The sequence below is a fragment of the Sphaerochaeta sp. genome, assembly GCF_050256055.1.
Taxonomy (GTDB): domain Bacteria; phylum Spirochaetota; class Spirochaetia; order Sphaerochaetales; family Sphaerochaetaceae; genus Sphaerochaeta.
On record NZ_JBFWIJ010000016.1, the window covers coordinates 1 to 57,671 of the forward strand.

Sequence of the window (57,671 nt, forward strand, 5' to 3'; positions counted from 1 at the left end):
GCCGTATCATACAATTCCAACATTTCCGAAGGAACAATATTCTGGCTGAGCGAAAGCACATCGAGAATGCGCTGTTTGCGGCTTGTCGGCAAAAGATCGAGCCGAAGCGTGCCGTCGGTTAAAAAACGGAAGCTTCTGTCGGGAAAGGCCAGTGCCTTTTCCTGGAGGACCTGTCTGCACATGGTTGCCTCCGTTGATGGACGCTTGAGAAACTGCCGTCTTGCCGGAAGTTCGGAAAACAGGCCTTTCACCGTGACGGTGGTTCCTTTTCTAGGTCCCCCGCTGAGTACCGCTTGCCTACGTCCGTTGTCCACCGTTATCTGATACGGTTCCCCGCCTTGGTAACTGCTGGCAATGGTGATGGAGGAGACTGCAGCGATGCTGTATAAAGCTTCCCCTCTAAACCCCATGCTTTGGATATGGTACAAATCATCCAGGGAATGCACCTTGCTCGTTGCGTGGCTTTCGCATAGCAACGGCAGGTCCTCGGGGGCGATCCCTTCGCCGTCATCCAGCAAAGCGATCTCTTCCAAGCCGCCCTCAACCAGGCTGGCGGTGATGGACTTCGCCCCAGCATCCAAGGCATTATCCAAAAGCTCCCGTATTACCGAGGCGGGGCGTTCTATCACTTCTCCGGCGGCAATGCGTTGTGCCACCAAAGGATCGAGTCTTTGAATCTTCATGGTATGACTCTAGCACAGATGCACGTCTCTTAGAAGGTCTTTTCCAGAGCAAAGCGTGCGGTGGCGGTGAATTGCGGGACGGAAATGAGACTGTTTGAAACCGGGTAGGATGCCTTGAATTGGATGGCAAACGGTTTGAACAGATACTCTGCAAATACATAGGAAGTTGCATAGGGTCCGGAAAGTAGATTCAAGGCTGAATCTGTTCCGCCAAGGATGGCTGAGATGGTGTCAAGCACACCGAGATTAGCCAATCCGAGACCAAATTTGAATGTCTTCTTTGTATAGGCCAAGGAAAATTGTGAATAATCGGCTTGGTGTGCAGCTGAACTCAAATCGGCGATCTGCAGTGAATTTTCAATCGGTAGGTTCCACACCAAGCGAGCTTGGATTACACTGCCTTCCCAACGAAGATCCGAAAGGATGTCAAACGTCGAATCATAGGAAGTATCTGCAAGCAAATAATTGAAATCATTTACCAGCAAGGGTTGGTCCTTTCCTCCATGCAGGGAGACCAGAACCTTGGTTGCGAATGCTTTGTGTTTCACCGAGACTCCGACACCGATGAGATAATTGGGGAAGAAGGTGGCAAGGGACGTGTCGATGAATTGGGTGAAATCAAAACTGGGATAGGCGGGAAGGTATCCATTGGCCTCCAACAAGGCGCTGAACTGGGTGGTTCGGTTATTGATGATCGGGAACCGGAAACTGAGAAGAGGGTAGAGGTTGATGCTTTGCGAAGGTTGCCGGTCGAACCGAGCCAAGGTGCCGAGCGCAATGCTGATCGGGTATCCGGACTGAGAGGTGTACTGCAGATAGGATGAACCGTATTGCCCTTTGTTGTCCAATAAGTTGGTCAGATACACATCATCGAAGGTGGTGACCAAGGAGAATGATCCGAGTGAAAGCTTGTTTTGGGCGACAAGCTTCGTGCTTGGGCCAAACTGTGGAGCGGTGAAGCTGGCCAATTCGTTGACCAAGCTCCGATTATGGTCGAAGACAAGATAGAACAATGAAGTGCTGAATCCGAGACGGAGTTGGTCGATATAGGAGAAGACATAGGAAAGCGTCGAGAGCGTATCCTGGGGAACCGGCACGATTGTGTTGGAGTAGGTCTGGAAATCCTGTGTCTGTAACGCTGCCTGCAATCGGATGCTGAACGGACCTTGTGAGAAGAACGGATTGAGGACAACGCTGTGTTGCATGCTGTTGCCATTGGTTCCGTCAAGGAAGAAGCGATACGAGAGGTCAGTCCCGAATGAAGTATTTGTCTTGTTCGAGTCGGTGGATGTGAGCAGTCCATTCTGACCAAGTGGTGCACTCTGAATTTCCAGAGCAACAGAGAGCTCTGATTGCTGCTGGGCCTGTCCAGCCTCCAATTCCTGGGCGATGGTTTGGATCGGCTGGGGTTCTACCGCAACGCTTTCGCTGATCTGTTCTTCAATGGCTTGGACCTTGACGGCACTAAGATCCGGTTCGGCGGCGAGAGGCAGGGTGACCGTTACCGAAGGTTCATCGGTTTTCTGTTCAACCACAACAGCATCTTCAGCCGTCTTCGCTTCCAATGTCACCGGCGGAGGGGGCAATTGGACCTGGGTGACAGCTTCCTTTAGGGAGGGCGCTTGCGGGACAAGCGGGTGGATGGTGACGATGATGCGTGACGGTGGTGGTGCCAGAATCGTGGACGTGATATGCCTGACTTTCTCAGGTACGGGGAGTTTCTTGACCTCTACGGTAAGCACCTGTACCTTGCTCGGTACGTACGGTTTTTCTTGCGCCACCGTAATCGAGGAGGAAGCAGGAGCGAGTGGAGCGATGGTAACATCCTTGGTCTGCGGCTTGGGGAGGGGCATCTCTTGGACAATGGCCTTGGGAGCTACCGGTTTGGGTGCAGTAATCGGTTGGGAGAGTTCCTGTATGACCTGTTTGGCCAGCATCATATCCGGGTAGGTTGCATAGGTGAGGTAATACCCGGCCTCAATCGTCTGGATCCGGGCCATTTTTTCCTGCATGAAGAGTTTCTGGAATGTCTTGACGGTGCGTTTTGCACCGGTCAGGGCGTTGTAGGTATCCACACTTCCGCGGAAGGTGGTGACGCTTTCCTCATTGTCGGTCGTAATGACCAGCATCTCCCCATCGCCCTTGAGTGTATAGCGGGAAACCGGAGTGGAGACGGTCAGAGTCCCGTCAGCGTTGTCCGTGGTATTGAAAGTAGCCTTGCCGGATACCAGGTACAGGTCGGCTTCCTTGCTGGTCAGATTGCCGGTGACGAGCAACGAATCTTCATAGATGTTGATCGTGCCTCTGGGTGTTACCAGAAGTATGGGTGAATCGGGATTATGGATGATCCACCCTTGGGCGATATGATTCGCTTGTTCACTGGTTGCCTCCAATCGGTTGCCTTGGCTGTCAAAAAGCTGAAGGGATGCGATATCCCCGTCGCCGATAAAAACGGCGTCCTCAGCCCAAAGCGGCGAGAGGAGGCACAAGGCGAGAAGCATCAGGCCAATGGGTGTGGTCAACCGGTTCATAGAGTCTCCTACACTGAAGTCAGAGAATGGCTATCCTAACTGCAGTATCAAGCGTAAACGTAGCTTCGGCCTTCTCGTCAAAGACGACGTTCAGCCCAAGATCAAAGGAATAGGGTTTCATCTTGACGACCGCCGAAGCCGATACCACAACATTGCATAGCGTTTGCAGTCCTTCAAAGAAACCCTCACCCGTACTGCTAGGATAAAGCTTTTCATACGTCAAGTCCAGCGCCATGATGTTGAATAAGCGCTTGTCTATACGGACATTGGCTGTAAAATGATAGTCATGGTACACCCCTTGGGTGGAAAGCCCTGTCATCTTTGCCCGTAGATAGACTCCCTGCCGGACAAAGTTGAGCGAGAAGAGGGCGTCGAGTCGGGACGTACCCAGATCGACTTGCAGTGCATCGAGCATCTGTTGGGTGCGACTCTCAAAATCAGAAGAGAAATAGTCGGCATAATAGGAGCCGAACACGGGAACGGTTACACTGGTGTTGAAAACGAAGAAGCTCTTGATATGCCCCCAAATTCCGTATCGGTAGGCGAATGCAGGTTGCAACGTGGTGCTGTCAGGTGACTGGGCCAAGAGATTGGAGAAAAAATCCAGGTTGAAGAAGGGCTGTGTCGCCAAAGGCAGGGATACATCCAGGGCGAACAGGCTCCTGTCGAGGGTGGCCATACCGGTTTCTTTGCTCGGGTTCGGGTCCCATGCATAGGAAAGACCGACCTGCAAAGAGGAGAGCGTCTTGTATTGGGTGTATTCCGAAAGCGGACGGGCGAAGATTCTCCAGGCATTCAGTGTCGGGGAGAATACATCGTTGGTGATGAATTCGAAGCCGGCATCTCGGATGCCGATCAATTGCCCGTCAACCATGAGATCCAGACCGGGACGGCTGGTCCGACTCGGCACAGCCCTGTCGAAATATCCGTTTATCAAGGCACCGTCGCCGAGGGTGATGCCCAAAAGTTTACCGTAGCGAATATACAGGTTTTCGTACCGATCCCCGAATTGGATGCTTCGCACAAAGCGGGAGAAATGCTTGGCCAAAAGGGTTGCATATTCACTGGTCGAGGTGCCCGCCTGTTTTTCCGGGGGCGAATAATCGGAGAAATCCAGGGAAACACCGAATGGATTGGTGGTGTAATTGCCTTTGATCTTTACATCGAGCTGAACGGAAACCTTTCCGAACGAAAAGTCAGGAAGATAGGAAAGGCTGAAAAAGCCGTCTGATGTGGCCATGCCTTCCAACAAACCGTCGGAAGAAGGAGCCAAAGGCCACCCCTCCACACTTCCGTTGAAAGAAGAGTCCGAAGGAATGGAAGATGCATCTGTTGTCGTTGGAGTAGGTTGCACTGTATCCGTCGGTAGAGGTTCGTCCGCTCCGAAAACGGGGAGGACAACCAACAGGATACAGAGCAGGGCCATAGTGTAACGACTGCTCACACGCTATTCCTCCTTCCCATCTTCATCATCCCACATTCTTAGTACTGATGTAAACAGGCTCAGAGAATGCAAGTTACAAACGACCTTCGAATTGATGGGCATGATAGATGTGTTCCCTGGTCAGTTTATCCAAATGAGCAAGGTCTTTGATGATTGGCTTCAGTCTTGCGCGGATATTGGTCTGGTCATACGGGCAGACCGGTTTGACCACCGGAAGATCATATACAGTCGCCAGACGCTGGGTCACCGATTCATGGACTTCTATCATGGGACGGATGATGTGGATTTTCCCATCGAAGAAGGGTTGTACCGGTTGCATGGTGGAGAAATTCGCCCGAAAACAGAGATTCATCAAGCTTGTTTCCACCAGGTCATCCAAATGATGTCCCATGGCTACCAAGCCGATGTGCTGTTGTTCGCAGTAATCGAAAAGAATGCGCCTACGGTTCCGCGAGCAGAGATAGCAATTGAATTCACCTTGAAAAGAAGACGGAAACTGATGTTCGTCGACGATGGAAAAGTCATAGCCGAGGTCGGTGAAATAGGTGTTCAGCAGCTCTCGGTATGCATCGGGGATCGGGTGTTCGATCCAATTGATCATCAGAGCCTTCAATTTGTATTCGATCGGAAGCCATTTTCGTCGGATTGAGAGGGCAAGGGCGAGGGCGAGGCTGTCCTTGCCTCCGGATGCCGAGAGCAGGACGGTATCGTTCTCCCGGATCATCGAGTAGGTGTTGATCGCTTTTCCGGTATGTTTGATGAACCGCATCACCCAGGGGGGGATGTCTCCGTCGATGAGGGTGCGATAGGATAGTTTTTCCATGAAATCAGAACTCCAATGCTGCTTTGATTTCCGTTTCCGACAGAAAAGCAGGCGAGAAGATTCTGAATTTTCTCAGACTTTTTGTAAAGACCCTACCAATATCATAGGAAAAGATTTGGTCCAGAGCGCTGAAACTGGACAATGATCCATCCTCACCAAGTATGGGAAGATCGGCTTCGAAGCCGATTGGTTCGGGAATATCGATGACCAATTGCAGGGATTCGATGCCGAGGCGCTCAGCCAACCGCGTTTCGGTTTCCGAGCGGTTTGTCAAATCGTTCGTCTGTTTTTCCCATACACCCTCCGCTTCATAGGGTTTTTCATATACACAACGGTAGAGTTGGTTGTCACGAACCGCCTCAAGCAGGGCATGGGCATGCAAGGTCTTCTTTTCAGGAAGTAGGAAGAATTGCTCGTCATCCAAGGCGTAGAGTTCCTGGGGTTCCAGCATCCCATCCCCGAGATCAGTGAGGATCGCCTTCTTGATCATCGCCGTTGCACTTCGGGTGGTACGATGCCAATACACATTGCGGTACATCAGGTATTTGCTGAACAGCAGATGCTCGACCGAACCCAATGCCTGTTCCTCCAATGCGAGGTTTCCTTGGTGTATGGTCAACTTGTCGGTTATATAGGATACATCCTGGGTTCCATAGGGGACGCCGCAGAAGAATGCATCGCGATTCAGGTAATCGAGTTTGTCAGGATCGAGCGTGCCGCTGAGCAGACGTCGATAGAACAGAATTTCTTCCTGTTCACACGAAAGCTGGTCGTCGATGACGGCGGCCACCAGATACGGATCCAGCTGTGCCTTGGCTATGGCAGCGCGCAATCGGTCATTCTCGAGGATCAAGGAGGCGGCGATATGCTCATGGTCCTGCAGCGCAAGTTCCTTCAGCGAGTGGGCGAAAGGGAAATGCCCGATGTCGTGCAACAGGCTTGCACACAGGAATGTGCGCATTCCCTCTTTGGTGAACGGCACCTGCTCATTGGTTTGCATGGCCTGCTTGAGCAGGCTTGCGAGCATCAGAAAGCTTACGTGATATACCCCCAGGCTATGGTCAAGCCGGGTATGGACGGCGCCAGGGTACAGATGGAACGTAGGTCCGAGTTGCTTGATCCTTCCCAGTTTCTGGACTGCGGGAGTGAGAAGGATTTGTTTCATGGAATGGGAAAGCTGGATGTCCTTCCACAAAGGATCGCGGATACTTGTCTGTTGCTCACTGTATAATGAATACAACAATTGGGCGTTGGAGGTTTGCATAGCTGTATGGTAGTGGAACCCATGGCCGCTGTAAAGCAAGAAACTTTCGTTGGCAAGAACAGATCGTGCGCATTAGAATAGAAACAGGACTACCACAGGAGGCGCCATGCAAACCTACTTGATCATCACCGATGATTTTACCGGTGCAACCGATACTGGGTTGCAGTATGCCAGGAACGGGATTCCCACCCATGTACAGGTGGGATGTGCAGAAATGTTGCAGAAGGATCATGCGCTCGTCTTGGATACCGAGTCACGCAATCTGGATGCCCCTCAGGCAAGAGATGCCGTGCAGCGCGCGCTCTCTTCGCTTTCCCTTGATGAAGATGTGGTGGTATTGAAGAAGGTGGATTCCACCTTACGGGGCAACCTGGTCGACGAGGTCGACGAAATTTCTCGGTTGCTTGGCTTTGATATGATCCTGGTGGCCACCGCCTTTCCCGCCATGGGCCGTACATGCCATGACGGGGTGGTCCGTGTCCATGGCGTTCCGCTGCTTCAGAGTGAATACGGAAAGGATCCGAGAAAACCTGTACAAGAGGACAACCTGAGAATACTCTTTTCGTCCTTGGCCGAGGTGACACCACTTTCTCTCGAGGATTTGCATGCAGGCGTATTCCCTTCACTGCAAAGTCGGTTGGTGGTGTGTGATGCCGTGGTGCAAGATGATTTGGATCGAATCGTTGCGTGGGCCCGTCAGAGCGCCAAGCGCGTTTTGTATGTCGGTAGCACCGGGTTGGGTGAAGCCTTGGTGACATCCCACCGACCCGATCGTACGGTTTTCGGGCTTGCCGCCAGTCTGAGTGAAGTGACGCGTTATCAGATTGCCTATGCTGAGGAAAGCGGGATAGAGACGATTGTCCTTCCGGTGGAGCTTTTGATGGTGGAGGCCGAACTTGATGCATATGCCGAGCAGATCATCTATGCACTGAACCACGGAAAGGACATCTTGTGTTGTGTTTCTTCAGTGCATGACCGTCGTGCATACGAAGCATCCTTGCAAATCGGAGCCTCCCTTGGTCTGCAACCCGATGAGGTCGGCAAGTTGGTACAGCAAAGGTTCGGTCTGTTCGCCCAACGGGTTCTCTCAAAAACCAAGGTGGGCGGATTGTTTTTGACTGGAGGTGATACCGCAATCGCCTTACTGGCCTTGTTGGGCATCCAACGGGTGGAGGTGGTTCGGGAGGTTTGCGCAGGCATTCCGCTTCTGCAGGTACTCGATCCAGAGCACCGTCAGCTGCGCATCGTGACCAAAGCCGGTGCATTCGGAAAGAATGATGCTATAGCTTATGCCTTCAGGGTATTGAAGGAATACTAGGGAGAAGGAGAACCTATACGTATGAAGCCATTTGGCATTACCGTCGGGGATCCCTGCGGAATCGGTCCGGAGATAACCTTGAAAGCGCTGCATGCGAGTCCTGACTATCAAAAGCAAGCGCTGCTCTTCGGTAGTCGCTCGATCCTTTCCTATTACGCGCAACGGCTTGGGTATCGATTCAACTTCAATACCATCGACACTCTGGCCGACTGGGATGAACGGGCGATCAATATCTATGATCCGCTGCCCGTGGAGGTGAGTCGGATTCCGATCGGAAACGTTTCGGTAATCGGTGGGGAAATTGCCTTTCAGAGTGTTCGTTCTGCAATCGAGTTCGCCGTACGCAAGGAAATCAGGAGCGTCGTCACCGCCCCCTTGAACAAGGAGGCGTTGCATCTGAGCGGGCATCCGTTCGCCGGACACACGGAAATCTTTGCCGCCTACACCCATGGCTCATCCTACGCCATGCTGCTGTTCAGCGATGCCTTGAAGGTCATTCATGTATCGACCCATGTAAGCCTGCGCCAAGCCTGTGATGCATGTACCAAGGCACGGGTGCTTGAGGTGATTCGCTTGGCTCATCAGACGATGCAAAAGATCGGCTATGCGCATCCTCGCATTGCCGTATCCGGATTGAACCCGCATGCAGGGGAGCATGGATTGTTCGGAACCGAGGAGATCGAGCAGATCATGCCTGCCGTCGAGCAGGCGAGGGCGGATGGCCTGGAGGTCGAGGGTCCGATCCCGCCTGACACGGTCTTCATCCGTGCCCTGAAGGGAGTTTGGGATATCGTGGTGGTGATGTACCACGACCAAGGGCATATCCCCTTGAAAATGCTGGCTTTCGACAGTGGGGTGAACATTACCGTCGGCTTGGATGTAATCAGAACCAGTGTGGACCATGGAACCGCCTTCGATATCGCCGACAAGTTGGTGGCTAAGGAAGAGAGTCTGCTCAAAGCCATAGAAATAGGTATGAGGCTGTAGCAAAACCAAAGGAGGGGTCACCCCCTCCTTTGCTGTCGATACCGTTCTTTCTTATTTGACGAACGGAATGGCGTACGGCCCATCACTGAGCCAGAGGATCTTCAACGCTCGGTTCCCCTCGCGTTTTTTAATGAGGGAGATCGTGTGTTGGATCACTTCACTATAATCCTTGCTCTCGGTCAATGCTGCAACATTGATGCCCGGCAGTCCTGCACCTGCAGTACCGGAAAGCTGGGGGGCGAAGTAATAATAGTGATCCAAGGGGATTTTCTCAAACGTGGAAGCCCATTTCTGAACCTGCCACTGGTCGGGAATGAACGGCCAATCCTTGCTGTGCAGAACCTTGATAAGCGCCTCAGCCCCGCACAAGGAAAGAATTCCCAACACCGTCTTGTAGGTGATCGAACCGATGATGTCCTTCTTGTCGGTGAAGTTGGCGATGCTGATCAGATATCCGTCCTTTTTCAGGGCTCCGATGGCGGCGAAAGCCGCTTTTGCACTCTGGTAGTGATTGATGCCGACGAATCCCGCATGGGTAATGACGATGTCCGCTTCCTCCTTGATGGGAATACGGGCGTATCCTTTGACCATCTCGAAGGCGGCAAGGTGGGCAGCCTGAAGATCACCGGCATACACCCCGGTGATGGCGAATTGGTGATCAAGGGTCACGTTGACGATGAAATCCACCGTCGCCATTTTGGCAAACGTCAAAGACTCCTCATGGACCGGATTGCCGACCAGGTTCAGATCGCGTGAATCGGGGTGACCCATCAGATCCGCACCGTGGAAGAGGAACGTGCCATGCTCGCCGATCAGGCCGGGACAGACGGATTTGCGTCCACCGCTTACGCCGGCCATGAAATGACTCTCCACCAACCCGGTGAGAATCTTCAGATCGGCATCGACGTACAAGCTGTTGATCTTCACTTCGCTGCCCCTGCTTGTCTTGCCCAGATACGTGAGCTGATCTTCCGCCTTGCAGTCGTGATTGACCACCTCTATTGCATGTTCGAATACCCAAGGATCGATGACCCGCTCGATCTCCTCGTCGGTCATCGGCCGGTGGGTGCCTGTGGCAATGAGCACGGTCAGGTGCTCGGCTTCGTATCCAACTTCAAGCAGGGTGCTGAGAATAGGGACAAGAATATTTCCCTTGCCTTTGTACGGGACCGGGCGGGTGTTGTCGGAGATGACGATCACCGCTTTTGCATGCTTGTTCTTTGCCAATTTTGCTTCGGCAATCTCTCGCAGGGAAGCCGATGCTATGGGATGCTCAAGCGCCTCTTTGATTGCGAGTTCACTATCCGCAAGAGCAGAAGGGGCTTGCATTCCATAACACACCGTATCGTCAGGCAGGATGAGATCCTTTTGCAAGGGATCTATTGGATTGTGTACATGCATAACATACTCCTGGATGACAGAAAGACGAACATTCGCTCGTCTTTCTTGTCGATTGTATACAAACGAGTACCATCAGCTTAAAGCTGTTGGCCCTTTGCGTCAACCGCTACACTGGAAGTAGTCGGATGTTCATTCACTTCACCATGCTTGAGGTCCCTGCGACAGAAGAAATCAACCAGGAATGGAACCAGGATTGCCGTTACAATGATCGAAGCTGCAACCTGTACCGTTGCCTTGTCTTCGAACGGTTCCCATGCCGGATCGACCAAGGCCATCAAGGGGATGTCGGCAACACCTGCGACTCCCATGCACATCATTTCGAAGAATGGACCATCATGGGAAGAAATAACCGCAATGGCACCGACCTCCGACTCATCGCCGTATTTGGATGCAAGTGCGGTATACAATCTCCGGAAAGCAGTCTCGGGCCCGGCGACACAGGCAAAGAAGACACCGATGTCCAAGCCGGAGAACACTTTGCGGGTGTTGATGACCAGACCTCTGTACAAGGACATTCCAGCGGTCTTGGAGTTGATCTGTGCAACGCTGTAGAAGCACAACAAGGCTATTTTCTTGCAGTACCACAAAAGTGTATATTGTCTACAAAAATACTTCACTGAAACAGCAACTATTTCCTTTGACAAAATTGCTTGTTTGGGCTGTGATAGAGGTAATGATACAAAGAAGAACTTTGCTGATTATCCTGCTCTTGTTTTTCTCATCCCTGGCCTTGGATGCCAGGGATGCAATCCTTGCACGCTTGTCCTATCAGCTTCCGGTACATGCTTCGATCGGTCAGGTTGTCCAGGTACAGCAAGGCAGTGCGGAAGAGAAGACCATGCAAGCTTTAGAAAGCGCCTACTCCCAAGTATGGGTGGATGGGTATGTCCCGGCCTCCCTTCGTCAGGCTTTCGTGTATACCTATGACTCGCTGCTTGTGTCACTGCTGCCGGTCAAAGAAGTTCAAATCGGCAAAGCGGTGAAACGGGATGTGTTGTTTGAAGTACCGTTCGCCGTGTACCAACCTTCGTACCGGACGGGCACCATGATCTGGACCCCCGATGAAGCGGGGGATTGGGTGTTGCTTTCATTGACGGTTTCGCAGTGATCGATCGGTGGGTTATTCCGTCTTCTGGATGACCAACACGTAGTCACCTTTGGTTTTCGTGGTGAAGGTGTACGAGCCAACCTGCTCGGGGGAATCGGTTCCGAGGTAGTTGAACAACACCGAAAGGTCGGCATCCAAGTCTTTCAGATTCAGCACGATTGACGTTTGTTGGGGTTGGACGATTACCTGTACATGCTCCATGTCCGCTTGGTCGAGCAACGGCCCTTCCCATTGCTGGTTGTCCGGGTTGATGGGCGGGACTTTGCTGTATACGCCGCACCCGGTAAGCGACAACAAAACCGGCGCAAGCAGCAGCATTGCACACAACCATCTGATATGAGCACCCCGTCTCATGCATTCCCTCCCACCGGACAGCATTCCTATTCATAAGCAAGAACAACAAACGAGGCGGATAATTACAACATATTTTCCACCTTGTCGATGGAAAGAAACGGTCGAACGCGCTACAGTGAACCTTCAAGGAGCAGAGCAATGGCGTTGATGCATCTCGATTTCTTTTCCGATACGCTGAAGATAGACAGCAGTGTGCATATCATTTTTCCCCAGAAATGTGAGCGTTCTCCCTCAATACCGGAAGGTCCCTATAAGGTGTTGTACCTGCTTCATGGCTTGAAGCAGAACGAGACGAGCTACCTCCGCAATTCCAATGTGGAACGGTATGTGCGGAATCTTCCCTTGGTTGTGGTGATGCCCTCAGTGGATCGAAGTTTCTATACTGACCAAGTACGGGGTTATCCGTATTTTACCTATCTGACCGAGGAATTGCCGACCTTGTTGTCTTCCCTGTTCGCGATAAGCACCAAGGCAGAAGATACGGCGATAGCAGGACTATCCATGGGTGGCTACGGTGCCTTGAAAGTCGCGTTGACGTATCCAGAGCGCTATAGTGCTGCCGCCAGCATGAGCGGTGCCGTCGACTTGGTCGATCTGAGCAGGAAAATTGAGACCGACGGGCAGATTTTTCCTTATGAATTTGAAAACACTTTCGGAGTCCTTGAGGATTTGGAAAACAGCAGGCATAATCTCTTTGCCTTGGCACGCGGCATAGCGGAAACAGAAGGGAAACCTCGGTTGTACCTGACCTGTGGGTCGGAAGACTACCTGTTGGGAGGCAACCGAAAATTCGTCTCCGAGTTTTCTTCAACTTTCCCCTTGGTCTATGACGAATACCCAGGAGCACACACCTGGGATTTCTGGGACAGTGCCCTGCAACGGGTTCTTTCCTTTCTTTATGCTTGTTGAGATATGGTGAGTGTTCCTGCAGCAATCCAACGATCGTCAACGGTGAAGATGATATCGGCTTCGCACCAACTGCTGTAGGTGAGCAAGTCCTTGACCATTTCCAACCGGATCGCATCAAGTTGGCGGAGCGGCCGCTCTTCCTTCAGATAGATGTAGATCAAAACCGAGAGACTTCTTCCCTGCTTGGAAGCAAATACCTCCGAACGGAGGAAATCATAGCGGTGCACATACCGGTTCGCTATTCTCTGAAGATCTTCCGTTATGGAAACCGAAGGGGCCGCCCCCAATAATTCCTTGGTATACTGGATCAGATCGAACAGCAACGTCGGACTAAGGCAGCACAGGAATATCAGCGTCAAGAATGGGTCGATATAGTTGGCAAGGAAGGAAATTTTGCTGCTGCGCACCAGATAGATAGCCACCAAGGCAAGCACGGAAGCTGCACTGAGCAGCGTATCAAGCATCCATGCTTTGCTTTCCGCACGCAAGACAGGACTGGCGAGCAACTTAGCTTGGCGTGCCAGTGATCTCCATACCCAAAAACAGACAAAGAAAGAGAGGAGGGAAACAGGAAAGGCCAGGGAGAGCGATACTGCATACCCTCCGCTGAACAGTGAGCGCAACGCCGTTGCTCCTACAAATAGGATCATGCTCAGAAGTACCATGGAACGGACGATGAGATAAAATGGTTCGAAGGCTCCGTAGCCAAAGGGAAACTGCTCGTCATCTTCCTTGAAGACAAGGTTGACGACTCTCCCGGAGCCGAGGATGAAGATGCTCTGGATCAAGGAATAGAGTCCATCGAGCAACATGGATTTTGCATGGGTGACAAAGGATGCGACCAAACCGAGTATGCCGAATCCAAGGCATACGAAGGTCGTAATCCTGAGCATGGTAAGTTCCCGCTGTTTTGTGTTCATAGAAATTCAGTGTCCAGGCATGGCGTTCCTTCGCCCGAGATCACCGTTTGTGGTCCTACGCATAGGACAGACAGAAGCTGTCAATCAGGTGATATGCTGGTATTTGTATAGAAATACTATAACTTATTTACCGCATTTCAGCAAGTTGCATCAGGATCTTTTCAAAATAGGGGAAGACCCCCTTGATAAGTTGTGTACAATACAATATATTAATGAAACAATTTCTCATTAATATTCTATCCGTTTATTGAGGTGCTGTATGCGAAACGCGAACATAAGATTCTTGCTCGCCGTATTGGTTGGGAGTATGCTCTTTCTCCTTTCCTGCTCTAAATCCGAACAGGTGAATACACCGGTTCAGGAAGTCTCGGCCGCCACCGATTACTCGCAGGTGGTTTCCTCTGCAGTAGCAGTAACACAATCAGCACTCCGTGACAAGGTGCTGGGAAGCGGCATCATCCAGGGACAGCAGGAAGTGGTGATCAGGGCCCGAAACACCGGGGAAATCACTGCAATCTCAGCCAAACTTGGTGCTCATCTCCAAAAAGATGATGTCCTGTTGGAATTGGACGACACCATTGCAAAATTGACCTTCAGCCAATTGAAAGCCCAATATGAAAATAGTGTCAAGGAACTTTCCGTCAATGAGCAGTTGTATGCGAAAGGGGCGGTGGCGCTGGCGACCTTGAATCAACTGCGCTCTTCGGTCGACGGTCTTTCCGCCCAGCTTGAGAACGCCAAAAACGCATTGACCAATATGAAAATCACCACCCCGATAACCGGTAGCATTGCAGAAATGACTGCATTGGTTCCCGGCGATATGCTTTCAGCAGGTACTGTGGTTGCACGAATCGTCGATGTTCAGCACCTGCGCATCAGTCTGGCGGTGGGGCAGGCCCAACTGTTTCTCATCAAGGAGGGCGACCGCGCCGATATCAGCGTCAAAACTCCCGATGGGGTTATCACTACAGAGGGGAAGGTGAGTGCCATCAGCGCAGCTAGTGACAGCAGGACCGGCAGCTGGACGGTCTATGTGGACTTTGAGAATCCACGGACCGATCTGCTTCGGATCGGGATTGTCGCCGATGTGGTGATTCATAACGAAGATGCTCCTGTATATACTTTGGTCCCCAACTCAGCGATGGTCTATCGCGATGGAAAAACCTTCGTCTTTGTTGCGGAGAATGATCAAGCACGCTTGGTGGAAGTGAAGGTCGTCGATCAATATGGGGATCAAACTGCTGTGGAAAGCCTGCAGAAAGGGTATGAACTGAAAGGTCGGAAGGTTTTGGTAAGTGCGCTCTCCCGCTTGTACGACGGAACGTCCGTCAGTACAGGCCAGCGGTAGGAGGAAGGTATGGACGACCGGCAAAAAAAATTCAGCCTTGGCTCGTTTTCGGTAACCAAACCCGTATTGGTCAACATCCTGATGGCGACCATCCTGGTACTTGGGTTCTTCTCCTTGGTTCGGCTGCCACGCGAGCAATTCGCTGAAGTCCCTTTCTATTGGGTCAATATCATTGTCCCCTATCCCGGGGTGGCGGCGCAGGATCTGGAAGCATCGGTGACCATCCCGGTGGAAAACGCCGTCCGTGGCGTGGACCGCTTGAAGCAAATCAGCTCGGTTACCAGCGAAGGTTTATCGGTGGTACGGGTGGAATTTGATGATGGGATAAACGACCAGTTATTCAAGACGCTGTTCCAGGATGTGCAGACCCGTTTCAGTCAGGTCACTCTGCCCGATGGTGCGCTCACTCCGGTCGTTGACGACTTTTCCTCCTCCGATTTCCTTCCCGTCATCGAGGTGGTCATCAGTGGGAATCTTCCGTACCAGGAGCTCAGGTCACAAGCCCTTTCCTTGGAAAACAAGATTCTTTCGATACCCGATGTCTCGGATGTACAGATCATCGGGTTGCCAGAACGTCAGATCCAGGTAAACCTCGATCCTTCTGCACTTGCATCACTCGGGTTGACGGTGAATGAGGTCATGCGTTCCATATCCGAACAGAATACCCGTCTTCCCAGTGGAAATCTTACCACTGCATCCCGCCAATACCTGCTGAGGACCCTTGGTTCACTTTCCGAGGTGAACGATGTAGGTTCGATTATAGTCCGCAGGTCGAACAATGGCGAGGCATTGGTCCGAATCAACGATGTGGCGCAGGTGGTAGACGGGTTTGACCGTGAAGCACCCCTTTCCCGGTTCAACGGCAAACCCTCGGTGAGCCTAAGCATCACCAAGGTGGGGAGAGGCAACTCGGTGGCCATCGTCGATGCCGTCAGAACATTGGTAGATGAGGAGCAGAAGAGCAGTCCGGCTACGCTGACGCTTTTCAATGACTCAACCGTACAAATCAATTCCAGTCTCTCGGTATTGAGCACCAATGCCTTGGTAGGCTTGCTGTTGCTCATACTCATTCTTTCCTTGTTCATCGGCATGAGGAACTCTCTCATCATCGCCTTGGGCATACCGGTGACCTTCGCATTGACGTTCCTCACCCTTGACCTGATGGGGGAGACGATAAACACCAACACCCTCTTCGGGCTGGTTTTGGTGCTTGGTCTGATCGTTGACCATGGAATCGTCATTGTGGAGAATTCGTACCGTTTGCAGGCTTCGGGCCTCTCACGTCATGTTTCGGCCATCGATGGGGTCAACCAAGTCATCTGGCCGATCATGGCGGCAACCGGGACAACCGTCGCCGCCTTTTTACCCTTGATGATCATTCCCGGTACCATCGGCAAATTTCTGCGGGTGATACCCCTTACCGTAACGATTGCACTCATCGTCTCAACGGCGGAGGCCTTGGTCTTTTTGCCCAGTCACTATGCAGAATGGGGACCGAAGCGTATCGGTCGAGCATCACAGGAACCTTCAAGGTTCGACCGATTCATCAAGCGTTATGAACTCCTCTTGGGCAAAATCTACAAGCGCAAGGGGTTGTTCCTGCTCTTGTTCGTTGTTTTGACCGGTGGTGTTTTCTCATTGGTAGGATCCTTGAGACAAGATCTGTTCAGTGCAGAGGATTACAGTTATTTTACCATTGAGCTTACGACACCGTTGGGCTCGCCGCTCTCGTATACCAATAATCTGGTTTCGGCTTATGAAGCTGTATTGCTCAAGGAAAAAGGGAAGGGCGAAATCCTTTCGGTACGTTCGGAGATCGGGGGGAGCAGTGCAGGTTCCCGAACCACGAACAAAGCTTCCATCACCGTAGATCTTGCAGAAATGGATCAGGGACGGACACGCAGCATTGAGGCGATCATCCAGGATATCAAGGAGAAGACCTACTATATCAGCGGAGCGGAACAAGTGTTGTTCACCAAGGCGCAGAACGGTCCTCCGACCACTTCCGCCTTCAGCTACCGGCTTTCCGGTGACCGTTATGACGAATTGCTGCTCTCCAGCCAGGCGTTGGTCAATGCACTTTCTTCCCTTGAGAATGTAGAAAATGTGCAAAGCGACACTACAGCCGGCAACCCGGCTTTGAAGATTGAGGTTGACCAAAACCAAGCAACCCGTCTGGGCATCTCCGTCTCCACCATCGCAAGCTATCTGCGCTCGCGGTTTGAGGGGGTGAAGGTAGGTACCTTCTTCCTGAACAATGAGGAGATCGACATCGTTGTTCAGTTTGCCAAGACCAAAGCCCAGCAATACGAAGATTTGGCACAGATTCTCATTCCGACCGATGACGGTCGGCTCATCCCGCTTTCCAGTGTTGCAAAGATAACCACGGAGTCTCCGATCGGATCCATCAGAAGGGTGGAAGGCAAACGTGAGATAACCGTAACCGCCGATGCTTTGAACGGTATTGACCAGCAGGTGGTCAACCAGCAGATCAAGTCGCTTTGGGATCAGACGCTGAGCCGGCAATACAGTTCAGTGCAGTTCTCAGTCGGTGGGGAATTTTCCGATTTCTCCACCTTGCTCTTTGACATCCTTCGGGTTTTTGTCCTGGGAATCTTTTTGATGTATGTCATTCTGGGAGCCCAATTCAACAGCTACAGCCAACCGTTCCTGATCCTACTCTCCGTGCCGTTCGCCTTCATCGGGGTGGTCTTGTATCTGTTTGTCTCGGGTACTCCGCTTTCCACCACCGTCATCTATTCCTCGGTGGCATTGGCTGGAGTGGCTGTCAATGATGCGATTGTGTTGATCAGTTTCATCAATGATCTGCGTGCAGAGGGGAAAAGCGTTGCAGCGTCGATCGTCGAGGCTGCAAAAACCCGCATCCGACCCATCCTGCTGACCAGTCTGACCACCATCGCCGGTCTTTTGCCGACTGCCATAGGCCTGGGCGGCTATTCAGTTGTCTGGTCTCCGATGGCAAGTACCATCATGGTGGGATTGGTCTTCTCCACGCTCAGTGCATTGTTCATCATTCCCTTGTTGTATGGGATCATCTATGACAAATCCCGGAGGAAAACCAAATGAAATCCTCACGCTTGATCCTGCTTCTCTCCTTGTTGTTTCCTTTCTCCTTGTTCGCGGCGTATCCCCTGTTTGATGCAGAGATGGTGAAGTTTCAGGAGGTACCGTCCGTTGCTGCTTCTGCTCTTGCCGATTTCCGGGAAACCTGGAGCCAAGGTGAGGCCGTAGAGCTTGGCTCATTGGTCCCCCTGCTTTCTGCTCAGCTGGCCGAGCAAAGCCTGGATGTCCGGCAACGTGCGGTTTCGCTGGCATTGCAGCAACAACGGGTGGCCGATGCTCTGGCTGGAGCCAAGCCAAAGCTCGGGTTGCAGGCTACCCCCTACGCATACACGGATACTCGCGTTGTGACCGGGGTGCCGAATGTCGGCCCATTCAGGAACCAAACACATTCCTTTGCAGTAGGAGGCAGTCTCTCCCAGAATCTGGGAACGGGAGGAAATGTCACCGTCGGGATCAAAGAGAGCAGTTCCTATAAAGTCGGCGATGATGCATGGACCCACACGCCGTCGGTTTCGGCTTCCTTCGTCCAGCCGCTGTGGATCGGTGAGACAATGCTCGATCCTTCATATCAGAGCAAGCAACTGGAGAAACTCACGTTGCAGACGTCCTCCTTGGAGCAGGCAAAGCAAAGTACCGAACAATCTCTCATCCTCCAACAGCTATCTTTGCTCATAAGCCGCCAGGCGTTGCTGGAAAATCGTTTTATTCTGCAGAGTCGCCTGCAACTAGCCTTGGAGGCGGTTCAGAAAGCGCAGGATGATCTGCAGCAGGGTTTGGTCAGTGCCCAGGTATTCGACACTAGGTTGCAAGCGTATTACCAGCTTTCCTCTTCCTTCCAAGGGGTTGAGGACCAGCTGGCATCTCTGAACCGCACGTTGGAACTGATCCTTGCCGACCAGTTGCCTTCATCCATCGCACCGGATGCCATCGATTTGGATGCCATGCTCTCCAAAACCGCGGATGTGAATGCGTTGCTTTCCTCCTATCTCAAACAGGATGGAAGCTACCGGCAAGCATTACTGAAAGTCCGTTCAGCAACGTTGGACACCGGCATGTTCTCTCCATCCGATGCGCCCCAGGTGCAGTTTTCCCTCCAACTCTCCCCGTTCTATAGTCCCAGCAGCAACAATACTTTCTTTTCTTCGATTTCCGAGTTGTTCTCCTCCTCCCAGCCGGTTGTTTCCTTCTCCATAGGATTCAACGCCACCGATGTGTTCCGCCGTGCATCAGCATCTGCACAGCAACAAGCCCAACAGGCTTTGCTTGGAGCAAAAACTGAAGTGGAGCAAGCCTATCAGGCGGCAAAGGATGCAGTGTGGGAACTGCATGACCAGATACGTCAGCTGACGGTGGATCTCTCGGTGCAAATGGGCGACTACCAATTGAAGACGAGGCAGCTTGAAAGTGAACGAATCAAATTTGAGGCGAATATTTCAGACAACACCATGGTACGCCAGCGTGAGTTGGACTGGTACCAATCGGCCTTTGTCGTGCTGGGAACCTTGCGTTCACTTGCCTATCAGCAGGTTCGCCTGACCTTGTTGGGACTGGATGGATAAGTCCTTCTGCATTGCCTTGTTTCGGTACATCGCATCATCAGCGAGGTTGAACGTCATCGGCAGGGAAACTTCTTGTTGCTGATTGCTGATTGCACACCCATAGGCTATGTTGATCGGATGGACCCGGCCTTTGTTCTCTTCTTCCAGCCGCTTCTCCAGACGGATGATATCCTGCTCAATCTTCCGTTTCCTCGGCAGGGGGAGCAACACGCAGAATTCATCGCCTCCTATCCTGAATACCTTGCCTTCCGGCTCATACAGCTTGGCAAGAAGGGAGGCGACTGCGTGCAGCAGGGAATCGCCTTCCTGATGACCCCAGGTGTCATTGGTCTGCTTGAGGTTGTTCACATCTACCATAATCATCGCCACATCCCTCTTCTCATGACCCAGGCTGATCATTTCCTGCTCGAATGCCTCACGGTTGCGCACTTTCGTCTGCAGGTCGTAATCGAATTTGGCTTCCTGTACAATCACATAATAAAGCAGCAAGGACACGGAAATGGTGCTAAAGATGTACGTCTCCCGCTGGGTCGCAATCTGGATGAAGGTGGAAAACAAGGGCAGCAGGTACACCATGCTCAGCAGGAACTTGGAAGGTACGATGCTTTTTTCCCGGATCTTGATCAGGCGGATCAACACAAATGCATAATAGAATACCGAGACAAGCGTAGTGATCCAATACAGCTTGCCCCAGTGGGGGAAGTTCAACTCATCAATGAAAAAGAACCAACCGGTTTGCATGGATAGGATGGCGCAGAGGATGTTGACGCCCAACGGGAGGGTCAACAGGGTGATTTTTAGGCTCGACAAATCACTATAGCCGAGATAGAACAGGATGACCAAGGGAATAGCCGGGGTAAGGGAGAAGGCCAAGGTATAGGAAAGATGGAGTGCAACCACGGCTTCCGGCTCGGTTTTACCCCTTGCCAACGTGATGGCCACTTGCAGCAGGAGCAGCAACACCGTCAGGAATGCCGAGGTGATGTAGTATCCGTTCTGCCGGGATCCGGGAAGATGTCTCTTAGCCAAATAAATGGTGAAGAGCAGGGGGAAAATGCTGAAAAGGTTGATGACGATGGGTGTTTCCATACACTTCTCCTTACCTGTATCGTACACACGAGCGGAAGAAAAGAAAACATATTCCGCATCTTAAGAAAGATGTTCGCAATCCAGATGCTTTGCTGCATAGAGAGCAAGGAGCATGAAAAGACCGGAACCGAGGAAAACCGGGGTAAATCCGACTACCGGAATCAACAGGCCGGCGAGCAATGGATAGAGCAGGTTCATCACCGAGCCGGCTCCTCCCAACCCGGTATAGATCGGCCTGTTCTCGTCGTTGGATATTTCCAAAAGGATACCGGTGGACAGAATCTGATAGAGGGAGATTGCCGCTCCGCCGAACAGGAAAACCAGTGGATACCAGCTGAGGTGGCTGATCAGCAGCAGGGCGACGACCGGGGTGGACGATCCGAGGAGGATGAAGCTGTACAACAGTCGCTTGTACCGTTGTCCTTTTGCATACATGTTCGTTATTGTGGTGATGATCAAAGAACCGGCAAGTTGATAGAGCAAAAAGGTTCCGGTCCGGCTGCTGTCCAAGCCGTACGTGCGACTTGCAAAAATCACAAAGAAAGGGATGGTGGTCAAGATGATTCCCGCACTGTTGACCAACAGCAGGTACAACCTAAGGTTTGCATCGTGTTTGAGCGCTGTAAGAAAGAGGTTTGCACGCAGCTTGGGCCGCAGAGCATTGCGGTGACCCTGCTCGACTAGGATCCAGAAACCGGATGATGCGAAAAAGAGCAGGATAGCGGCAAGCAGGAACAGCAGGCTGTAGTTTCGGGGATAGGAGAGTTTGGAAAGTACCAGTTTTACCACTACCGAACTGATGACCAATCCGATGCTGGTGATCAATTGGCGTTTGGTCAACAGTTGTTTGCGTTGGGTCTTCTCGATGGTACTTCCCATGATGTCCATGTAGGAGAGATTCGCAAACGCCCCGCTGAACGCAAACAGCACGAACAGAAGCAGGATGACGTAGACCTTCCAGTTTGCCGGTTCTCCCGAATGTAATAAAAACAATGCCAAGAGGAACAATGAGGCGACCCGAAGGTAAATGCCCCCCAGAAGGGCAGGTTTCTTCCGTTTCAGGGCTAATACCAAGGGTGCGAAGAGCAGTTGCATGAACCCCGAAGAGCCGATCATGATGGCCGAAAGCAACCCGAGATGGAAGGTGGAAGCTCCGCTTTGTGTCAACATGGCAGGCGCAACGGTGTTCACATCGATGAAACTCAAGGTCAAAGAGAGAAAGAGTGCATGGATCAGAAATGCCTTTGCGTTGTTCGAATGCATGAAAACCCCTCTATATGGTAACGAATATACCAGAAGTATTTGCTTCGGGGGAAGCGTAGGATGCAAACAGATTGAGAAATGCAATCACATGAGGTATGCTAGAGTCAACGAGTAGATGATTACTTCCCTCCAGGGGTACACCATTGTGGTAGGAGAAGATATGAATACGAGACTCGAAAAGGAACGTGTGAGAAAGACTACCTTGGTTTATGCGGTGGTCATGGCGCTAATCGTCATCCTGATTCTGTTTGTGGTTCAGGACCCGAAGATCAAGGCGATTGCCATTGTGCTGATCCTGCTCATTGGTTGTGCAGCGATCATCGTACAATGGTTGTTGATCGGTAAACGCGAACAGCAGACTGAGCAAGCGTTGGAAGCCGAGGCTTCCGAAGCTCCCGTGCAGAGTCCGCAAACCGGTGCACCGTGTGAGGTCAGCGGTCAGTACCATTGCAGCGAACATCCCCAGCGCAAGGTCGCCATGGTGGAAGGCAAACGATTTCCTCCTTGCCGAGGCAACAAAAAGGGCCATTCGGCCACGTGGATTCTCGAACAGTAGAGACTTTGGTTGCAATGCACATGCCCAAGGGAATGCAAGGCGAAATTGCTTCGCCTTGCATCAGTGGGTGTGTTATGCACCTTGCACGTTGAGGTGACGTGATTTCCTGAATTGGAACAATACGACCAGAATCAGGATGATGAACCCTATCAGATCCTGCGTGGTGCTTGCGGTGATCAGCAGCAAGGCACCGCCGAAGGATGCAATGCGCAGCAGCATCGGCATGGGCCTCAGCAGATACCCTTCAAGTGCCATGCCGATCATACATACGCCGATGATCGCCGTGATCGTCACCCTGATGGCTACCAACGGTGTGGTGTCGATCAACAGCAGGGCGGTGTTGTAGATGAACATGTAGGGGACGATGAAGCCGGCAAGCGAGAGCCGTACCGATTGCAGTCCGGTTTTCATCGGATCGCCGCCACTGAGCCCTGCCGCAGCGAAACTGGCCAGCGCCACCGGAGGGGTGATGTTGGCGAACATGGCAAAATAGAAAACGAACATATGCGCTGCAAGCGGGGGGATTCCCAATTTCACCAAAGCAGGAGCCGCCATGGTTGCGGTAATCAAGTAAGCGGGGATCGAGGGCAACCCCATTCCCAGGATCATGCAGGTCACCATCGTCAGCAGCAACGTCAGCATGAGATTCGCCCTGCCGAGCTGGATGATTGCATTGGCCATGTTCAGACCGAACCCGGTAAGGCTGACCACGCCGATGATGATGCCCACCACCGCGCAAGCTATGGCAACCGATACCACCGCACGGGTGCCCTCGGCGAAGGCATCAAGGATTTGGCGGAAGGTCATCCGGGTGGATTTTCTCGTCATGCTCACCACAATGGTGGCGACAATGGCCCAGAATGCAGAGAAAATGACCGTTGCGCCGCTGAAAAGCAGCATGTACAACAGGAAAGCGATCGGGATCAAGAGATGCCCGCGTTCCTTCATGACTTCACGCACTTTCGGCAGATCTTCCTTGGGAATGCCTTGCAGGTTTTTCTTGGAAGCCCGAAGTTGTACCTGGATGAGAATTCCCAGGTAATAGAGGAGGGCGGGTATGGTGGCACTGATGACGATCGTGCCGTATTTGACTCCCAACATCTCTGCCATGATGAATGCCGCAGCACCCATGATGGGCGGCAGCAACTGTCCTCCCACGGAAGCCGACGATTCAACCGCTCCGGAAAATTCCTTGCTGTATCCTGTTTTCTTCATCAAGGGGATGGTGAAGGTCCCGGTGGTGACCACGTTGGCGACGGCACTGCCGTTGATCGAACCCAGAAATCCGCTGGCAATGACTGCCACCTTGGCAGGTCCTCCTTTGGAGCTGCCGGCAAATGCGAGGGCGAGATCATTGAAGAAACGGCCCATGCCGCATTTGTTCATGACTGTCCCGAACAGGATGAACAGGAAGATGTAAGAAGCGGCGACATCGACAGAGGTACCGTAGATTCCTTCGGTATTGATGAAAATATGGTTGACCAAGCTTCTCCAGTCATAGCCACGATGCATGAAGATTCCCGGTAGGTTCCTGCCCAGCAAACCGTAAAGCAGGAATATGATGCTCAGGATGACCAACGGCCAGCCGGAAATACGCCTGCTTGCTTCCAGCACCAGGACGATCAGGATCGTACCCATGATCACATCCATCTGATTCGGTGAACCCATGCGGTTGATGAAATTGATGTAGTCGGTCCATACATATGCGGCAACGGCAATGGAAAGAAGGGCGAAGAGGATGTCGTACCAAGGGACTTTCTTCCTGCTCGCATTACGATGGGCAGGGTAGAGGAAGAAGGTCATGAACAGCATCATCGCAACATGCAGCGACCGATGCAGGTGTGTCGGAGGGTATCCGATCAACGACGTGATGAAATGATAGAGAGCAATACCGATTGCACTCCAATACACTGCCTGCACCAGCAGGTAATGGTCGAAGCTTCTGGTCTTCGATTCCTTTTCAAATTTGCCGATCAGCTCATCCTGTTTGGCTTTCAAGGTCGGGTTGTTGTCATCGAGTGTAATCTTGGCCATAACGTTACAATCCTTGTATGGTTAGCTCCACGGGAACATGATGCGGTACATCCTGTCCTGTGATGAAAGGTTTGCCCTGTATCGTAATGGACTGCAGGGCGGTTTGTGAATGGATCCAGTGAATCTCACTGAATGTCTGGTTGATCGATCGCATCACCACCATCCCATTCTCAACGGTGGTTCTCCCTTTGTTTTCCGGAATGCCTGCTCCGAATCCAGCTACCTTGATGGTATGCAATACGAAGATATTGCCGTTTTCTACGGTATATTCCTCGTCCCAGGGAATATGCTCAAACGAGTGTATCCAGTGGAAGACCACCGTATCCCCTGCTTCAACAGAGACTGAACGCAGTACCTTCTGCGTTTTTTGGTCCCTGAGGACCATATGGGGAAGCGTTGTGCGAATGTTCAGAAAGAGCAGTGTCCCCACCACGAGGGTGAGGACAGCACTGCTGATAATCCACCATGCTCTTTTTTTCATCGGAAAGGTTACATTCCCATTTCCTTGTAATACTTCTCGGCACCCGGATGGAAGGGGATGTCGACGCCTATGTGACTGTTCTGCAAATTGATATGCTGCTTTGCCGTCGCATGAGCCGCCTGGATATCGCCTATGTTCTCAAAAATGCCTTTGGTCAGGTCGTATGCCACTTCTTCCGGCATATTGGCATTGACGATCATGATATTGCGTACCGTGGCGGTCTGTACATCAGTCTTGGTATTGTACACGTCGGCAGGAATGGTCGCTTCCACGAAGAATGGATACTTGGCCTTCAGATTGGCAAGCCCTTGGCCTTCAATGGGGATCAGGACGATGTCGCTGGTGGTCCCCAGTTCCATGATGGTGGCGTTGGGAATTCCGCTGGTTACGAATACCGCGTCAACCAGGTTGTTCTTCAGCTGGCCGATTGCCTCACCATAATTGAGATAGTCGACTTTGCTGTCGGCATAGGTCATCCCATGGGCTTCGTACATCATGCGTGCATTCAATTCGACTCCGCTGTTCGGTGCGCCGACACCAACGCGCTTGCCCTTCAAGTCGGTGAACTTGGTGATGCCGGTACGGCTGGTGGTGACCAACTGCACATAGTTGGGATACAGCCCCATGATGGCCCTCAGCTCAGTTGCTGGTTGCTTGCCTTCATAGGCCCCGAAGGCCTGGTAGGCCTGGGCGACGGCATCGCTCATGACGATCGCCATCTCTGCACGACCTTCCCTGATCAGGGTGATGTTCTCAGCCGAGGCACCGGTGGCCTGGGCAGAGGACTTGTAGCCGAGCTTATTCTGGAACACAGAGGAAAAGGCTCCTCCGATCGGATAATACAATCCACTGGTAGGACCTGTGGCAACGGTAATGAAATACTTACTTCGGTCAAGTGTTCCACTCTGGCTCGTTTCCGAGCTTCCCGTTGCAAACATGCTTGCCACCAATACTCCCACCAACAAAGCGATCAAAAGCAAACGTTTTGCATTCATATGCATATTCTCTCCTCATCCTCCAATCGTGCAGGGCGAAAGTCCTGCGGCCTTCCTGCATGGTCCCAAATAAAAACCCCTGAAACGTGTGACCATAAAGATGCATAGAAATTGCATCAATATGCAGTTGCTAGCATAGCCATAGGTCGGCAGGAAAATCAAGAGGCAATAGGTGAACTAGCCCTTGTCCTTTGTTTTTTGCTAGTATACTGGGATGACATGCTCCCAATTCATGCACATCGTCGAGATGCGGACCAAAGTAATCAGCATGGGAACCTTTCTCTGCGCAAGTGCCTATGCACTCGCCTCAGCGTCATCGATTGCGCTGCTTCCCTGGTTGCTCATGGGCAGTGCAACCTTGTGCATCGATATGGGTACAACCGGGTTCAACACCTTCTTCGATTATCTGCACGGGACCGACAATCACAGGTTCACCGTGGAGCGGGAAAAAGTGTTGGTGCATGAACAGGTCGAGCCTGCTTCGGCTTTCTTTGTCTCTTCCTTCTTGTTCGCCCTTGCCGCTCTGCTCGGTCTGTATCTTGCATATCTGACCAGTTGGTATCTGGTACCGGTCGGAATGATCTGCATGCTGGTGGGTTTTTTCTACACTGCAGGGCCGTATCCGATCAGTCGGACTCCGTTTGGGGAGGCGTTCGCCGGTTTGTTTCTTGGCTCTGTGCTTTTTTTGATAACCCTCTTCGTGTTGGGAATCCCCATTACGGCCAAGGAAGTGACGGCTTCGCTGCCGTTGCTTGTTTTGGTCGGCATGATCCTCTCGGTCAACAACGGATGCGACCGCATCGGGGACCAAGATAGTGGCAGGCGTACGCTTGCCGTGCTACTGGGAAAGCAAGGTTCGCTTCGCCTGATTGCATTCGAAGGTTGGTTTGCCTACATGCTTTCGGCAATCCTGGTCTTGATAGGCATCTATCCATGGTTTCTTTTACTCTTTCTGCTCGTCCCGTTCTCCTTGTTCATCCGATCATACCGAACGATGAAAACCCAGGGCATGCAGGAAACGACGAAAAGCCGAAGCATGGTGCTCATCAACAAGCACTACCTTGCGTATGCCTTAGCCTTCATCTGCACGTTCATCTTAGACTATGCCATTCAATAGAGTGCAGTGGTTTGCGGTTTTTTGATGGTAGCTGCGAACAAGGAATTGATCACTCCGAGGACAGCTGAAAGGCTGAAGAGTACTTCAATTCCCATCGTCTTCCAAACATAACCGCCGAGTAGTGCGATCATGACACTGATCAAATGGTTAACGGAAATGCCTGTCGTCAGGGTAGCGGTCAATTCCTCCCTGCTGGAGGAAAGATCGCGGACGTAGACGTTGGTCGCCATGCTCGCCAGGCTGATGATCGAATCCAACACGAAGTTGATGCAGACCACAATGAAGGCGATGTGCATCGGAAACAGCCGATGCGCAAATCCGTAGAGCAGACAGACGATGACCAGAATCAAAGTATCCGCAACCATGATGGTCTTGTACCCCAATTTGTCCACCAATATTCCGATGACAGGGGAGAGCAACATCCCGAAGAGGGAACAGACAGCCAACAGGAGAGCGATGACCGAGGTATCGGCTTTGTAGAAGAGAATAAGCACGTAGGGTGCGAAGGTGAGGAAGATCTGCTTTCTGGCACCGTAGAAGACCTCGAGCATGTAATATTTGGTATACTTGCGGTTGATGTACAGCCTGCTCCGTTGTACCGGCCGTCCTTTGTCCTGCATGCTCAAGGCGATCAGGACGGCTGCAAACAGGAGCACTGCGGCGATGAGGAACACCGCCCTGAATCCAACCAGCGAATTGCGAGCATACCCCAGTTTCGCCAAGACGAAGAAGAGGATCGAAACCAGTACATACCCGATGATGTTCCCCCCATGTCCAATGCTGCTGGTGACTCCCAGACTTGCGCCTCCCTTGTTACTTTTGGCAAAGAACAGGGACATCGAGCTTTTGATGGGCATGACGATGTGCTCGCCGGTGCTGAACACAACCATGAACAGGATGACCACCACTTTATGGGTGCCCAAAAGCAGCAGACCGAGCACACCGCTGAGCATGATGGATGTTCCGATTTTGAAGACCTTGGTCTCACTGAGCCGATACATCCAGGCAAGGATGAAAACCAACAGCAAGCCCGGCAGTTCGCGGAAGAATTCCACGATCCCGCGCTCAAATTCGGTGATCTTTACGATCTCTGCAAGATAGTTGTCCTGGATGCCTCGGTAGAATCCGTAGGCCAAACCGGAGAACAGTACAGTGGCCAAAAACAATTTGAGTCCCGGCTCACCGCGATACATCGATTCCTTTTGTGTCTGCATAGGGCGACTATGCGTGGATTTTCGGTTGTTGTCAATAAAAATCAAGCAGAGACATCAGGTTTGCCCTTCAAGCACCTTATTTATATCGGCAAGCGAGCTGCCCAGGTGCGCCAGCATGTAGGCGGCTGCTTTCTGTGCCTCCCGTTCCTCAAGGGCATTGAGAATGAGCTCATGTTCGCGGATGGTATTGTCCGAACTGATCTTCACCGAGATGGACATCAGGCGGTAGCGTTTCAGTTCCATGGCCAGCAGCACGTTGATCTTGGTAAGCAGTGGGTTATGGGCCATCTGGCAGATCTGGGTATGGAATTGTTCATCCAGCGAAGCAAGGGCCGCAACGTTGTTCTCTTTATTCTCCTCAATGAACAGCCTATGGATTTCCTTCAATCGGTCGAGTTCCTCTTCCGTTCCCCGCTTCACCGCCATGCGGACCTGCAGCGTCTCAAGCGCTTCACGTACTTCCGTCGTGTCCTTGAGGGTAGGGGCGACCTCGATGAACCAGGAGCGGATCGCCTCGTATTCATGACTTTGGTTGTCCCGTACGAACGCGCCTTTTCCGGAGATGATCTGGACATATCCCTCAGCCTGCAAGGACCGTATGGCCTCCCGAACCGTGGATCTGCTGACCGAGAGCATCTCACACAGCCTGACTTCGGCGGGGAGTTTGCTTCCCACCGGGTAGGTGCCGTTCAAGATGGAGTCCTTGATTGAGTCGATGACTTGCGTCGTAACGGATATGCGTTGGATGGTTTTCATAGTTTTTGTCTGACAACAGACTATCATGAGATTGTCGGAGAGTCAAAGAAAAGTAGCGTAATTTACAGCTTGACAACCTCTATATCCATGGTATGCTCTGATTGGTGGTGCATAAATTGTCTGACAATCCGGCATCATACAAAATATGGAGGTTCCCAATGAAAAGAGTAATGCTTGTTCTGACCGTTCTGCTTGTCGCTCTTTCCTGCATTGTTGCCCAAGGAAGCAACGAGGCTGCAGCACAGCCGAAGAGTGTCCAGTTGACCATCTACTCACCTGGAAATGAAAATTCCGTACCAACCAAGACCATCATCAAATACAAGGAATTGGTTGAGGCCGCTTCGAACGGAAGCATCAAACTGGTGGTGCATCACAGCGGAGAGCTGGGAAATGATGCCGAAGCCCTGCAATCGACCCGCATGGGTACGATTGACATCATCTTCGCCGGTACCAGTGGATTCACCAGTTTCTATGACAAGGCGAAAATCCTTGACCTGCCGTTCCTGTTCAATTCCGCTGAGGATGCATACAATATTGTGAACGGCAGCATCGGCGAACAGATTTTTGCCGATCTTGGTTCCGTCGGATTGGTCTACCTGAGTGAAGGCGACAATGGCATGCGCCATATCGCGACCACCAATCGCCCGATCAACAGCGTCGCCGATGTGAAGGGACTGAAGATTCGTGTTCCGACCAGCAAAATGTACCTCGACGTATGGAGCGCACTGGGAGCCACTCCGGTCGCACTTGCCCTGAATGAACTTGCCATCGCCTTGGCAAATGGAACAGCCGAAGCCCAGGACAACGCCACCTACCACTTGGTTGCAAACGCCACCTATGACGACATCAAGTACTACAGTTTCATCAACTACATGTGGATGGGTTGCACCATGGCGATGAACCAGAAGGCATGGGACAAGCTTTCGACCGACCAGCAGAAGATTCTGAAGGAACAGGCGAAAGTGGCGGCAAAGTACTCCTTTGACACCATCGAGAAGGACAATGTGACTGCTACCGAAGTGTTGAAGAAAGCCGGTGTCCAATTCAACACCAATCCGGACATCCAGAGCTTCAAGGATAAGTTGGGCGGTTCTGCATATTACAAGCAGTATGCTTCGGAAAGCTGGTACAACCAGACTATTCTTGACGCAATTCTCGCTAAATAACAAACGAGAGATGAGAAGGGCGGCCAAACACCGCCCTTCCCTGTTTTTTTTGCAAAGGAAGGGTGCTCATGCAGCTCATAAAAAAAATACTGGATCTTTTTGTCCGATTCGTATCGGTCCTCCTGATGTTCTTGATAGCAGGAATCATCGCATTGATGCTCAATGAGCTGGTGTTGCGGAATTTTTTCGATTCCTCATTCAAGGGGATGACCGAACTGGCAGGATTCCTCTTTTTATGGATGGCGTTTTTGGGAATCATCGTACTGTACGACCAGAATCGGATGATCAGCCTGGATATGTTTTATGTGCGGACAAGCAGCAGATTCAAGACGATTTTGTGGGTCATCCATAAAATGGTGAGTGCGAGCCTAGGGGTGGTCATGGTCATAGCGTTCCTTGGTCTGTATCCCTTCATCAGCACTGAATATTATTCATCGATGCCGACATTTTCCAAATTGTGGCAATATGTTCCCATGGCGGTAACCGGCGCCTTTCTCTGCATAAAATCCTTGTTTGAATTGATGGAGAAAGCACGAGGGGAGAAGTTTGTATGATCTTATTCTTCGGTAGTTTCGTAATACTCCTGCTCATCGGTGTTCCGATCAGCATTTCCATTGGTGCCAGCGCCATCCTTGGATGCATCAATCTCGGGTATCCGCTAATGGTGATCGGCCAGAAAATGGTCAGCGGCATTGATTCCTTTCTCTTGATTGCCATACCCTTGTTCATTCTTGCCGGTAATTTGATGAATGCCGGGAAGATCACCGAACGGATTTTCGATTTTGCCCAGCGGTTGGTTGGATGGGTTCCCGGAGGACTGGGTCATGCGAATGTTGTTGCCAGCCTCATTTTCGCCGGTATGTCCGGCAGTGCCGCAGCCGATGCCGGCGGATTGGGAACCATCGAAATGGAGGCAATGACCAAGAACGGCTATGACGAGGATTTCTCTGCAGCCATCACTGCTGCATCTACGGTCATCGGCCCCATCTTTCCGCCGTCCATTCCCTTGATCATCTACGGTTCGGTTGCCTCGGTAAGTGTCACCCAGCTTTTCATGGGAGGCGTCATTCCCGGTCTGTTGATGGCTGTAGCCCTGATGGTGCTGGTCCTCATCTTTGCAATTCGCCGCAAGTATGAGCGTACCACGTTCAGCCTGCGTCTGTTGGTCAAGCAGTTTTTCGCCTCGGTGCTTTCGATCATCACTCCGTTGATCATCCTCAGCGGTTTCACCTTCGGCTTGTTCACTCCCACCGAAGCATCCAGCGTAGCCGTCGCCTATGCTTTGGTGATCTCACTGCTGGTATATCGGACGCTTGACTGGAAAAGTTTCAAGAAGTGTCTTTTGGAAAGTGCCATCACCAGTGCAAATACCCTGTTCATCATCGGTACGTCGATGCTCTTCAGTTACGTCCTTATTAAGGAAGGGGTATCGGCCCAGATAGCCGATTACATTCTGGGGATCAGCGACAGCCCCGTAGTCATTCTTTTGGTGATCAATATGCTGTTGCTGGTATTGGGCATGTTCATGGAACCGGGTGCGATTCTTACCTTAATGCTTCCGGTACTGCTGCCCATCGTCAAAGCGCTCGGCATCGATCTGGTCCATTTCGGTGTGGTCATGGTGTTGAACCTCATGATCGGGCAGGTAACTCCTCCGTTTGGAGTCTGTCTGTTCATCATTTCCGATGTTTCAAAAATCTCGTTGAACCGGATGTACAAGGCTATTCTGCCGTTCATCATTCCTCTGGTGATCGTGCTGTTCCTCTGTACGTTTGTTCCCACGTTGGTTACCTGGTTGCCTTCAATCTTGCTGCATCTCTAAATTCTGTGTATTGAGTAAGGAAAAGTTATGAAAGATCCATTGTTTGATGTCTCTGAGAAGATCGTGGTCATTACCGGGGGGCTCGGACAGATCGGAGCCCAGTTCGTCCTGGAATTCCTGTACCGCGATGCGAAGGTGGCTGTGTTCAGCCGGTCGGCCAGCATTGAGAAAGCAGAGAAGGCGTTGGGCGCAAAAGTTGCTGGGCATCCGAATCTCTTGGTGCAACAGGCCGATATCACCGACAAGGCCTCGATCAACAAGGCCCTCGATGCACTTGAGGCGAAGTGGGGTGTCTGTGATGTGTTGATCAACAATGCGGGGATCGATACCCAACCCAGTGCCCCTCCCGAGGTTTCCGGCCCGTTCGAGGAGTTTCCTGAGCATGTGTTCCGTGAGGTGGTGGAAACCAACTTGGTGGGAACGTTTTTGATGATCCAAGCGGTGGGAGCCCGGATGGTGAAGGCTGCCAAGGGTGGTTCCATCATCAACGTGGGTTCCATCTATGGCATGCTCAGCCCCATTCAAGATATTTACGCCTACAAGAAGGAATTGACCGGCGTTCCGTTCATCAAGCCGGTTGCCTACAGCGCGGCAAAGAGCGGCATCTATAATCTGACTCGCTATTGCGCAACGTATTGGGCGAAGCAGGGCATCAGGGTGAATACCCTGACTCCCAGTGGTGTCTGGCGCGAGACGCAGGACGAACACTTTCATCAGAACTACCATGCGAGGATGCCCATCGGAAGGATGGCGCAGGCCGATGAGTTCAATGGTGCGGTAATCTTTCTGGCGAGCAAGGCATCCACGTATATGACCGGTTCCAATCTGGTGGTCGACGGAGGATGGACAGCATGGTAGACAGACAACCTCACATCATCTCTGCATTGATCACGCCGATGCGCGAGGACCGCAGCATCGATTATGATGCACTTTCTTCCTTGGTAAGCTATGAAATCGCTCATGGAGCCGAAGGTTTCTACTGTTGCGGTTCCTCCGGTGAAGGGCTTCTGCTCAATGTGGATGAACGCAAGGCGGTCGCCACCACGGTGGCCGAAGTCTCTCGGGACACGGTCCCGTTTTTCGTCCATAGCGGTTCCTTGGGGACCCGCGAGGCGATTATGCTTTCCGAACATGCCCAACAGGTGGGCGCCCAGGCGGTTTCCCTCATCCCCCCCATCTATTATCATTACAGTCAGAGTGAGGTGGAGAACTATTATCTGGATGTCAGCAAAGCAATCGATCTTGGCTTGATCGTCTACAACATCCCCCAATTCACCGGTATTTCCTTTTCCAAGCAGAGTCCGGTGATGAACAACCAAAAAATCATCGGCATCAAGCATACTTCGATGAATCTTTATGACCTGGAACGTCTGGGTCAGGCGTTCCCGGAGAAAACGCTCTACAATGGATTTGATGAAATATTCCTCTACAGCTTGACTGCAGGAGCGCAGAGTACCATCGGTACGACGGTCAATGTCTGTCCCCGCTTGTTCGGTGCAATCTATGACGATTTTGCGGCCGACAGGATTCAGGAAGCGCAGCAGAAACAGCATCTTTTGAATTCCTTGATTGAGAAGTTGGTACAGGTCGGCATATTTTCCGCCGTCAAATATACAATGTCCTATCTGGGAATCCCCTCGGGGCCCTGTAGAAAACCGTTTGGTGAACTGGATGATGAGCAGAAAGCGGTCGTCCGCAATGCACTGAAGGACATCCAGGCGTATCTCTGAACTTGACCGAAACCTCCCTGTAGCGTAGCGTAGACCTATACAGGGAGGTCCATATGGAAATGCAGAAACGTTTTGGGTCCACACTGCAGGATAAGGTGGTGGTGGTCACCGGCTCCAGCAAGGGGATCGGGCAGGGGCTGGCCAAGATCATCGCACAAGAAGGTGCCATCGTTGCCTTGGCCGCCCGCGACCTTGCAGCCTTGGAGACGGTGCAAACCGAAATTGAGCAAGCCGGGGGGAGAGCCCACCGTTTTGCCCTCGATTTGAGAAGGGTCGATTCGATACGATCCTGTTTTGCCGACATAGAGGAACAACTCGGTCCGATTGACGTCCTGGTAAACAACGCTGGTATGGGCAATCCCATTCCGGCGGAACAGATTACCGAGGAGGATTGGGATTGGATGATGGACCTGAACCTCAAAGGGACCTTCTTCTGTTGCCAGGAAGCCGGGAAACGAATGCTTGAACGAAACAAGGGCAGGATCGTCAATATTTCCAGCCAAGCTTCGGTGGTTGCCATTCCCCATGAGGCGGTGTATTGCGCTTCAAAAGGGGGATTGAACATGCTGACCAAAACCCTCGCGGTTGAGTGGTCGGGACGGGGGGTGACCGTCAATGCCGTCGGTCCCACCTTCGTGTACACCCCCGGGACCGCCGAACGTCTCGATGACCCGCAGTTCCTCAACCAAGTATTGCAGAAAATTCCACGGGGTCGGGTAGCCACCATTGAGGACGTTGCCTCGGCGGTGATGTATCTTGCCAGCGACCATGCGGACATGGTGACCGGAACCTTGCTGCTGGTGGATGGCGGATGGACAGCCGTATAGGTGAAGAATGGGTAAAGAGTGGGGAAATCGCTTGAGTTGGGAAGAGAGGGACGCTACCATGGATGCATGATATACGTGGTAGAGGACAATGTGTCCATCCGTGAGACGATCAAGGCGTATCTGGAACTGGCCGATTTTACCGTTGAGGAATTCGGTCAGGTCGCCGGGGTCTTGGAGTCCCTGCAATTCAAGCAACCTTCTCTCTGTATTTTGGATGTCATGCTGCCCGACGGCAATGGCTTCGAACTTGCCAAGCACATACGGGAAACGGACCCGCAGATTCCCTTCTTGTTTCTTACCGCCAGGGAATCGGAAAGCGACCGCATCACCGGCTTGGAACTGGGAGGGGAGGATTACATCGTCAAACCGTTTTCTCCCAGAGAATTGGTGTTACGGGTGCAAGCCATCCTCCGCAGAGTGGAGCTGAGTGCAAAACCCAATGCAAGCCGAAAGTTGTGGCAGTTCGAAGGGCATACGATGGCCCTTGACGAGAAAAAGCATGAAGTGGCATGTGACGGCAATCCTGTTTCCCTGACTGCACTGGAATGGAAAATGCTGTCATTCATCGCATCCAATGCTCCCTTGCTGATTACGCGTCAACGACTTTTGGGAGAATGCCTTGGGTATACGCATGATGGATCCGACCGCACGATAAACACCCATATGAAGAATTTGCGTTCCAAGCTTGGTGAGGTCGATTGGATCGAGACAGTTCGTGGATTCGGGTATCGGTTTGCAGGAAAGCCGGAGGAGAAGTGAGATGCAAAGCCGGTTGACGTTGGCCAGGCTGAATATGCTGTTGGTTTTTTCCTGCCTGTTCGTATTCATGCTTACCCTGTCCTTGTTTCTGTATTTCGGCCTCGATGTCATCCAGGTTTCCTGGCAGCAGAAACAACAGACAGCATTGAATGCCTATGTACAGGATACGTTGCTTTCGCTCTCAAATCCAACTGCAGAACAGGTTTCCCAGGCGTTCTCATCCCTCCCGTATGCTCCGACCTACCTGTTCATCACCGATGCACAGGATCATGTCCTGTATTCCTACCGAAAAGCGGAAGGGGGGATGGGCAGGGCCAGGATGATGCAATTGGGATTGGCCGAGGGGCAGAATTGGCAGGAAGTCCGTGCATCGGACGGCAATCTCCTATACCGGTATTCCACCCATCTTCCTTCATTTTCCGAGGACCAAGCCAATGCGTTGTTGTTGGAAGCCGCAAGACAAGTACTTTTCATCGCACTCCTTGTTTCCCTGGTGATTTCCCTGATTCTCGCTTTTCTTTTCTTGTTTCCCCTGAAAAAGCAAAGTCGCCTGTTGGCATCGGCGTTGGAACGCATGGCTGACGGGAAACGGGATGTACAGCTTACGAAAAGCCGAGTGGTGGAATTTTCCCAAATTGCACAAGCTTCCGATATCTTGCAGCGTACGCTCAAACAGGAAGAGCGGCTGCGTACCCAATGGGCGCAGGATATCGCCCATGACCTGAGGACACCGGTATCGGTACTCAAGGGACAGTTGGAAGCGATTAGTGACGGGGTGTTCAAAGCTGATGCAAAACGTCTGGAGTTATTGCTCAAGGAAACCGGAAGACTTGAGCAACTGATCAGTTCACTTTCCCTACTCACCCGACTGGAGTCTCCTGATCTTACGGTAAAGCAGGAAGTCCTGCAGATGAAACCGTTGCTTGCTTCGCTCAAACGGAGGTTTGAATTGCAGGCGAAAGAGCGGGACATGCAGCTCGATGTTGCCGATGATCAGGCATCGCTGCGAGCGGATGCACAACTCTTGGAACGTGCCTTGGATAATCTTGTGAACAATGCCATACGGTACGGGAACGCGCATTCCACGATCCGCATCCGTCTGGATTCTGATTCCCAAGGGCAGGCAACCGCACTGTCGGTGGAGAACGAGGGTACGATTGATTCTTCCTTCATCCCCCGACTTTTCGACCGTCTCAGCCGAGCGGAAACAAGCCGTAGCAGCGAGGGCTCAGGTTTGGGCCTTGCAATCGTCAAGGCGATTGCATCCGCCCACCATTGGACGGTTGAGGTTTCCAGCGAACAATACACCAGGTTCACCCTGCACTTTACCGAATCTTCACCTGCTGTTGAAACAGTCTGAAGATTTGCCTACGATCCTTCAGTCAAGTCCAGAATCCTGATTGACCGGAGGCCGTTGATGTTCCTGAACAAATCAAGTACAAGCAGTTTTGATCGTACAAGGACAGGCATCACTGTTGTGGATGCTTTGCTTTCGTTCAGTCATGCAAAGCAGGATGATCGGGAATTGGATCAGTGCTTTCCTTTTTGCTTTACCTAATCTTTACCTGGTGTTGAAACAGTCTGAATGCAAGGCTGTGATACTGGAAGCAAGATTACAAACCAAATTGACTGGGAGGTCAAACATGAACACAAAGAAACGTATCGTTACCGGACTCGCAATTCTGATCGTGGGAGCTGTTGCAATCAGCGCAGCACCGATGGTTCGCCAAGGTTATGGAGCAACGAATCAGGCAGCTCCTCGCCAAGCTGTTCAGCAGAGGCTCATGACCCAGGATTGCCCGTATTACGACCAGGACCTTTCCGCACTCCCTGAGGAGCTTCAGGCTCAGATTGCGGCACGCCGTGCTGCAGCTGCTCAGAGACAGGCGACCGGCATGTATGGTCAGCAGAATTTTGGATATGGCCAGAGAGGCCAGCGCCCGATGGGCAACAGATGGTAGACCTTGCTTACGCAGGAGAGAGGGGCATTCGCCCCTCTTTTTTTGCGTTGCAGTAAAATATATGAATCCTTACAATCAATAATCATATAAATATATAAGTATATATAAATAAAAGAAATAAAGTAATTTTTGTCTTGAGATTTGGGTTACTGGGGCACATACTGAGAACGTAGCAATGCAGAAGGAGACGGGTATGCGAATGATTGATGTACTGGTTGTCGGTGGTGGTGCCTCGGGCTTGCAAGCTTCGATTACCACCAAAACCACCTATCCGGAAAAGGAAGTGGTTTTGGTTCGCAAAGAGGAGCAAGTGCTCATCCCCTGCGGGATCCCCTATATTTTCGGGACGCTCAGTGACAGCAGTAAGGATATCCTGCCGGATAAGCTGCTTACCTCGGTGGGCGTGGAAATTATCGTGGACGAGTTGGTGCAAATTTCCGTGAAGGAGCATCAATGCAGGTTTGCCAGCGGGGAAACGATGCAATATGCCAAGTTGATTCTAGCCCTTGGTTCCGTTCCCACCAAGCCGTCTTGGCTCAAGGGTGTCGACTTGGAATATGTCTATACAATTCCGAAAAACAAGGTATATCTCGACCAAATGATTGCGTCTCTCGCTTCTTTGAAGAAGATTCTTGTCATCGGAGCAGGGTTCATCGGCGTGGAGGTATCCGATGAACTGAATAAGAAGGGCTTCGAGGTGACATTGCTCGAGATTGAAAAAACCATTCTCAACAAGGCCTTCGATGATGAGTTCGGCAATCTGGCCCAGGAACATCTGGTACAGCGTGGGGTGACGGTCATAACCGGAAAAGGGGTGGCTGAAATAAAAGGGAGAGACGGCAAAGTCAAGGAAGTGGTCCTTACCACCGGCGAAACGCTGAATTGTGATGCAGCCATTCTTTCCATGGGGTATGCCCCCAATACGAAGCTTGCTCAGGAAGCGGGACTCGAGCTCAATGAATATGGGTTCATCAAGACTTGTGAATATATGCGGGTGCTTCCCTGTACCAGTGATATCGTAGCGGTTGGGGACTGTGCGGAGAAACGCGACTTTGTGACACGCAAGATAGACCGTACCATGCTAGCCAGCACCGCCTGTGCTGAGGCCCGAACTGCTGGGATGAACCTTTTCTCTCTCAGCCCTTGCAAGCCGTTTACGGGAACCATCGCCATCTATGCCACCGCCATCGGTGAACATGCATTCGGGACGGCCGGGATTACGGAGGCGAAAGCCATCCAGGAGAATTTCTCTGTCGTGTGCGGGAGTTTCACCGGTATGGACACCCATCCGGGGAATCTGGAACATTCACACAAACAGATGGTCAAGCTCATAACTGCGAGTGATTGCGGAATGATCCTGGGCTCGGAGGTGTATGGAGGGGCGAGTACCGGAGAATTGACGAACGCCATCGGCTTCTTGATCCAGAATCGTGTCACGGTCAAGCAGTTGTTGACGATGCAGATCGGAACCCAACCCTTGCTAACCGGATCGCCTGCCGGTTATCCGTTGATCAAAGCTGCGGAAGTTGTGGTAAAGAAGTTGCACTGAGTCTGAAAACATTCCTCTTTTGTCTTTTGGATGGTATGCTATCCAAAGCAAAGGAGGAGCGTTGATGAAAACACTCATCGTATATGCCACCAAATACGGGACGACCGAGCAGTGTGTAGAGCAACTGGCGAAGCAGTTGCAAGGGGAGGTTGTCCTGTATAATCTGAAAGACAGGAAGGTCCCCGATCTTGCCTCGTTCGACACTCTGGTTGTAGGCGGAGCCATCTATGCAGGCAAGCTCAATCGGAAGGTCCAACGGTTCTGCAAAGCGCAGCAGGTCTTACTGGAATCCAAACGACTTGGGCTGTTCACCTGCAATATGGCCGAAGGGGAGGAAAGTGCCAAACAGATCGAACGCAACTATCCTGCTTCCTGTCTCCAGCATGCCTTGGTGAGCGAAAGCTTCGGCGGTCAGTTCCTCTTTTCACGGATGGGTTGGATCACCCGCAAGATGATCAAGGCGATTGCCAAGACGGATCAGGATACCTTCAACATTCATACCGAAGCGATCAGTCGCTTCGCGTCAGTATTGAACGGGTGAACCGTGTTTGGTCGAGGCTTTTCGCAACCGGTTGTTGATCGCCACCCCAATCCCGGTTTCGGGAAGCAGGGAACCGACCATGAAACTCAGGTGCTGCTGATCCAGATGCCTGATCGCCCAATAAAGGCGGGATGCAGCCTGCTTGGCGTCCTCTGACTCGCTGATGTAGGCAACCGGTCCTTTGAAGTGGGTATGTGTTTTCTCGAACAAGAGGATTCCTACATCCTCCCGGTCTTTGTATACATTCACATCTTCAACCAGATAGAAAGCCGTGGTGGGCGCGTAATGGCTTTCCAAAAGTCCGGGACTGCTCAGAACCGTATCGGTGGGGCCTACTTTGCTGGAATAGGTTACCGTCGGCAAGAGTGGCTTCAGTTCTTCCATGCCGATTTTTCCCGGCCTGAGAATGGTCGGTTCCTTGGTACACAACGACAATACGGTCGATTCAATACCGACCTGACAGGCTCCTCCATCGAGGATGGCTTCTATGCGACCGGTCAATTGTTCGCGTACGTGCTCAGCTGTGGTGGGACTGGTATACCCGAAACGGTTTGCACTTGGGGCGGCGATGGGTTTCCCGCTTGCCCTGATCAGACTGAGGGCCAACGCATTGTCCGGCATGCGCACTGCCACGGTTTGGCTGCCTGCCGTTACGATATCGGGAACCCGGGGATCTTTCTGCAGGACCAAGGTAAGCGGTCCCGGCCAGAAGGTCTGCATCAAGGTCCGGGCCTGGTCATCGATGTTCACCACCAGACCCTCGAGTTGGGAAAGATCGGCGATATGTACGATCAGTGGATCGAAGAACGGGCGCTGCTTTGCTTCGAATATATGTTTGACCGCTTGTTCATTGGTGGCATCGGCTCCCAAACCATACACGGTTTCAGTCGGGAATGCCACCAGCTTCCCTGAAGCCAGCAGAGCACCGTAGGCTTGGATGCGATCAGGAAGATCAGTCTGGATATGCACATTGGCAAGGACAAAGTCCATCGCTTCTGCGAATGTATGGAAATAGAGATGCAGATAGGGTTCAGTCTGGGCGGGTAGTGTACAGGCAAAGCTGAGGGAAAAGCCCTCTTCCAATACAAATGCGGTCGATTGCGATGCAAGAGCCGACTGGATGGGGCCATCGGCAACACAGAACCCGGTTTGTAAATAGGGGTAGGATTGGCTTAGTGACTCGGCCGTCTGCTTCTGCTTGTCGGTATACACCAAATGAAACCCGATTGAGGGAAACTGCGAGGCAAGATCCCGTTGTTGTGTAGGTGCGAATGATTCAAAGACTGCAAGCGTCATGAATACCGTTGATTGCTCCATCAGAAGCCTCCATGAAGACCTAGCGTACTGCAAACGCAGCAGAAAGTGCAAGACAGTACAAGAAAGGCCTTTTGTCCTCGATAGTCAAAGGTTTGCTTGCCGGGTATACTGACAGGAATCCAAGGAGGAGAGTTTCATGCTGATTCGCCCATACCGGAAAGAAGATGTATCAAGGATGCGTTCCATCTGGAATGCGGTGGTCGAGAAAGCCGACTCCTTTCCCCAAGATGAAATCTTCTCTGAAGAAGCCTCTGTTTCCTTTTTCGCCGGTCAGAGCTACTGTGCAGTAGCTCAAGTGGATGACCTTGTCTGCGGTCTGTATATCCTGCACCCCAACAATGTCGGCCATGTTTCCCATATCGCCAATGCGTCGTACGCCGTGGACGAGGCATATCGGGGAAGGGGCGTAGGAAAGGCATTAGTGGAAGATTCACTGCTCCAGCTTGCTTCCCATCACTTCAGCATCCTGCAGTTCAATGCGGTGGTTGTCTCCAACACCAGGGCGATCAGGCTGTATGAACAATTGGGATTCACCCATCTTGGGACGATCAAGGGTGGATATGCCAAGGTTGACGGCAGTTTTGAGGATATCCTGAGCATGGTGTATTACGTCAATCGCCGATAATCTTCACCAGGACATGCTTGGTCCGCTTTCCATCGAACTCATAATAGAAGATTTGCTCCCAGGTGCCGAAATCAAGCTTGCCCTCGGTGATGGCTACCACACTTTCCCTTCCCATGATCGTACGTTTCAGATGGGCATCCGCATTATCCTCATATCCATTGTGCTGGTACTGGGAATACGGCTTTTCCGGGGCGAGCCGCTCAAGCCACCGTTCATAATCCTGATGCAGGCCTGACTCATCATCGTTGATGAATACGCTGGCGGTGATGTTCATTGCATTGACCAATACCAGGCCCTCCTGAATCCCACTCGCATCCACTGCATCCTGCACTTCCTTGGTGATGTTCACCAAACCCCTTCGGGTTGGAAGATGAAAGAACAATTCCTTTCGATAACTTTTCATGACAGTCCTCCTTGTCAGCTGAAATCATACGGAAAATCGGCTGTATTGGTCAAATGCAGAGAAAATTGGCATACTTGATGATACATATTACGTATTTCACATTAAATAGCTCTTTACTGCGGAAAACCTTTCGAGACTTATGATATCTATACTAAAAACCTTGCTTTCTCGATTTTCAAGGTTTAGTATGACTGCAACGATCTACCGCAATATGATACGCCATCCCTAGGATGAGCTTTGGAATACGAGGGTGTTTTTCCATTCATGTTTTTTTGCAAGGGGGTCCTCATGCATGATCGAACAGCGGCGATCGACGCTATCGTCGAGTTGCATCGAAGCGAGCATGGTGCTTTGCTCTCGATCCTCGAAGCGGTTCAGCGAACCAACGAACACAATTATCTTCCCCGAGAGGAACTGGTTCAGGTGGCCAGGACCTTGGGCATCCCATTGACCCAAGTCTATTCGGTTGCCACCTTCTACGCCTTCTTCAACCTCAAACCGCAAGGAGAGCATGTCATCACCGTCTGCCGAGGCACCGCATGCCATACCCGTGGATCAAAACCACTTTTGGAGCAGACCCTCCATTCTCTGGGCATACCACTGGACGAGGATGGGATGGCGACCAGCGACGACCTACGGTTCACGGTACATACGGTGGCTTGTTTCGGCCAATGTGCACTGGCTCCGGTCATCGCCATCGATGGAGTCATCCATTCACACATCACCGAAGAAGCCCTTGCTTCTTTGATCGAAGCACTCTCAGGTGCAAAGGAGAGCGTATGAGCAGCATTCTTGACACCTTGGAGCGTGAAGGGATAGAGCGCCTGTATCCGAATCGGCCTTCGCTGGTCGTAGGCATGGGAACCTGTGGAATGGGCAGTGGAGCCGACGCAATCTACCCAGCATTGCAAAAAGCCATTGCCGAACAGAATCTGGACATTGCCTTGCGACAGACCGGTTGTTTCGGTTGTTGCAGCGAAGAACCGCTGGTCAGTCTCTCGTTTCCGGAGAAGCCTGTGGTGCTGCACCATAGACTGACCGTCGAGGATGTGCCATTCCTTCTGCAGGCGGTGCGAGCGGGAACCTATTATGCCCCGAAGGCATACTGCAAGATCAGCGAATGGGATCATCATCTACGTAAGCACCACTATGGAAACGGATTTCCCGAACTGCCTGAATGGAATGAACTCGATTTTTTCCGTTCCCAGAAAAAATTGGTCATGCGCAATTGTGGCTTGATCGATCCTAGCCACATCAGTGAGTACGTCGCCGTCGGAGGGTATCGTGCTTTTGAGCAAGCCCTTGGTTCCCTGAGTAGGGATGAGGTGCTCTCTGAGATCAAGGATTCGAAACTCAGGGGTCGGGGAGGAGCGGGATTCCCCACCGGCTTGAAATGGGAGTTGATGAAGCAGGAGGAGAGTGAGGACAAATACCTCATCTGTAATGCCGACGAAGGGGATCCCGGCGCCTACATGAACCGCAACGAGCTGGAAAGCGACCCGCATATGGTCATTGAGGGCATGCTCATCGGTTCCTATGCCACTGGGGCCCGGGAGGGAATCATCTACGTCCGTGCAGAATATCCCTTGGCGGTCAAGCGATTGAAACAAGCCATCGGCCAAGCCTATGAGCACCAGTTGCTCGGTTCGGACATCTTGGGACGAAGGTATCGTTTTGATCTCTCGGTGGTTGAGGGTGCCGGGGCTTTCGTCTGCGGCGAGGAAACCGCGCTCATCGCCTCCTTGGAAGGAAAAGCGGGAAGGGCACGGGCAAAACCGCCGTTCCCTTCCCAGAAAGGGTATCTCGGTCGTCCCACGACGATCAACAATCTGGAAACCTGGACCAACATCCCGCTCATCCTCGCAAAAGGCAGTACCTGGTTCAGTCGCATCGGTACCCCGACAAGTCCGGGAACGAAGGTCTTCAGCCTGGTGGGAAAGGTCAAACGCACCGGCTTGGTGGAACTCCCCTTGGGCGAGAAACTGACCACCTTGGTCTATGAGGCGGGCGGCGGTGCCGTCGCACCCGGAAAAAAGATCAAGGCGGTACAAAGTGGAGGACCATCGGGTGGATGTATTCCCGCTCGTCTCTTCGATAATCCCATAGAATATGAAAGCCTCGCCCGTCTTGGGGCGATCATGGGAAGCGGAGGCATGGTCGTCATGGACAGCGACAATTGTATGGTGGATTCAGCCCGGTACTTTTTGGAATTCACCACCAAGGAATCGTGTGGAACCTGTACGCCTTGCCGTGAAGGGTTGTCACAAGAGCTCAGCTTGCTGGAAGCCATCACTGAAGGCAGGGGAAAATCTGAGGATCTTTCCACGCTTCGGATGTTGAGTGAACATATCAGTGATACAGCCTTGTGCGGGCTGGGACAATCGGCGACCAACCCGGTCAAGACGACCCTCTCCTATTTTGGTGAAGAGTATGAGAGCCATATCCAACGAGGACGGTGTGAGGCCGGTACCTGTGAGGCGCTGGTAGCGGAGTTATGTTCAAACTCCTGTCCGCTTGCCATGCGCATCCCCAACTATATCGCCCTGCTGAAGGAAGACCGGCTCCTTGAGGCGTTCACCTCAACCTTGGAGGACAATCCGCTGCCCGGTACGCTGGGAAGGATCTGCCATTTCCATTGTCAGATGCGGTGCCGAAGAGAGACCCTCGACGGTCCGGTCCATCAAGGAGAATTGCACCGTTATCTGGCCGACACCCTCTACAAGATGGGTGACGAACAACAGGTCTATCAGGATCTGCTGCGTCGTTCACTACCCCAGACGGGCAAATCGATGGCCATTGTCGGTGCGGGACCTGCCGGTTTGAGTGCGGCTTTCTATCTTGCCCGGCTCGGGCATGCCGTAACCATCTTCGATGAACACCCGAAGGCCGGAGGGGTGCTTCGATACGGCATCCCCTCCTACCGGCTACCCAAGGAATTGCTGGACAAGGAACTGGAGCTGCTCAGCATTCTGGGGGTGAAATGGGCCATGCAAAAGCAGTTGGGCAAGGATTTCCAGCTTTCCGACCTGAAAGAGGGTCATGATGCAGTCATTCTTGCCTTGGGTTCCTACCATCATGCTTCCTTGGATTTGAAAGGAGGCGATGCAAGCGGCGTCATCCAAGGCACCGAGGTGCTCAGACGCCTGAGCGAGGAGGAAAACCTTGGGATCGGGGAGCGAGTTGTCATTCTCGGTGGAGGCAATGTAGCCATCGATGTGGCACGTTCACTCTGGCGTCTTGGCAAATCGGTGTGTATCGCCTACCGCCGTTCCGAACAGGAGATGCCGGCCAATCGAAGCGAGATTGAGGAAGCCCTCAATGAGGGTATCTCCTTTATCTTTAATGTGGCGCCCAAGGAAGTGAAGCGCGACGAGCAGGGAAATCTGGTCGGTCTGCTGGTCGATGAGCTCCTCGAAGGGAGCTTTGATCTCAGCGGAAGACGGCAAAGAACAGTCAGCGGAAACGTGCGACTGCTGGATTGCGATACCGTCATCATCGCCGTCGGCGAACGGGTGGATACATCCTTGTTGGCCGACCAAGCGTTGGAGGTATCGAAAGAGGGGCATCTTTCGGTGGGACGCTATACCTACCAGACCAATCAGGACAACGTATGGGCGGTCGGTGATGTCATCACCGGCCCCGCCACCGCAGCTGAGGCAATGGGGCAGGGCAAGGAAGTCGCCCGCCTGATCGATACGGCCTTGATGGGAGAAGACCGGTGGAAGCGTTTGTTCACCACATTCACCTATAGCAGGACGATCGGAAAACCGCTGTATGAAGGCAAGGCGATCACTTCAGCCAAACTCAGCTCCAAGGATCGGCGACTTTCCTTCGCCGAGGTGAATCTGGGATATACGGGGCGTCAGGCCCGTATGGAAGCCGGCCGCTGCCTGCGCTGTGATGTCCGCATTGAGGAGGCGAGCAATGGATGAACAGTTGATCCGTCTGAGTGTTGATGGAACCATGGTCGAGGTATGCAAAGGAACAAGGATCATAGACGCCTGCCTGCAAGCAGGGGTGAAGGTCCCCTCCCTCTGTTATCTCAAGGACATTTCCGACCATGGTTCCTGTGGCATATGCATGGTGGAGGTGGAAGGTGCAAAGCGCTTGATCCGTTCCTGTCAGCACGTGGTGCTTCCGAACATGGTGATCCACACCCATACCCAGCGGGTGCTGCAGGCCCGCAGGCTCAATCTGGAACTCATCCTTGCCAATCATCCCTTGACGTGCACACAGTGCGAGCGGAACCTGCAGTGTGAATTGCAGAGCCTATCCAGACAGCTTGGAGTCGCTGGTTCACGATTCACCCGGACCAAGAAACACCTGCTTCCCCTCGATGAGACGTCTTCGGCCTTGGTGCGTGATCCAAATGCGTGTATTCTCTGCAATCGTTGCGTGCAGGTGTGCTCCGCTATGCAGACCGTCCATGCCATCAGCATGGTCAACCGCGGTTTGCAAACCAAGGTTGCGACGTTTTTCGATGAAGGCTTGGGTAATTCGGTTTGCACCAATTGCGGACAATGCAGTCTGGTCTGTCCCACCGCCGCCATAACAGAGCGTGATCAGGCCGATGAGGTGTTCGCCGCCCTTTCCGACCCTTCGTTGACGGTAGTCGTCCAGACCGCGCCGGCGATTCGTGTCGCCTTGGGGGAGGCGTTGGGGTTGGAACAGGGCAGTCTGGTTACCGGCAAGATGGTGAGTGCACTCAGGGCCCTAGGGTTCGACAAGGTGTTCGATACCCAGTTCACTGCCGATCTGACGATCATAGAAGAGGCAAACGAGCTGCTGCAGCGAATGGCCACAGGCCGTACCCTGCCGATGATCACCAGCTGCAGCCCCGGATGGATCAAATTCATTGAGACATTCTATCCGGACCAACTCGACCACGTCTCCACATGCAAATCCCCCCAACAGATGTTCGGTGCTTTGGCAAAGACATTCTATGCCGAGAAAGCGGCTGTGGATCCGCGTTCGATCAGGGTGGTTTCCATCATGCCTTGTACAGCGAAGAAATTCGAGGCGGGGCGCAGTGAAATGGACAGTGCCTTCGACTACTGGCGCGATCGTATGGGACTTTCGGAGGAAGAGCGGTTCGCTGATGTCGACTGGGCGTTGACCACCCGAGAGCTCGCCCGCATGATCGGACGGATCGGTCTTGACTTTACCCGGCTCCCGGAGGGACTGTTCGACGATCCTTTGGGCGAATCGACCGGCTCGGCTGCTTTGTTCGCTTCCTCTGGAGGAGTCATGGAGGCTGCTTTGCGGACGGCCTATGAGAAAGTGAGTGGAACGCTCCTGGAGGAGGTTGAGTTTTCGGCGTTGCGGCAAGCACAAGGAATTCGACAAGCTGACATCCAGATAGGGGAGATTAAACTGAAAGTTGCCGTAGCCAATACCTTGGCCAACGCCCGCATCCTGCTTGACCAGATTCGGAAGGGAACCAGTGAATATGCATTCATCGAGGTGATGACTTGTCCCGATGGGTGTATCGGCGGAGGAGGGCAGATACGGCCGACCAACCAGGAGGTACGGGAAAGACGCGTCCAGGCCGTCTATACCGAGGACCGGGGCAAGCCCATCAGGAAATCCCATGAGAATCCTGCGATCAAATCGTTGTATGCGTCGTTCTTGGGAGAACCCTTGGGACCGATGAGCCATCATCTGCTCCACACGTCCTATACCCTACGCGATCAATACCGTTGACCTTTGAAAACAGTACGCTCAGAAATGAAGGAATATGCTATAGTACCGAAAGGGAGGTGGCATGAAGATTCTTGCCTGTTCTGATATCCATATGGGGAGAGTTCCCTCTGTTGGAAACGATACACTGGTGAACGGACATAGCAGCTGGGATGCAACTGTTGCAAAGGCAATTGCATTGCAGGTGGATGTTGTGGCCCTGGTGGGGGACGTCGTCGAGCAGGAAGATGCCTGGCTTTCCGTGTATTACCCGTTGCTTGCCGGGCTTGAACGCCTCAAGAGGGCCGGAATCAAAGTCATTGCCGTCGGGGGAAATCACGATTGGGAGATTTTTCCCCGACTTGCCAAGCAAAGCGATGCCATCACCCTGTTGGGATTGGGGGGAAGCTGGGAAGCCTGTCAGGTGGAACAGGTACGTTTCGTCGGTTGGTCCTTCCCCCATTCTCATGTCAAGGAAAATCCGTTCTTGGGCTTCAAACAGGATCTGCTTGCAAATTCCCCCTTGACCCTCGGTCTGTTGCACACCGAAATCGACGTACCGTCTTCCCGGTACGCTCCGGTATCCCAAAGTGATTTGGCATCCCGTCAAGGCATGCTCTGGATGCTCGGCCATATCCACAAACCTGGAAAGATCAAGGATTTACCGGCATATTATTGCGGTAGCCCGTATGCCTTGGATGTCAATGAGGATGCAGTGCATGGAGTCTACCTGTTGCAAAACGATGGCAACACGGCATGGAAAGAGCCGGTTTTCATCCCCCTTTGTCCTTATCGGTTTGAGCGCTGCAGCATTGAGGTGACCGGCTCTATCGATCAACTGGATTTGCAGATGCGGGCGACCCAAACCATCCGTCGCTTTGCTGCCGAGCTCAACTGGGAAGGAAAACTGTATCTCCGCTTGGTGTATACCGGGTATCTTGCCCCCCATCTTGACCTTGCAAAAATCTTTCCGTTCCAGGAAGAAACGATTGAATTCTTCTCCAGGGAGGAAGAAACCGACATACTGCTGTTCACCCATTGGGAGGATCGAACGCAGTTGGAAGTCGATTTGGCACAATTGGCCCAAGGATCCGGACCGGATGCGCTGCTTGCACGCATGTTGCTCGATCCCGAGCAATTAGCCGAGCTGGCCAAGCAATACAAGCTTTTGGATGCGCAAAGTTTCAACAGTTCCGCCTTCAGCCTGCTGCCCCATGCATTACTATCGTCGCATGATGCCCTCGAGAGTGCCCGAAACGCCGGTATGCTGGTCCTTCGTTCCTTGGTCATGCAGAAGAGCGGAGGTGCAACATGAACCGGATACTTCGATTCACCCGCTTCAGCCTGCTCAAAGCCCCCGGGTTCGGTTCCCATTTCTTTCCAACTCTGACGTTTCCCCCTCATGGCCTGCAGATCATCTACGGGCCGAACGGCGTAGGAAAGACCACTTTGATGCGGAGTCTGCGCAGCCTGCTTGCAACCACCGGTGAGGAACAGGATCTTGAGGCTGAGGCTGTGTTTTCTGTGGATCAGGAGCTTTGGAATCTTTCGCTTTCGGAAGGGAAACTGGTGCAAACACAGCTTTCCAATGGACAGGAAGCACGCATTCCCGGGCGGAATGACGAATACGGGCAGGCCTATTGGCTCTCCCTCCATGATCTCTTAGGCAAGGAAGGTTCGAATACCGTCTTTTTGGATGCATTGCACAAGCAGTTGCAAGGCGGCATCGACTTGGCGAAAGCCTACCAGACAAGCAAGGCGATCACCGCCTTTTCCAACAGCAGGAATTCCCTGACCAAACAGGTGAAGGACAGTACGGCAAAGGTTGAAAAGCTCCAGTCGCAGATCAGGGAAAACGTGCATTTGGCCGAACAATTGGAAAGTCTGCATAAAACCGTCGATGATCGCCCCCAAAAGGAACAGCTGCGCAAGCTGTTCAACCAAGCCCTTGCCTATCAGAAAATTGAGCAAGCATGGAAACAGGCCGACGAGCATATACAATCCTTCGATCAGCGATTGAAAGGGTTCAGTTCATACACCTACGAAGAAGCACTGAAGCGGGAAGCTGCATGCCAAGAGGCTCAAGCGCAGCTTGCCACCGCGCAACATGACCTGCAAGCCTGCAAAAAGGATCTGCAGGATATTGACCTGCCGATCGATGGTGCAACCGATCCGACTTTGATTCTCGACCAGATTCAGGAGTGCAAGGAGCGCCTTCGCATAGTGCAAAGCGCCTCTGATACCCATCTTGGTGTACAGGCAAACCTGGAAACCTGGGAAACCGAGCATGCTTTCTTGGTAGGGGAAAAACCACAGACAACACAACTTGAGCAGATGGTGAAACGTCTGACGCAGCTTTCCCTGCAATGTGAACCGCTGCGTTGTGCCGTCGATAGCAGTGCCCGACTGAGTGAGCTGCTTGGTGTTCAAGAGAGCTTTGATACAAAGCGTCTTGAGTTGCTGCGTCAGGCAAAAGATGGGGTGCTTGCCTTGTTGCATGCATCCACGCAAGCAAAAACCGCCAACCGGACAAAGCCGGTTTCTTTTCTTGTGGTCGGGTTGATTGTGCTTCCTTTCTCCCTATTCTCGATGCTCTTGTCCTGGTTCAATCATCCCGCTCTTGCCGCCCTTTGCTTAGCCCTCATGCTCATGGGGATGGCAGTGGTATCGCGCAGGCAGAAGAATCCCGAGTATGCTGAGCTTCAACGTGCCTGCGACCATCAGAAACAGGTGCTTGCCGCAATACTTGCTGAACTGGATAGTACAATGCCTGGCGATGACGGGTTCGATACATTGGCACGAATGCTTTCCCAGTTGAACGATAGAATTGCGGAACAGGAAAAGATCCGGGAGCTGAATCAACAGAGAAGTAACGCGCGAAATCGATACGAACAGGCAACCCAAGCATATGAAGGCTGGAGGAAAGCGTACCAAGAGGTGAGTGAAGCTCTGAACCTTTCGTCCCAACCTGCTCTCGAGGGTTCCCAGTTCTTCCACTTCTCCGACCAATTGAAGACGTGGGCAGAATTACTGGCCAAGTCCAATTCGGCAAAGACTGTGTATGATGATGCCAAACAGCAAGCTGAATCTGCATTGGAAACGCTGAAACTTCTCTGCAACATTGACGCGGATACTCCCCAGCTCCTACTTTCCAAGGCAAAGGGTTTGGTTCAGGTGCTGGAGCATGTGCAACTGCTTGGCAAACGCGAAAAAGCGCTGGCAGAGGATGTGGAATCCCTGAAGGAATCGCTTTCCCATAAGGAGGTCGACCGTGCCGGTTTCTATGCGGATCTTGGTCTGGAAGTAGCCGATATCCAGAGCGTCCAACGACTTTCCGATCAACTCGAGTCTTATCAGAAATATGATTTGGAGCTGAAGGTTCTGGAAAAACAGCTTGCCGATCAGCCCGATGAGATCACCACCCTGGCCAATGGGGTTGCTCCTGCAGAATTGGAACAACAATTGGCTGACCTGGAGCAGGAATTGAAACGTTACGACGAGATCCAGATCCAGATCGGACAGCTTCAGGAACGATATGACCAGGCTTGCAATAATGTTGAGTTGGAAAAGGCTGAGCTGGAAAAGCGCACGGCCAGTGAGGCGTTGGAGGAACAAAGGCGGAAGGAAGTTCAACTGAACATGGCGAATGTTCTGTTTACCTTGGTGAAAACGAAGACGGAAACAGAGTATCAGCCCCAGGTGGTTAGGCAGGCGGATCACTGGCTCAGAAGGATTACCGAGCATCGGTATGGATTCGGGGTGGGAGAGACTGAATTCATTGCACAGGATTTGGTCTTGGAAAAACCGTTTGCACTATCCGCTTTGTCAAGCGGAGCACGCATCCAGTTGCTTTTCGCCGTACGGATGGCTTTTTTGGAATTGCTTGAGGGTGGAAGTGGCGACCACTTGCCGCTTTTCATTGATGAAGTAATGGCAAATAGCGATGACCAACGGTCGTTGGCCATTGCACAGGCGATTTTGGAAATCGCAAAAGAGCGGCAGGTTTTCTATTGTACGGCCCAGTATGATGAGGTACAGAAATTTGTGTCGCTTGCAAAGGATGCGGTGAATCTCATCGATCTGGAGGATGAGAAACGTAGCTATCACCACCTCAAACATCCCTATTCGCCTTCTCCGAGCGAACGTTCGGTGGAAGTCCCCTTTGCTGAGGACTATGGTGAGTATGCATCCCGTTTGAGGGTGCCGAAGCCCGATGTGCATGATCAAATCGGTTCTCTTTCCACTTGGTTTCTGTGTACCGACAGCGAAGAACTGTATGCGTTGCTCAAACGGGGGTTTTCCCAAATCGGACAAGCCAAGGAAGTCAGTGATGTCTATAGGAAGCGATATGATCTGCTCAGCTTTGCCCAAGAAACAGCCCGAACAGGAAGAGCTCGCATCGTAGAGGCCGTGGATTTGCACCAAGCTCCCGCCGTGCTGAAGCGGGGGACAACGTATTTCAATGATTTGGAAGCGTTTGTTGCTGCAGGAAACCATGACGGAAATGATATTCTGGAGGCGTTGGAGGCGAAGACCTTGAAGGGATTTCGCGATGTGGCCAAGGAAGCGCTGCGGGATTGGTTGCTCTTAGAGCGGTTTGCTTCTGAGGAGCCTCGGCTGGGAATCAACCAGATTTTAGACCAACTGCATCTCGAATTTGATGATTTCTTTGTAGACTGTGAGAATCAGGTGGTTGTTGTACGCTATCTTGAGAGTGTACTCGCATAAAAAACAAAGGTTTCCTTTTTTGTTTTTACGGCATATACTCCAATGCATGTATCGCTCAACCATTCGAGCCTGTTATCTGGGCAATTTCATAGGGGCTTTGACGTGTAATCTGGCCCCCTTGTTGTATGTTACCTTCATGGATCAATTCGGTCTGACCTTCGAGATGGCGGGTCGATTGACGTTGTTGAATTTCGTGACCCAGATCATCACTGATTTGGCATTCAGTCGGCCGGTTGACCGGTACGGGGTGCGCCCGTTCATTACTGCAGGACACCTGTTGGCTTTTTTGGGATTTGTCCTGTTGGCATTCGCACCCACCTTGTTTCCCTTCAACCCCTACCTTGGGCTGATGGTTGCCACCGTCGTGTATTCGGTAGGCGGAGGGCTGTTCGAACTGCTGCTCAGTGCCATAGTCCAGGCGATACCCAATGATTCAAAGGAAGGGGCGATGAGCCTGTTGCACTCCTTCTATGCATGGGGATTCATCGTCGTGGTGATTGGGACGACCATCCTGCTCAATGTGTTCGGCCGAGCTCATTGGACGATTGTCGTGCTTTTCTGGTCGGTTCTTCCTTTGCTGAATTTCATCAATTTCCTTCGCGTTCCATTGGCTCCTGCGGTCAGTGAGGAGAAGCGGACGAAAATCCGTGAGCTGCTGGGCTCAAGTTATTTCCTGCTGGTGGTGTTGGGCATAGCCGTAGGCGGAGCCACCGAGGTCTCCATGTCCCAATGGACCAGTGCTTTCGTTGAAGCCTCTTTGGGCCTCCCCAAGGAAGTAGGGGATTTGGTGGGACTGTGCCTTTTCGCACTCCTCTTGGGGACTGCACGTGCTGTCTATGGGGCATGGGGTGCAAAATTCCCTCTCTATAAGGCAATGGTGTTTGGTTCGGTGCTCTGCATATTCAGTTATGTGGTTGCAGCATTGAGTCCCTGGCCGATGGTAAGTCTGGTTGCCTGCATCCTCACCGGGTTGGGAGCGAGTCTCTTGTGGCCGGGTTCGGTGGTACAGGGAGCCAATCGATTTCCCTTGGCGGGATCCTCCTTGTTCGCTTTTCTTGCCGCAGGAGGAGATGCCGGTGCTGCGTTCGGACCTTGGTTCATAGGGCTGACCGCCGATGTCATTCCTTCATTGGTGACCGTATTTCCGTGGCTGCGTGATCTTCCGCTTGATGAGGCGGCACTCCGCAGCGGCATGCTGCTGGCTGCCATCTTCCCGTTGTTGATGGTGGTGTTCCTTACACGAATGCATCGCTTGGAGCACACGAAGAAGGAAGCGTAGCCTTCGTTTTCACCATAGCCAGCATTTCATCGGCACTTCGGAGTCTCCTGCTGATGTCCCTGGCCAAATTCAGTACCAACATGGTATAGGTTTTTAGATCCTGCAGTGAAATCTTGTATAAGTCACGGTTGGAAAGGGTGATGATGCTTGTCGTCTGCAGCGTAACCACCGAGGCCGCACAATTTTGGATGTCTATCAACTCCATTTCGCCGAACGAATCGCCCTTGTGGAGCGTGGTGATGATACGGCTTTGTTTCTTGTTGGTTTCCGAACGGCGTACCACCGCCACTTCGCCCTCGACGATGAAATGCACGCTGTTGTTGGGCTCTCCCTGTTTGAGCAATGTAGTATCCTTTGGATAGGTCTCCTGCTGCAAATAGGGTTTTATCAACTGAAGCTGAGCTTCGGTCAATCCACCGAACATGCTGTGCTTGCGGAGAAATTCATTGGTGGCTGTGCATTCACTCATACTGTATGGTACAAGACACAGGTGGTGGACGCAAGGTTCGAACACCATGCGATGGGAAGAATCCAATGAAGGTATCGCAACTTCTTTCCTGCCTCGCACATGGACAAGCCAAAGTAAGTGTCGTACAGTACCTATACCGTGGTTTTCCCATGGTGTTTCGGTCTAAAGGGGGTTTGGTCTGCTTCTGTATTCATTGCAAAATACCTTGGTAGGACTGTTGTTGCTGGTCATCATCCTCTACTTTTTTTGGAAACAGCAGGGGAGTGTAGAGCTTGCGGATAGACTTTTTTTGTCTTTGGTCGTTCTCAATGCCGTGTTGTTGCTCTTGGAGTTCAGTGTGGACTTATTCGGCATCTATTACCCAAGGCCGTCGAACAGGACGATGGTTTCGCTGCTGACTGCACTGTTTTACCTGCTGAATCCTGCACCCGGAGTCTTGTATTTCCTCTATGTTTCCGCTCTGATCAATCGTCAGTTTCGAGTGAAAAGTCTCTTTATCGCCATGGTCGTGCTTCCTTTCGCCTTCCATGCGGTTTTTGCACTTGTCAGCCCATTCACCGGTTGGCTGTTCACCATCTCGCAGGAGGGTATCTACCAACGGGGGCCTTGGTTTTTTCTGATGGTTATCTGCAACTATTCATATCTGGCAGCCGGGCCGTTGTATCTTTCCAAGTGCAACACCCAACTGCAACGCAAATTATTCAGCACCTTGTTGGTATTTCCGTTCCCGGTTGCCATTGCCGGTTTGCTCCAAACCATGTTCTATGGTTTGGAAGTGCTTTGGTTGAGTCTTGCCTTTTCCCTCCTGATCCTGTTCTTCAATGTGGAAACGTTCCAAGTGAGTCGTGATTTCTTGACCGGCTTGTACAACCGCCGGTACTTCCAGAAGATGGTCGGGTTGGCCTTCGAGAAACACGAGGGCAATCTTCCGGTTTGGGTCATCTTGATCGATATCAACGGCTTCAAGAAGGTCAATGACACCTACGGGCATGAAATGGGTGATGCAGCCTTGGTTGCACTCTCCCGGTTGCTCGAGCAGAGTTTTATACCAGATGCAGTGATCAGTCGGTTCGGTGGGGATGAATTTGCTCTGTTGGTACCGCTTGCGAAGCCGTTGCCGTTGTCAGACGTGCTTGCTCCGTTCAAGAATGCGTTGACGCGTATGAATAGACAACAGACGATGCCGTTCGAGTTGTCGGTAAGCGTCGGATGCTGCAATTTGGCAAAGACCACGTTGCAAAATGTCCATCAATTCCTGCTTGGCGTTGACAAGGTTCTCTATCAGGCGAAGCGAAAGGCATATGAGCTGGGAGAACAAGAGCATTGTGTTGTGTCGGTACAGGAGGAATCTGTCTAGACATCAGTAGGCAGGTGCCCAAATTTGCATCACCAAACAGGCTTTTTATGTCTCACTTCTTGCCGTTTCCTGCATACATGAGTATTGTGTAGACGGTCTCACATGTAAGGAATTCTCTATGAAGAAAAAGTATTTCGGGATGGGATTGCTGTTGCTCTCTCTATCCATACCATTGTTTGCCTCTTCCTCAGTCACCTTGGATCAGGCACTGGAATTGGCACGGGCCAACAACCTTTCCCTTACCAGCTCGGCCATCGATGTCAATGCGGCAAAGCGGGATGTCCAGACTTCCTGGAACCTCTTTCTGCCTTCCGTATCGCTTACCTTGAGCAATGCTGGTGGTGGACCGGTCTTTAATGCTGCCACCACCCTTATGGGTGCCGCCTCGTATACCAACCGGGGTCTGGGGGTAGGCCTTTCTGTCTCCATGACCCTCAATCCTGCAGTCAAGGCACAGATGGATACCTATCAGGTAGGGTACCAGATCCAGCAGGTAACCTATGCGCAGGCAAAGGCGGAAGTGGAAAAGAACGTCACCAAACTGTTCTATTACCTGTTGATGCAGGACCAGAACATCAAGGTACAGCAGGCAAATCTGGAGCTTGCCCAAAGTCAGTATGACCAAGTGAAGGTCAAGTACGACCAAGGCTTTGCCTCTGAACTGGAATTGCTCTCCGCCCAGCTTTCCGTTGAAAAGCTGAAGCCGGGGCTTGAGCAGGCAAAAAACCAATACCAGGCGAACCTGCTCAGCCTGAAGGCAATGCTCGGTCTTTCCTTGGATGAAGATCTCTCGTTGGAGGGCGAGGTCCCCACGTTGGCAAAACAGCTCGAGGTGGCGCAACTCCAGGATTATCTTGCAAAGAGTTACTCCATCACCTTGCTTGATCTGAACCTGCAGCAACTGAAAAGCAGTTATGCATCCAACAAACAACAGGCATTGACGCCTTCACTTTCCTTAAGCGGTTCATATGATATCTCGCTCTGGAATGATTCCTATACGAATACCTTCAGCGATTCGGCTTCCTATTCCATCGGCCTTCGTATTCCCTTGGATGGATTCATTCCTGATTCCCGTACCCAGATGGGACTGGAGAAGCTGCAGAACTCCATGGACAAGCTGTTGTTGCAGCGTCAACAAGCGTTGCAGCAACTGGAGGTGAGTGTACGGGGGCAGGTGCAGAATCTGAACATGCTCTCCGGCCAGGCTGACCTCGCCCAACAGAACATCGAGCTTACCCAACGTCTCTATGCCATGAACCAAGCCCAATATGAAAGTGGGTACGTAAGTCTGGTTGACTTGGAAAGTGCGCAGAACAACCTGCTTTCTGCAAAGCAAAATCTTCTGGGTGTCCAATACCAGTATGTCAGTTCTCTGATAGACCTGCTGTATCAACTGAATCTCCAACATGAGTATCAAGCCAAGGAGCTGCTGTAATTATGGAACATACATCGTCCAAGAAACGTATTGCAGGACTGGTGGTCCTGATCATCCTGATCATTCTTGCCACGGCTTTGGTCGTGGTCAATCCCTTCAAGTACCTGAAGCAACTGCAGCCGACTCCCGTCCAGGAAACACAAAAGGACAAGGCTGCTGTTTCGGTCAACGTCGAGTCCATCGCCTTGTCGGATCTGCAGAATACCATCAAAGGCAATGGGAATGTCATCGATCCAAGCTCGCTTGACGTCTACCCCGAGGTTGCCGGAACGCTGACCAGTCTGGATGTCTCGGTAGGAGACCGGGTGGCAAAGGATCAGGTGCTTGCCACCGTCGATCCTTCCCGGGCTGGTGTGGTATACAAGTCCAGTTCCGTCAAGGCTCCTGCTTCCGGTACCATCCTTTCGCTTCCCTTCGTACAGGGATCGACCGTTTCCATGCAGGCGCCGATCGCCCGTATCGGACTGTTGGAAAACCTGGAAGTGGTGATGGATATCGCCGAGCGGAATATCGGGTCCGTGGGAATCGGCACCAAAGCGGAGTTCCGGTTCAAGGCTTTCGGGGACAAGGTTTTTACTGGTCAGGTGAGCCGGCTTAGTCCGGTCCTGAATCCTGCGACCAGAACGTTGGAAATCAGGCTGACGATTGATGATCCCGATAATCTGGTAAAAAGCGGCATGTTCCCCTCGGTGACCCTGTTGACCGAGCAAATCTCGAACGTCGTGGTCATCGCCCGCTCCTCGTTGCTGTACAACGGAGACCAGGCCTACGTGTATGTCGTAGACG

General features: G+C 52.1%; 49 protein-coding genes (1 of these 49 running past the window's edge). 30 read left to right on the top strand and 19 right to left on the bottom strand.

The features are described 5' to 3' along the window. The 5 genes from mutL to AB7C91_RS07755 form a co-directional block, all read right to left on the bottom strand. On the bottom strand, positions 1-683 hold a 683-nt coding region (gene mutL, locus AB7C91_RS07735), incomplete at its 3' end, for a DNA mismatch repair endonuclease MutL (RefSeq protein WP_428590353.1). A 29-nt stretch (positions 684-712) separates the two neighbouring features. Then, the gene (locus AB7C91_RS07740) at positions 713-3,214 is read right to left on the bottom strand and encodes a hypothetical protein (RefSeq protein WP_428590356.1); all 2,502 of its coding nucleotides are present in this window, start codon (positions 3,212-3,214) and stop codon (positions 713-715) included. Positions 3,215-3,233: 19 nt separating this feature from the next. Then, positions 3,234-4,658, bottom strand: coding sequence for a hypothetical protein (locus AB7C91_RS07745; RefSeq protein ID WP_332446762.1), 1,425 nt, complete (start codon positions 4,656-4,658; stop codon positions 3,234-3,236). 73 nt (positions 4,659-4,731) lie between these two features. Further along, positions 4,732-5,481: a tRNA 2-thiocytidine biosynthesis TtcA family protein gene (locus AB7C91_RS07750; protein ID WP_332446763.1), complete on the bottom strand. Its 750-nt coding sequence runs from the start codon at positions 5,479-5,481 to the stop codon at positions 4,732-4,734. Positions 5,482-5,485: 4 nt separating this feature from the next. Continuing rightward, the gene (locus AB7C91_RS07755; RefSeq protein WP_428590359.1) at positions 5,486-6,745 is read right to left on the bottom strand and encodes an HD domain-containing protein; all 1,260 of its coding nucleotides are present in this window, start codon (positions 6,743-6,745) and stop codon (positions 5,486-5,488) included. Positions 6,746-6,851: 106 nt separating this feature from the next. On the opposite strand from AB7C91_RS07755, the gene AB7C91_RS07760 reads away from it, so the two are divergent. Beyond that, positions 6,852-8,063, top strand: a complete 1,212-nt coding sequence (locus tag AB7C91_RS07760) for a four-carbon acid sugar kinase family protein (RefSeq protein ID WP_332446765.1) — start codon at positions 6,852-6,854, stop codon at positions 8,061-8,063. Positions 8,064-8,084: 21 nt separating this feature from the next. Then, the gene (gene pdxA, locus AB7C91_RS07765; protein WP_428590362.1) at positions 8,085-9,050 is read left to right on the top strand and encodes a 4-hydroxythreonine-4-phosphate dehydrogenase PdxA; all 966 of its coding nucleotides are present in this window, start codon (positions 8,085-8,087) and stop codon (positions 9,048-9,050) included. Positions 9,051-9,101: 51 nt separating this feature from the next. Here pdxA and larA read toward each other — a convergent pair whose 3' ends face one another. Continuing rightward, positions 9,102-10,451: a nickel-dependent lactate racemase gene (gene larA / locus AB7C91_RS07770; RefSeq protein WP_428590365.1), complete on the bottom strand. Its 1,350-nt coding sequence runs from the start codon at positions 10,449-10,451 to the stop codon at positions 9,102-9,104. Positions 10,452-10,528: 77 nt separating this feature from the next. Beyond that, the gene (locus tag AB7C91_RS07775) at positions 10,529-11,068 is read right to left on the bottom strand and encodes a 2-keto-3-deoxygluconate permease (RefSeq protein WP_428590368.1); all 540 of its coding nucleotides are present in this window, start codon (positions 11,066-11,068) and stop codon (positions 10,529-10,531) included. Positions 11,069-11,124: 56 nt separating this feature from the next. Between AB7C91_RS07775 and AB7C91_RS07780 the strand changes: the two genes are divergently transcribed. Continuing rightward, the gene (locus AB7C91_RS07780; protein ID WP_428590371.1) at positions 11,125-11,559 is read left to right on the top strand and encodes a hypothetical protein; all 435 of its coding nucleotides are present in this window, start codon (positions 11,125-11,127) and stop codon (positions 11,557-11,559) included. Between the two features lie 12 nt (positions 11,560-11,571). On the opposite strand, the gene AB7C91_RS07785 is transcribed toward AB7C91_RS07780, so the two are convergent. Next, entirely contained in the window at positions 11,572-11,913 is a 342-nt protein-coding gene (locus tag AB7C91_RS07785) for a hypothetical protein (RefSeq protein ID WP_332446770.1), read from the bottom strand. 138 nt (positions 11,914-12,051) lie between these two features. Between AB7C91_RS07785 and AB7C91_RS07790 the strand changes: the two genes are divergently transcribed. Beyond that, positions 12,052-12,822: an alpha/beta hydrolase family protein gene (locus AB7C91_RS07790; RefSeq protein WP_332446771.1), complete on the top strand. Its 771-nt coding sequence runs from the start codon at positions 12,052-12,054 to the stop codon at positions 12,820-12,822. On the opposite strand, the gene AB7C91_RS07795 is transcribed toward AB7C91_RS07790, so the two are convergent. Continuing rightward, on the bottom strand, positions 12,810-13,742 hold the full coding sequence (locus AB7C91_RS07795; protein ID WP_428590375.1) for a cation transporter: 933 nt from the start codon (positions 13,740-13,742) through the stop codon (positions 12,810-12,812). The two genes, AB7C91_RS07790 and AB7C91_RS07795, sit on opposite strands and share 13 nt — an antisense overlap. Positions 13,743-14,001: 259 nt before the next feature. Between AB7C91_RS07795 and AB7C91_RS07800 the strand changes: the two genes are divergently transcribed. From AB7C91_RS07800 to AB7C91_RS07810, 3 genes are read left to right on the top strand one after another with little or no spacing between them, the layout of a single operon-like run. After that, a complete protein-coding gene (locus AB7C91_RS07800; protein WP_428590378.1) occupies positions 14,002-15,090 on the top strand; it encodes an efflux RND transporter periplasmic adaptor subunit in 1,089 nt (362 codons plus the stop codon). 9 nt (positions 15,091-15,099) lie between these two features. Beyond that, positions 15,100-18,177, top strand: coding sequence for an efflux RND transporter permease subunit (locus AB7C91_RS07805; protein ID WP_428590381.1), 3,078 nt, complete (start codon positions 15,100-15,102; stop codon positions 18,175-18,177). Next, entirely contained in the window at positions 18,174-19,733 is a 1,560-nt protein-coding gene (locus AB7C91_RS07810; RefSeq protein ID WP_428590385.1) for a TolC family protein, read from the top strand. The genes AB7C91_RS07805 and AB7C91_RS07810 overlap by 4 nt, the downstream gene beginning before the upstream one ends. Here AB7C91_RS07810 and AB7C91_RS07815 read toward each other — a convergent pair. Then, a complete protein-coding gene (locus tag AB7C91_RS07815) occupies positions 19,683-20,822 on the bottom strand; it encodes a GGDEF domain-containing protein (RefSeq protein ID WP_332446776.1) in 1,140 nt (379 codons plus the stop codon). The genes AB7C91_RS07810 and AB7C91_RS07815 overlap by 51 nt on opposite strands. A 60-nt stretch (positions 20,823-20,882) precedes the next feature. Further along, on the bottom strand, positions 20,883-22,085 hold the full coding sequence (locus AB7C91_RS07820) for an MFS transporter (protein ID WP_332446777.1): 1,203 nt from the start codon (positions 22,083-22,085) through the stop codon (positions 20,883-20,885). 160 nt (positions 22,086-22,245) lie between these two features. Here AB7C91_RS07820 and AB7C91_RS07825 point away from each other — a divergent pair, with 160 nt between their 5' ends. Further along, positions 22,246-22,641, top strand: a complete 396-nt coding sequence (locus tag AB7C91_RS07825) for a hypothetical protein (protein WP_428590388.1) — start codon at positions 22,246-22,248, stop codon at positions 22,639-22,641. A 72-nt stretch (positions 22,642-22,713) separates the two neighbouring features. Here the strand turns inward: AB7C91_RS07825 and AB7C91_RS07830 are convergent, their stop codons facing one another. From AB7C91_RS07830 to AB7C91_RS07840, 3 genes are read right to left on the bottom strand one after another with little or no spacing between them, the layout of a single operon-like run. Continuing rightward, the gene (locus tag AB7C91_RS07830; RefSeq protein WP_332446779.1) at positions 22,714-24,675 is read right to left on the bottom strand and encodes a TRAP transporter permease; all 1,962 of its coding nucleotides are present in this window, start codon (positions 24,673-24,675) and stop codon (positions 22,714-22,716) included. 4 nt (positions 24,676-24,679) lie between these two features. Further along, positions 24,680-25,156, bottom strand: coding sequence for a DUF1850 domain-containing protein (locus AB7C91_RS07835; protein ID WP_332446780.1), 477 nt, complete (start codon positions 25,154-25,156; stop codon positions 24,680-24,682). Positions 25,157-25,164: 8 nt separating this feature from the next. Further along, on the bottom strand, positions 25,165-26,151 hold the full coding sequence (locus tag AB7C91_RS07840; protein ID WP_332446781.1) for a TAXI family TRAP transporter solute-binding subunit: 987 nt from the start codon (positions 26,149-26,151) through the stop codon (positions 25,165-25,167). Positions 26,152-26,383: 232 nt separating this feature from the next. On the opposite strand from AB7C91_RS07840, the gene AB7C91_RS07845 reads away from it, so the two are divergent. Then, positions 26,384-27,268, top strand: a complete 885-nt coding sequence (locus tag AB7C91_RS07845; protein WP_332446782.1) for a prenyltransferase — start codon at positions 26,384-26,386, stop codon at positions 27,266-27,268. Here AB7C91_RS07845 and AB7C91_RS07850 read toward each other — a convergent pair. Then, a complete protein-coding gene (locus tag AB7C91_RS07850) occupies positions 27,262-28,482 on the bottom strand; it encodes an MFS transporter (RefSeq protein ID WP_332446783.1) in 1,221 nt (406 codons plus the stop codon). The two genes, AB7C91_RS07845 and AB7C91_RS07850, sit on opposite strands and share 7 nt — an antisense overlap. 54 nt (positions 28,483-28,536) lie before the next feature. Beyond that, entirely contained in the window at positions 28,537-29,238 is a 702-nt protein-coding gene (locus tag AB7C91_RS07855) for a FadR/GntR family transcriptional regulator (RefSeq protein ID WP_428590394.1), read from the bottom strand. 158 nt (positions 29,239-29,396) lie between these two features. Between AB7C91_RS07855 and AB7C91_RS07860 the strand changes: the two genes are divergently transcribed. The 11 genes from AB7C91_RS07860 to AB7C91_RS07910 all read left to right on the top strand — a co-directional run bounded on the left by AB7C91_RS07860 (position 29,397) and on the right by AB7C91_RS07910 (position 39,593). Then, complete coding sequence (locus AB7C91_RS07860) at positions 29,397-30,404, top strand: TRAP transporter substrate-binding protein (protein ID WP_332446785.1); 1,008 nt, start codon at positions 29,397-29,399, stop codon at positions 30,402-30,404. Between the two features lie 68 nt (positions 30,405-30,472). After that, positions 30,473-30,958: a TRAP transporter small permease gene (locus tag AB7C91_RS07865; RefSeq protein WP_332446786.1), complete on the top strand. Its 486-nt coding sequence runs from the start codon at positions 30,473-30,475 to the stop codon at positions 30,956-30,958. Continuing rightward, entirely contained in the window at positions 30,955-32,226 is a 1,272-nt protein-coding gene (locus AB7C91_RS07870; protein WP_428590399.1) for a TRAP transporter large permease, read from the top strand. The genes AB7C91_RS07865 and AB7C91_RS07870 overlap by 4 nt, the downstream gene beginning before the upstream one ends. 27 nt (positions 32,227-32,253) lie before the next feature. Further along, the gene (locus AB7C91_RS07875; protein ID WP_428590402.1) at positions 32,254-33,084 is read left to right on the top strand and encodes an SDR family oxidoreductase; all 831 of its coding nucleotides are present in this window, start codon (positions 32,254-32,256) and stop codon (positions 33,082-33,084) included. Beyond that, a complete protein-coding gene (locus AB7C91_RS07880) occupies positions 33,078-33,956 on the top strand; it encodes a dihydrodipicolinate synthase family protein (protein ID WP_332446789.1) in 879 nt (292 codons plus the stop codon). Before AB7C91_RS07875 ends, AB7C91_RS07880 begins: the two co-directional genes overlap by 7 nt. A gap of 53 nt (positions 33,957-34,009) precedes the next feature. Beyond that, positions 34,010-34,783: an SDR family oxidoreductase gene (locus AB7C91_RS07885; protein WP_332446790.1), complete on the top strand. Its 774-nt coding sequence runs from the start codon at positions 34,010-34,012 to the stop codon at positions 34,781-34,783. Between the two features lie 66 nt (positions 34,784-34,849). After that, positions 34,850-35,542 (top strand): response regulator transcription factor, encoded by a 693-nt coding sequence (locus AB7C91_RS07890; protein WP_332446791.1) that lies wholly within the window; start codon positions 34,850-34,852, stop codon positions 35,540-35,542. 1 nt (position 35,543) lies between these two features. Then, positions 35,544-36,902 (top strand): HAMP domain-containing sensor histidine kinase, encoded by a 1,359-nt coding sequence (locus AB7C91_RS07895; protein ID WP_332446792.1) that lies wholly within the window; start codon positions 35,544-35,546, stop codon positions 36,900-36,902. A gap of 283 nt (positions 36,903-37,185) precedes the next feature. Then, entirely contained in the window at positions 37,186-37,503 is a 318-nt protein-coding gene (locus tag AB7C91_RS07900; protein ID WP_332446793.1) for a hypothetical protein, read from the top strand. Between the two features lie 193 nt (positions 37,504-37,696). Continuing rightward, complete coding sequence (locus AB7C91_RS07905; RefSeq protein ID WP_428590407.1) at positions 37,697-39,052, top strand: FAD-dependent oxidoreductase; 1,356 nt, start codon at positions 37,697-37,699, stop codon at positions 39,050-39,052. A 64-nt stretch (positions 39,053-39,116) separates the two neighbouring features. Further along, entirely contained in the window at positions 39,117-39,593 is a 477-nt protein-coding gene (locus AB7C91_RS07910) for a flavodoxin domain-containing protein (protein ID WP_332446795.1), read from the top strand. Here the strand turns inward: AB7C91_RS07910 and AB7C91_RS07915 are convergent. Then, a complete protein-coding gene (locus AB7C91_RS07915; RefSeq protein WP_332446796.1) occupies positions 39,576-40,910 on the bottom strand; it encodes an L-threonylcarbamoyladenylate synthase in 1,335 nt (444 codons plus the stop codon). The two genes, AB7C91_RS07910 and AB7C91_RS07915, sit on opposite strands and share 18 nt — an antisense overlap. Before the next feature lie 136 nt (positions 40,911-41,046). Between AB7C91_RS07915 and AB7C91_RS07920 the strand changes: the two genes are divergently transcribed. Next, entirely contained in the window at positions 41,047-41,535 is a 489-nt protein-coding gene (locus tag AB7C91_RS07920) for an N-acetyltransferase (RefSeq protein WP_332446797.1), read from the top strand. On the opposite strand, the gene AB7C91_RS07925 is transcribed toward AB7C91_RS07920, so the two are convergent. Continuing rightward, on the bottom strand, positions 41,522-41,938 hold the full coding sequence (locus tag AB7C91_RS07925; protein WP_332446798.1) for a secondary thiamine-phosphate synthase enzyme YjbQ: 417 nt from the start codon (positions 41,936-41,938) through the stop codon (positions 41,522-41,524). The genes AB7C91_RS07920 and AB7C91_RS07925 overlap by 14 nt on opposite strands. A 288-nt stretch (positions 41,939-42,226) precedes the next feature. Between AB7C91_RS07925 and AB7C91_RS07930 the strand changes: the two genes are divergently transcribed. The 6 genes from AB7C91_RS07930 (at position 42,227) to AB7C91_RS07955 (ending at position 53,624) form a co-directional block, all read left to right on the top strand. After that, the gene (locus tag AB7C91_RS07930) at positions 42,227-42,721 is read left to right on the top strand and encodes an NAD(P)H-dependent oxidoreductase subunit E (protein ID WP_332446799.1); all 495 of its coding nucleotides are present in this window, start codon (positions 42,227-42,229) and stop codon (positions 42,719-42,721) included. Next, positions 42,718-45,870 carry an FAD-dependent oxidoreductase gene (locus AB7C91_RS07935; RefSeq protein ID WP_428590413.1) on the top strand — a complete coding sequence of 1,051 codons (3,153 nt, stop codon included), beginning with the start codon at positions 42,718-42,720 and terminating at the stop codon, positions 45,868-45,870. Before AB7C91_RS07930 ends, AB7C91_RS07935 begins: the two co-directional genes overlap by 4 nt. Next, entirely contained in the window at positions 45,863-47,641 is a 1,779-nt protein-coding gene (locus tag AB7C91_RS07940) for an NADH-dependent [FeFe] hydrogenase, group A6 (RefSeq protein WP_428590416.1), read from the top strand. Before AB7C91_RS07935 ends, AB7C91_RS07940 begins: the two co-directional genes overlap by 8 nt. A gap of 61 nt (positions 47,642-47,702) precedes the next feature. Then, entirely contained in the window at positions 47,703-48,932 is a 1,230-nt protein-coding gene (locus AB7C91_RS07945; RefSeq protein ID WP_428590419.1) for a metallophosphoesterase family protein, read from the top strand. After that, on the top strand, positions 48,929-52,345 hold the full coding sequence (locus AB7C91_RS07950; RefSeq protein ID WP_428590422.1) for an AAA family ATPase: 3,417 nt from the start codon (positions 48,929-48,931) through the stop codon (positions 52,343-52,345). The genes AB7C91_RS07945 and AB7C91_RS07950 overlap by 4 nt, the downstream gene beginning before the upstream one ends. Before the next feature lie 46 nt (positions 52,346-52,391). Continuing rightward, positions 52,392-53,624, top strand: coding sequence for an MFS transporter (locus AB7C91_RS07955; RefSeq protein ID WP_332446804.1), 1,233 nt, complete (start codon positions 52,392-52,394; stop codon positions 53,622-53,624). On the opposite strand, the gene AB7C91_RS07960 is transcribed toward AB7C91_RS07955, so the two are convergent. After that, a complete protein-coding gene (locus tag AB7C91_RS07960; RefSeq protein WP_332446805.1) occupies positions 53,581-54,093 on the bottom strand; it encodes a cyclic nucleotide-binding domain-containing protein in 513 nt (170 codons plus the stop codon). The genes AB7C91_RS07955 and AB7C91_RS07960 overlap by 44 nt on opposite strands. A 193-nt stretch (positions 54,094-54,286) precedes the next feature. Between AB7C91_RS07960 and AB7C91_RS07965 the strand changes: the two genes are divergently transcribed. The 3 genes from AB7C91_RS07965 to AB7C91_RS07975 form a co-directional block, all read left to right on the top strand. Further along, positions 54,287-55,450 carry a GGDEF domain-containing protein gene (locus tag AB7C91_RS07965; RefSeq protein ID WP_332446806.1) on the top strand — a complete coding sequence of 388 codons (1,164 nt, stop codon included), beginning with the start codon at positions 54,287-54,289 and terminating at the stop codon, positions 55,448-55,450. Between the two features lie 118 nt (positions 55,451-55,568). Next, positions 55,569-56,885, top strand: a complete 1,317-nt coding sequence (locus AB7C91_RS07970; RefSeq protein ID WP_428590427.1) for a TolC family protein — start codon at positions 55,569-55,571, stop codon at positions 56,883-56,885. A gap of 2 nt (positions 56,886-56,887) precedes the next feature. Further along, positions 56,888-57,671 carry the 5' portion of an efflux RND transporter periplasmic adaptor subunit gene (locus AB7C91_RS07975; protein ID WP_332446808.1) on the top strand. 149 nt of this gene lie beyond the right edge of the window, so only the first 784 of its 933 coding nucleotides appear in the window; it begins with the start codon at positions 56,888-56,890; the stop codon falls past the right edge of the window.

Coding starts and splice junctions, on each gene's coding strand:
- AB7C91_RS07740 (WP_428590356.1), bottom strand. CDS start 3,214: ATGAACCGGTTGACCACACCCATTGGCCTGATGCTTCTCGCCTTGTGC.
- AB7C91_RS07750 (WP_332446763.1), bottom strand. CDS start 5,481: ATGGAAAAACTATCCTATCGCACCCTCATCGACGGAGACATCCCCCCC.
- AB7C91_RS07755 (WP_428590359.1), bottom strand. CDS start 6,745: ATGCAAACCTCCAACGCCCAATTGTTGTATTCATTATACAGTGAGCAA.
- AB7C91_RS07760 (WP_332446765.1), top strand. CDS start 6,852: ATGCAAACCTACTTGATCATCACCGATGATTTTACCGGTGCAACCGAT.
- pdxA (WP_428590362.1), top strand. CDS start 8,085: ATGAAGCCATTTGGCATTACCGTCGGGGATCCCTGCGGAATCGGTCCG.
- larA (WP_428590365.1), bottom strand. CDS start 10,451: ATGCATGTACACAATCCAATAGATCCCTTGCAAAAGGATCTCATCCTG.
- AB7C91_RS07780 (WP_428590371.1), top strand. CDS start 11,125: ATGATACAAAGAAGAACTTTGCTGATTATCCTGCTCTTGTTTTTCTCA.
- AB7C91_RS07785 (WP_332446770.1), bottom strand. CDS start 11,913: ATGAGACGGGGTGCTCATATCAGATGGTTGTGTGCAATGCTGCTGCTT.
- AB7C91_RS07790 (WP_332446771.1), top strand. CDS start 12,052: ATGGCGTTGATGCATCTCGATTTCTTTTCCGATACGCTGAAGATAGAC.
- AB7C91_RS07795 (WP_428590375.1), bottom strand. CDS start 13,742: ATGAACACAAAACAGCGGGAACTTACCATGCTCAGGATTACGACCTTC.
- AB7C91_RS07800 (WP_428590378.1), top strand. CDS start 14,002: ATGCGAAACGCGAACATAAGATTCTTGCTCGCCGTATTGGTTGGGAGT.
- AB7C91_RS07805 (WP_428590381.1), top strand. CDS start 15,100: ATGGACGACCGGCAAAAAAAATTCAGCCTTGGCTCGTTTTCGGTAACC.
- AB7C91_RS07810 (WP_428590385.1), top strand. CDS start 18,174: ATGAAATCCTCACGCTTGATCCTGCTTCTCTCCTTGTTGTTTCCTTTC.
- AB7C91_RS07815 (WP_332446776.1), bottom strand. CDS start 20,822: ATGGAAACACCCATCGTCATCAACCTTTTCAGCATTTTCCCCCTGCTC.
- AB7C91_RS07820 (WP_332446777.1), bottom strand. CDS start 22,085: ATGCATTCGAACAACGCAAAGGCATTTCTGATCCATGCACTCTTTCTC.
- AB7C91_RS07825 (WP_428590388.1), top strand. CDS start 22,246: ATGAATACGAGACTCGAAAAGGAACGTGTGAGAAAGACTACCTTGGTT.
- AB7C91_RS07830 (WP_332446779.1), bottom strand. CDS start 24,675: ATGGCCAAGATTACACTCGATGACAACAACCCGACCTTGAAAGCCAAA.
- AB7C91_RS07835 (WP_332446780.1), bottom strand. CDS start 25,156: ATGAAAAAAAGAGCATGGTGGATTATCAGCAGTGCTGTCCTCACCCTC.
- AB7C91_RS07840 (WP_332446781.1), bottom strand. CDS start 26,151: ATGAATGCAAAACGTTTGCTTTTGATCGCTTTGTTGGTGGGAGTATTG.
- AB7C91_RS07845 (WP_332446782.1), top strand. CDS start 26,384: ATGCACATCGTCGAGATGCGGACCAAAGTAATCAGCATGGGAACCTTT.
- AB7C91_RS07850 (WP_332446783.1), bottom strand. CDS start 28,482: ATGCAGACACAAAAGGAATCGATGTATCGCGGTGAGCCGGGACTCAAA.
- AB7C91_RS07855 (WP_428590394.1), bottom strand. CDS start 29,238: ATGAAAACCATCCAACGCATATCCGTTACGACGCAAGTCATCGACTCA.
- AB7C91_RS07860 (WP_332446785.1), top strand. CDS start 29,397: ATGAAAAGAGTAATGCTTGTTCTGACCGTTCTGCTTGTCGCTCTTTCC.
- AB7C91_RS07865 (WP_332446786.1), top strand. CDS start 30,473: ATGCAGCTCATAAAAAAAATACTGGATCTTTTTGTCCGATTCGTATCG.
- AB7C91_RS07870 (WP_428590399.1), top strand. CDS start 30,955: ATGATCTTATTCTTCGGTAGTTTCGTAATACTCCTGCTCATCGGTGTT.
- AB7C91_RS07875 (WP_428590402.1), top strand. CDS start 32,254: ATGAAAGATCCATTGTTTGATGTCTCTGAGAAGATCGTGGTCATTACC.
- AB7C91_RS07880 (WP_332446789.1), top strand. CDS start 33,078: ATGGTAGACAGACAACCTCACATCATCTCTGCATTGATCACGCCGATG.
- AB7C91_RS07885 (WP_332446790.1), top strand. CDS start 34,010: ATGGAAATGCAGAAACGTTTTGGGTCCACACTGCAGGATAAGGTGGTG.
- AB7C91_RS07890 (WP_332446791.1), top strand. CDS start 34,850: ATGATATACGTGGTAGAGGACAATGTGTCCATCCGTGAGACGATCAAG.
- AB7C91_RS07895 (WP_332446792.1), top strand. CDS start 35,544: ATGCAAAGCCGGTTGACGTTGGCCAGGCTGAATATGCTGTTGGTTTTT.
- AB7C91_RS07900 (WP_332446793.1), top strand. CDS start 37,186: ATGAACACAAAGAAACGTATCGTTACCGGACTCGCAATTCTGATCGTG.
- AB7C91_RS07905 (WP_428590407.1), top strand. CDS start 37,697: ATGCGAATGATTGATGTACTGGTTGTCGGTGGTGGTGCCTCGGGCTTG.
- AB7C91_RS07910 (WP_332446795.1), top strand. CDS start 39,117: ATGAAAACACTCATCGTATATGCCACCAAATACGGGACGACCGAGCAG.
- AB7C91_RS07915 (WP_332446796.1), bottom strand. CDS start 40,910: ATGGAGCAATCAACGGTATTCATGACGCTTGCAGTCTTTGAATCATTC.
- AB7C91_RS07920 (WP_332446797.1), top strand. CDS start 41,047: ATGCTGATTCGCCCATACCGGAAAGAAGATGTATCAAGGATGCGTTCC.
- AB7C91_RS07925 (WP_332446798.1), bottom strand. CDS start 41,938: ATGAAAAGTTATCGAAAGGAATTGTTCTTTCATCTTCCAACCCGAAGG.
- AB7C91_RS07930 (WP_332446799.1), top strand. CDS start 42,227: ATGCATGATCGAACAGCGGCGATCGACGCTATCGTCGAGTTGCATCGA.
- AB7C91_RS07935 (WP_428590413.1), top strand. CDS start 42,718: ATGAGCAGCATTCTTGACACCTTGGAGCGTGAAGGGATAGAGCGCCTG.
- AB7C91_RS07940 (WP_428590416.1), top strand. CDS start 45,863: ATGGATGAACAGTTGATCCGTCTGAGTGTTGATGGAACCATGGTCGAG.
- AB7C91_RS07945 (WP_428590419.1), top strand. CDS start 47,703: ATGAAGATTCTTGCCTGTTCTGATATCCATATGGGGAGAGTTCCCTCT.
- AB7C91_RS07950 (WP_428590422.1), top strand. CDS start 48,929: ATGAACCGGATACTTCGATTCACCCGCTTCAGCCTGCTCAAAGCCCCC.
- AB7C91_RS07955 (WP_332446804.1), top strand. CDS start 52,392: ATGTATCGCTCAACCATTCGAGCCTGTTATCTGGGCAATTTCATAGGG.
- AB7C91_RS07960 (WP_332446805.1), bottom strand. CDS start 54,093: ATGAGTGAATGCACAGCCACCAATGAATTTCTCCGCAAGCACAGCATG.
- AB7C91_RS07970 (WP_428590427.1), top strand. CDS start 55,569: ATGAAGAAAAAGTATTTCGGGATGGGATTGCTGTTGCTCTCTCTATCC.